This is a genomic window from Pseudomonas sp. UBA4194 (genome assembly GCF_002379585.1).
Taxonomy (GTDB): Bacteria; Pseudomonadota; Gammaproteobacteria; order Pseudomonadales; family Pseudomonadaceae; genus Aquipseudomonas.
This window is the reverse complement of the sequence record NZ_DFUE01000084.1, coordinates 1-43,398: the sequence shown is the minus strand read 5'-3', so window position 1 is coordinate 43,398 and position 43,398 is coordinate 1. Positions and strand designations below refer to the sequence as shown.

34 protein-coding genes and 3 tRNA genes are annotated in these 43,398 nt (G+C 61.7%); 13 read left to right on the top strand and 24 right to left on the bottom strand.

The window, feature by feature from the left end; all coding sequences use genetic code 11:
• Positions 1-36: 36 nt before the first annotated feature.
• The 3 genes from dnaQ to B3397_RS20105 all read right to left on the bottom strand — a co-directional run bounded on the left by dnaQ (position 37) and on the right by B3397_RS20105 (position 2,057).
• Positions 37-768, bottom strand: coding sequence for a DNA polymerase III subunit epsilon (gene dnaQ / locus B3397_RS20115; RefSeq protein ID WP_296253449.1), 732 nt, complete (start codon positions 766-768; stop codon positions 37-39).
• A gap of 66 nt (positions 769-834) precedes the next feature.
• Entirely contained in the window at positions 835-1,287 is a 453-nt protein-coding gene (gene rnhA, locus B3397_RS20110; protein ID WP_296253447.1) for a ribonuclease HI, read from the bottom strand.
• Complete coding sequence (locus B3397_RS20105) at positions 1,284-2,057, bottom strand: class I SAM-dependent methyltransferase (RefSeq protein WP_296253444.1); 774 nt, start codon at positions 2,055-2,057, stop codon at positions 1,284-1,286. The genes rnhA and B3397_RS20105 overlap by 4 nt, the downstream gene beginning before the upstream one ends.
• Before the next feature lie 82 nt (positions 2,058-2,139).
• On the opposite strand from B3397_RS20105, the gene gloB reads away from it, so the two are divergent.
• The 8 genes from gloB to fabI all read left to right on the top strand — a co-directional run bounded on the left by gloB (position 2,140) and on the right by fabI (position 12,796).
• Positions 2,140-2,919, top strand: a complete 780-nt coding sequence (gene gloB / locus B3397_RS20100; RefSeq protein ID WP_296253443.1) for a hydroxyacylglutathione hydrolase — start codon at positions 2,140-2,142, stop codon at positions 2,917-2,919.
• A 99-nt stretch (positions 2,920-3,018) separates the two neighbouring features.
• On the top strand, positions 3,019-4,470 hold the full coding sequence (locus B3397_RS20095) for a lytic transglycosylase domain-containing protein (protein ID WP_296253441.1): 1,452 nt from the start codon (positions 3,019-3,021) through the stop codon (positions 4,468-4,470).
• A 161-nt stretch (positions 4,471-4,631) separates the two neighbouring features.
• Positions 4,632-6,461, top strand: a complete 1,830-nt coding sequence (locus B3397_RS20090; RefSeq protein WP_296253439.1) for an extracellular solute-binding protein — start codon at positions 4,632-4,634, stop codon at positions 6,459-6,461.
• On the top strand, positions 6,458-8,275 hold the full coding sequence (locus B3397_RS20085; RefSeq protein WP_296253437.1) for an extracellular solute-binding protein: 1,818 nt from the start codon (positions 6,458-6,460) through the stop codon (positions 8,273-8,275). The genes B3397_RS20090 and B3397_RS20085 overlap by 4 nt, the downstream gene beginning before the upstream one ends.
• A 1-nt stretch (position 8,276) precedes the next feature.
• On the top strand, positions 8,277-9,350 hold the full coding sequence (locus tag B3397_RS20080; RefSeq protein ID WP_296253434.1) for a microcin C ABC transporter permease YejB: 1,074 nt from the start codon (positions 8,277-8,279) through the stop codon (positions 9,348-9,350).
• Position 9,351: 1 nt separating this feature from the next.
• The gene (locus tag B3397_RS20075) at positions 9,352-10,371 is read left to right on the top strand and encodes an ABC transporter permease (RefSeq protein WP_296253433.1); all 1,020 of its coding nucleotides are present in this window, start codon (positions 9,352-9,354) and stop codon (positions 10,369-10,371) included.
• A 1-nt stretch (position 10,372) separates the two neighbouring features.
• Positions 10,373-11,983, top strand: a complete 1,611-nt coding sequence (locus B3397_RS20070) for an ABC transporter ATP-binding protein (RefSeq protein ID WP_296253431.1) — start codon at positions 10,373-10,375, stop codon at positions 11,981-11,983.
• Positions 11,984-12,001: 18 nt separating this feature from the next.
• Positions 12,002-12,796, top strand: coding sequence for an enoyl-ACP reductase FabI (gene fabI, locus B3397_RS20065; protein WP_296253429.1), 795 nt, complete (start codon positions 12,002-12,004; stop codon positions 12,794-12,796).
• Positions 12,797-12,967: 171 nt separating this feature from the next.
• Here the strand turns inward: fabI and B3397_RS20060 are convergent, their stop codons facing one another.
• The 6 genes from B3397_RS20060 to tig all read right to left on the bottom strand — a co-directional run bounded on the left by B3397_RS20060 (position 12,968) and on the right by tig (position 21,414).
• Positions 12,968-14,842 (bottom strand): SurA N-terminal domain-containing protein, encoded by a 1,875-nt coding sequence (locus B3397_RS20060; protein ID WP_296253427.1) that lies wholly within the window; start codon positions 14,840-14,842, stop codon positions 12,968-12,970.
• Positions 14,843-15,013: 171 nt separating this feature from the next.
• Positions 15,014-15,286 carry an HU family DNA-binding protein gene (locus tag B3397_RS20055; RefSeq protein ID WP_296253426.1) on the bottom strand — a complete coding sequence of 91 codons (273 nt, stop codon included), beginning with the start codon at positions 15,284-15,286 and terminating at the stop codon, positions 15,014-15,016.
• 141 nt (positions 15,287-15,427) lie between these two features.
• Positions 15,428-17,824 carry an endopeptidase La gene (lon, locus tag B3397_RS20050; protein ID WP_296253424.1) on the bottom strand — a complete coding sequence of 799 codons (2,397 nt, stop codon included), beginning with the start codon at positions 17,822-17,824 and terminating at the stop codon, positions 15,428-15,430.
• 152 nt (positions 17,825-17,976) lie between these two features.
• Positions 17,977-19,263, bottom strand: coding sequence for an ATP-dependent Clp protease ATP-binding subunit ClpX (clpX, locus tag B3397_RS20045; RefSeq protein WP_296253423.1), 1,287 nt, complete (start codon positions 19,261-19,263; stop codon positions 17,977-17,979).
• A 106-nt stretch (positions 19,264-19,369) separates the two neighbouring features.
• On the bottom strand, positions 19,370-20,011 hold the full coding sequence (gene clpP, locus B3397_RS20040; protein ID WP_296253422.1) for an ATP-dependent Clp endopeptidase proteolytic subunit ClpP: 642 nt from the start codon (positions 20,009-20,011) through the stop codon (positions 19,370-19,372).
• 92 nt (positions 20,012-20,103) lie between these two features.
• Positions 20,104-21,414 (bottom strand): trigger factor, encoded by a 1,311-nt coding sequence (tig, locus tag B3397_RS20035; protein ID WP_296253419.1) that lies wholly within the window; start codon positions 21,412-21,414, stop codon positions 20,104-20,106.
• 301 nt (positions 21,415-21,715) lie between these two features.
• Here tig and B3397_RS20030 point away from each other — a divergent pair, with 301 nt between their 5' ends.
• Positions 21,716-23,884, top strand: a complete 2,169-nt coding sequence (locus B3397_RS20030; RefSeq protein ID WP_296253417.1) for a GAF domain-containing protein — start codon at positions 21,716-21,718, stop codon at positions 23,882-23,884.
• 135 nt (positions 23,885-24,019) lie between these two features.
• On the opposite strand, the gene B3397_RS20025 is transcribed toward B3397_RS20030, so the two are convergent.
• The 3 genes from B3397_RS20025 to B3397_RS20015 form a co-directional block, all read right to left on the bottom strand.
• Positions 24,020-24,104, bottom strand: a tRNA-Leu gene (locus B3397_RS20025).
• A gap of 58 nt (positions 24,105-24,162) precedes the next feature.
• Positions 24,163-24,238, bottom strand: a tRNA-His gene (locus B3397_RS20020).
• A 41-nt stretch (positions 24,239-24,279) separates the two neighbouring features.
• A tRNA-Arg gene (locus tag B3397_RS20015) sits at positions 24,280-24,356 on the bottom strand.
• A gap of 290 nt (positions 24,357-24,646) precedes the next feature.
• Between B3397_RS20015 and folD the strand changes: the two genes are divergently transcribed.
• Positions 24,647-25,501, top strand: coding sequence for a bifunctional methylenetetrahydrofolate dehydrogenase/methenyltetrahydrofolate cyclohydrolase FolD (gene folD, locus B3397_RS20010; RefSeq protein ID WP_296253415.1), 855 nt, complete (start codon positions 24,647-24,649; stop codon positions 25,499-25,501).
• 266 nt (positions 25,502-25,767) lie between these two features.
• Here the strand turns inward: folD and B3397_RS20005 are convergent, their stop codons facing one another.
• Genes B3397_RS20005 through B3397_RS19980 form a run of 6 tightly spaced genes read right to left on the bottom strand, consistent with a single transcriptional unit; the run spans position 25,768 to position 31,708 of the window.
• The gene (locus B3397_RS20005) at positions 25,768-27,513 is read right to left on the bottom strand and encodes an ABC transporter substrate-binding protein (protein ID WP_296253413.1); all 1,746 of its coding nucleotides are present in this window, start codon (positions 27,511-27,513) and stop codon (positions 25,768-25,770) included.
• Positions 27,514-27,561: 48 nt separating this feature from the next.
• Entirely contained in the window at positions 27,562-27,834 is a 273-nt protein-coding gene (locus tag B3397_RS20000; RefSeq protein WP_296253411.1) for a DUF2160 domain-containing protein, read from the bottom strand.
• An 11-nt stretch (positions 27,835-27,845) separates the two neighbouring features.
• On the bottom strand, positions 27,846-28,646 hold the full coding sequence (locus B3397_RS19995; protein WP_296253410.1) for a carbohydrate ABC transporter permease: 801 nt from the start codon (positions 28,644-28,646) through the stop codon (positions 27,846-27,848).
• 7 nt (positions 28,647-28,653) lie between these two features.
• Complete coding sequence (locus B3397_RS19990; protein WP_296253409.1) at positions 28,654-29,520, bottom strand: carbohydrate ABC transporter permease; 867 nt, start codon at positions 29,518-29,520, stop codon at positions 28,654-28,656.
• Positions 29,517-30,614: an ABC transporter ATP-binding protein gene (locus B3397_RS19985; protein ID WP_296253407.1), complete on the bottom strand. Its 1,098-nt coding sequence runs from the start codon at positions 30,612-30,614 to the stop codon at positions 29,517-29,519. Before B3397_RS19985 ends, B3397_RS19990 begins: the two co-directional genes overlap by 4 nt.
• On the bottom strand, positions 30,614-31,708 hold the full coding sequence (locus B3397_RS19980; RefSeq protein WP_296253406.1) for an ABC transporter ATP-binding protein: 1,095 nt from the start codon (positions 31,706-31,708) through the stop codon (positions 30,614-30,616). Before B3397_RS19980 ends, B3397_RS19985 begins: the two co-directional genes overlap by 1 nt.
• Before the next feature lie 230 nt (positions 31,709-31,938).
• Between B3397_RS19980 and B3397_RS19975 the strand changes: the two genes are divergently transcribed.
• The gene (locus B3397_RS19975; RefSeq protein ID WP_296253404.1) at positions 31,939-33,723 is read left to right on the top strand and encodes a sigma-54-dependent Fis family transcriptional regulator; all 1,785 of its coding nucleotides are present in this window, start codon (positions 31,939-31,941) and stop codon (positions 33,721-33,723) included.
• A 103-nt stretch (positions 33,724-33,826) separates the two neighbouring features.
• On the opposite strand, the gene cysS is transcribed toward B3397_RS19975, so the two are convergent.
• Positions 33,827-35,209, bottom strand: coding sequence for a cysteine--tRNA ligase (cysS, locus tag B3397_RS19970; RefSeq protein ID WP_296253402.1), 1,383 nt, complete (start codon positions 35,207-35,209; stop codon positions 33,827-33,829).
• Positions 35,210-35,238: 29 nt separating this feature from the next.
• Positions 35,239-36,936, bottom strand: coding sequence for a glutamine--tRNA ligase/YqeY domain fusion protein (locus tag B3397_RS19965; protein WP_296253400.1), 1,698 nt, complete (start codon positions 36,934-36,936; stop codon positions 35,239-35,241).
• A gap of 217 nt (positions 36,937-37,153) precedes the next feature.
• On the opposite strand from B3397_RS19965, the gene B3397_RS19960 reads away from it, so the two are divergent.
• The gene (locus B3397_RS19960) at positions 37,154-37,657 is read left to right on the top strand and encodes a peptidylprolyl isomerase (RefSeq protein ID WP_296253398.1); all 504 of its coding nucleotides are present in this window, start codon (positions 37,154-37,156) and stop codon (positions 37,655-37,657) included.
• Positions 37,654-38,400, top strand: coding sequence for a UDP-2,3-diacylglucosamine diphosphatase (gene lpxH / locus B3397_RS19955; RefSeq protein WP_296253396.1), 747 nt, complete (start codon positions 37,654-37,656; stop codon positions 38,398-38,400). The genes B3397_RS19960 and lpxH overlap by 4 nt, the downstream gene beginning before the upstream one ends.
• A 33-nt stretch (positions 38,401-38,433) precedes the next feature.
• On the opposite strand, the gene B3397_RS19950 is transcribed toward lpxH, so the two are convergent.
• From B3397_RS19950 to B3397_RS19935, 4 genes are read right to left on the bottom strand one after another with little or no spacing between them, the layout of a single operon-like run.
• Positions 38,434-39,966, bottom strand: coding sequence for a DHA2 family efflux MFS transporter permease subunit (locus B3397_RS19950; protein ID WP_296253394.1), 1,533 nt, complete (start codon positions 39,964-39,966; stop codon positions 38,434-38,436).
• A 60-nt stretch (positions 39,967-40,026) separates the two neighbouring features.
• On the bottom strand, positions 40,027-41,253 hold the full coding sequence (locus B3397_RS19945) for an efflux RND transporter periplasmic adaptor subunit (RefSeq protein WP_296253393.1): 1,227 nt from the start codon (positions 41,251-41,253) through the stop codon (positions 40,027-40,029).
• A gap of 16 nt (positions 41,254-41,269) precedes the next feature.
• Positions 41,270-42,739, bottom strand: a complete 1,470-nt coding sequence (locus B3397_RS19940; RefSeq protein ID WP_296253391.1) for an efflux transporter outer membrane subunit — start codon at positions 42,737-42,739, stop codon at positions 41,270-41,272.
• Complete coding sequence (locus B3397_RS19935) at positions 42,736-43,209, bottom strand: MarR family winged helix-turn-helix transcriptional regulator (RefSeq protein ID WP_296253390.1); 474 nt, start codon at positions 43,207-43,209, stop codon at positions 42,736-42,738. Before B3397_RS19935 ends, B3397_RS19940 begins: the two co-directional genes overlap by 4 nt.
• Positions 43,210-43,398: the final 189 nt, after the last annotated feature.

The following is a 43,398-nucleotide window of genomic DNA, read 5'->3' as shown; positions in this document are numbered from 1 at the left end:
CACCCCAAATCCCCGATCAACCCCCAATCACCCCAATCAACCCCCCAACTGCATCCACAACGCCTCCCCCCCCGCAGACTTCCCGATCACCTCCAACCGCGCCATATGCTCAGCCAACTCAGTGTCACTGGCACGGATGATGCGCGCTGGCACGCGGCCGGCAGGCAGGCGGCGGATCTCGCTGCCCTGGTTGCCGTTGCCCTCGCCGTCGCTGGCATTGCCCGCCAGAGACAGGCTGGTCTGCCCCCCGGTCATGGCCAGGTAAACGTCGGCCAGGATCTCGGAGTCGAGCAGCGCGCCGTGCAACTCGCGGTTGGAGTTGTCGATGCCGTAGCGTTTGCACAGTGCATCCAGGCTGTTGCGCTGCCCCGGATGACGCTCGCGGGCCATGGCCAGGCTGTCGACTACGGTACAGTATTCGGCAATGTTGGCTCGCTCGGGCATGCCGGCGATGCGGAATTCGTTGTTCAGGAAGCCGACGTCGAACGTCGCGTTGTGGGCAATGATCTGGGCGCCCTGGATGAACTCGTAGAACTCATCGGCCACCTCGGCGAAGCGCGGCTTGCCGATCAGAAACTCGTCGGTGATGCCGTGGACGCCAATGGCGCCTTCGTCACTGGGGCGATCGGGCTGGACATAAACGTGAAAGTTGCGTCCGGTCAGGCGCCGTCCCATCAGTTCGACGCAACCGATCTCGATCACCCGATGGCCATCGGTGACCGGCATACCGGTGGTTTCAGTGTCGAATACTACGGAACGGATCGCCATGGGCAGCAGCTCTCAATCGGATGAACGAAAATCGCCGGGGACTTTACCACAGCCCCCGCCCCGTACCTACGCCTGGCGCATGGCCCGGACTTCGTCCACGCCCCGGTTTGCCAGATCGTCGGCGCGCTCGTTGCCGGGGTGGCCGTTGTGCCCGCGCACCCACTGCCATTTCACCTGATGGCGATTGACCTGCTCGTCGAGTTGCTGCCACAGGTCGGCGTTCTTCACGGGCTGCTTGGCGGCAGTTTTCCAGCCGCGCTTCTTCCAGTTGACCATCCACTCGTTGATGCCCTTCATCACATACTCGGAGTCGGTCACCAGCAGCACGTCACAGTTGCGCTTGAGTTCCTGCAAACCGCGGATGGCCGCGGTCAGCTCCATGCGGTTGTTGGTGGTAGTGGTTTCGCCACCCCACAATTCCTTCTCCACGCCCTTGCACACCAGCAACGCGCCCCAGCCACCGGGGCCGGGATTGCCCTTGCAGGCGCCGTCGGTGAAGATTTCCACAGTGTCACTCATCGGGCTTTTCCATCAATGTTCGGGTTGTCTCGGTTGACCTTGGCCATGGGCAACGGCAGCAGCTTGCCCATGGGCTCGCGACGCTGTTGCACCAACGGCCGCAGCCCCACCACCATCTTGCGTGCGACCAGTATATAGAAGCCGCCGCCGCTGCTTTGCCAGCTACCGGCGACACGTTCCCAACCGGCCAGGCGCGCCTGCCACTTGGGCGAGGCAAGCGGCGGACGATAGCAGCCAAACCTGCGTTTCTCCAGCCCGAAGCCCAGCAGGTTGAGCCAGTCGGCCACCCGCGAAGCGGAGAAGCAGCGGGCCTTGCCCAGGGCATCCTTGGCAAACGCATGGCGCAGGCCCCACGGGCTCCACGGATTGATACCAACGATCAGCAGGTGCCCGCCGGGGCGAACCGCACTGGCGGCTTCGCGCAGCAGACCATGCGGCGACAGGCTGAAGTCCAGCCCGTGCTGCAGGACCACCACGTCGGCGGCGTGCTCGCCCAGCGGCCACGCCTGTTCTTCGCAGACGATCTCCACGCCGGGCAACGGCGCCCCCAGACGCACGTTACGCTGGATCTGCCCGGCCACCGGCGGTGGCTCGGCGCTGGGCCCGTAATGCACCAGGTAGCCGCCGAAGAAACGCCCCAGCTCTTCCTCGAGCAGACGCTGCTCCTCGCCGAGCAACAACTGCCCGTGGGGGCCGGCGAACCAGTCGCGGGCTTCGCTGATCAGCGCCAGCCATTCTGGGTCGGCCTGCGCGAAGGCTGTATCGGTCATGACGATCTCCCACCCTGAGGTTCACCTGATGCCGGTTGGACACGTAAGATGAACCATTAATCGAAACCAAGCGAATCGAGCCATGATACAGATTGAAGCCCTGCCCGCTTTCTTGGACAACTACATCTGGTTGTTACAAGACACTTCGCAACAGCGCTGCGCGGTGGTCGATCCCGGCGATGCCGCGCCAGTGCAGCAATGGCTCGACGCCCATCCCGGCTGGCAATTGACCGATATCCTCATCACCCACCACCACAATGACCACGTCGGTGGCGTGCTCGCGCTCAAGGCGCGCACGGGTGCTACCGTCCATGGCCCGGCAGGGGAAAGCATTCCGGGGCGCGACCACGCCCTGAACGACGGTGAACGCCTGCGCGTCCTGGGCCTGGAGTTGCAAGTGTACGCCGTACCGGGGCACACCCTGGGCCATATCGCCTTTTACCACGAAGCCGATGAGACGCCGCTGCTGTTCCCCGGCGACACCTTGTTTGCCGCGGGTTGTGGCCGCCTGTTCGAAGGCACCCCGGCGCAGATGCACGCGTCCTTGCAGCGCCTGGCGGCCCTGCCGGACCACACCCTGATCTACTGCGCCCATGAATACACGCTCAGCAACCTGCGTTTCGCCCAGGCCGTGGAGCCAGGCAATACCCATGTTGCGCAACGCTTCGCCGACGTTAGCCACCTGCGGGCAGAAAATCGCATCACTTTGCCATCAACTATCGGGTTGGAAAAGCTGACAAACCCCTTTCTGCGAGCGGACGAGGTCAGCGTCAGGGAAAAAGCAGACGAACGGGCAGGCAGCCGCCATGCCACGGCACAGGGGGTTTTCACAACCTTACGTGCTTGGAAAGATAAGTTCTAAAGGCTGTTGTTTTGCGTCGAAAAATTCTCAAAGGTTGACCCTCACCCGTCTGCTTTCTAGAATCGCCCGACATTTTCGCCCGGAACTATCGTCCAGCCAATGTCGTCAACTATACGCAAAACCATCAATTCCGACGCATTGACGCGACTGGCCCAGGCCGTTGCAGTGGCGCTGTGCGCCGGCCTGGCCGGCTGTCAGAGCACCGCCCAGGTGGCGCCAACCGACACCGCCGCCGCTCGCCCGCACGCTCTGACCAGCCATGTACGGCCCAAGCCGATCTTCCAGAGCCAGACCCAAGCCAGAAAACCTGCACCCGACGATGTCTGGGAGCGCATGCGCGAAGGATTCCAGCTGCAAGACAGCGTCGCCGTCAACCCACGGGTCGAGCAACAACGCCTGTGGTTCGTCAGCAACCCATCGTTCCTGGAAAGTGCCGGCGACCGCGGCAGCCTGTACATGCACTACATCGTCGAGCGTCTGGAAGAGCGCGACATGCCGCTGGAGCTGGCCCTGCTGCCAGTGATCGAAAGCGCCTACAACCCCATGGCCTACTCGCGCGCCGACGCCTCGGGCCTGTGGCAGTTCATCCCGTCCACCGGTCGCTATTTCAACTTGCGCCAGACCCGTTTCTACGACGGGCGTCGCGACGTCACCGCCTCCACCGCAGCGGCACTGGACTACCTGAGCAAGCTGCACGAGATGTTCAATGGTGACTGGCTGCTGGCACTGGCGGCCTACAACGCCGGCGAAGGCACCGTCAGCCGGGCCATGGAGCGCAACGAGAAGCTCGGTTTGCCGACCGACTACTGGAACCTGCCCCTGCCACAGGAAACCCGCGACTACGTGCCCAAGTTGCTGGCACTGTCGGAGCTGGTGCAGTCGCCGGAAGCCTACGGGGTGAACCTCAACCCCATCGCCAATCGACCCTATTTCGACGTGGTCGAAGTCAACCAGCGTGTGGACCTGTCACGGGTTGCTGCCCTGGCCGGCATCGACGAAGACGAGATGTTCCAGCTCAATCCGGCGTTCAAGAAGCGTGTGACCATGGAGCCGACCCAGCATCTGCTGGTACCGACCGCCAAGGCGCAACTGCTCACCGCCAGCCTGTCGAACATGAAGCCTGACGAACTGCTGAGCCTGGCGCCGCCGCAGAAAGTCTTCGATGATGTGGCGATCGCCGAGCCGAGCCGTCCGCGCGCTTACAAGGTGCGCAAGGGCGACAACCTGGCGCTCATTGCCAAGGCCAACAAGGTCAGCACCCGCGACCTGCAGCGCTGGAACAAGTTGACCGGAAAGAATCTGAAGATTGGCCAGACCCTGGTCATGCAGGCAAACACGCCGTCCACGGGCCGGGCAGTGGCGTCGTCGGGTTCGTCCGCCAAGAGCAGCGCGCAGAAAACCACCACCTACAAGGTCCGCAAGGGCGACTCGCTGTACCTGGTGGCCAAGCGCTTCAATGTCGAGATGCAGCACCTCAAGCGCTGGAACCCACGCAGCGGTCATGCGCTCAAGCCTGGCCAGACATTAACGGTCTATCTGGATCGTAAATAACCTGCCGTGATCTGCGGTGGATGACGCGTCATCCACTGCAAACCCCAGACCCTACCCTGCCCCATCCCCTTCCCGCACGCCCCACTCTTTTTCCTGCTGATACAAACTGTTACTGTACCTGCAACAAAGCCCAAAGCCGCCTGGATCGGATCCGTGAATTGATGCGTCCCCTCCTCCTGCTCTCCCTAGGCCTGGCCTTGAGCTTTTCCGCCAGCGCCACGATCAGCGAAAGCCACGGTTATGCGCAATTCGGTCTGCTCAAGTACCCTGCCCGCTTCACCCATTTCGACTGGGTCAACCCCGACGCGCCCAAAGGCGGCACGCTGCGGGTCATGGCATTTGGCACCTTCGACACTCTCAACCCCTACACCTTCAAGGGCACCAGCCCGGTTCAGACACCCAACTTCCTGCAGTACGGCGTCAACGAGTTGAGCGAGCCGCTGATGGTGGGCACCGGCCAGTACGCCCCGTCCGGCGATGAGGCCACCTCCAGCTACGGTTTGATCGCCCAGTCGGTCGAGTTCAATGAGACCCGCAGTTGGGTGGTCTTCAACCTGCGACCCGAGGCCCGATTCAACGACGGCAAGCCGATCACCGCCGCCGACGTGGCGTTCTCCTATCGAACCCTGCTGAGCCAGGGCCACCCGCAATACCGCACCGCCCTTCAGGAAGTGCTGCGCGTCGACGTGCTGGGCCCGCGCCGAGTGCGCTTCGTGTTCAAACGTTCCGGCAATCCACTGTTGATCCTGCGCCTGGGCGAGATGCCGGTGCTGGCGCGACACTACTGGCAGGGTCGGGACTTCCAGGCCACCACCTTCGAGCCGCCGGTCACCAGCGGCCCATACCGCATCACTCAGGTGGTGCCAGGCCGGCGTCTGGTGTTCCAGCGCGACAGGAACTGGTGGGGCAAGGACCTGGCGGTGAACCGCGGCAAGTACAATTTCGACCGGGTCGAGGTGGAGTTCTATCGCGACAGCGACGTGGCCTTCGAAGCGTTCAAGGCAGGCGAGTTCGACATCTACATCGAGCACCAGGCCAAGAACTGGTCCAACGGCTACCGCTTTCCGGCGGTGGCAAGGGGCGAGGTGATCAAGGCGCAGATCCCTCACCGCATTCCCACGCAGACCCAGGGCCTGTTCTTCAACACCCGTCGCGCCACCTACGGCGATCCGCGAGTACGCCAGGCGCTGGGCCTGCTGTTCGATTTCGAGTGGACCAACCGGGCGCTGTTCAGCGACGCCTACCAGCGCACCACCAGCTACTACCCCAACAGCGAATTCGCCGCCAGTGGCCTCCCCGCCGGCAAGGAGCGCCTGCTGCTGTCACCGTTCAAGGATGCACTGCCGCCCAGTCTGTTCCTGGAGCCCTTCAGCGTACCCACCACCGAGGGCAACGGCATTCCCCGCGCCACCCTGCGCCAGGCTCTCACACTGCTGGGCGAGGCCGGCTGGAGCCTGAAGGGCGACCGCATGCTGAACAGCAAGGGTCAGCCGCTGCGCCTGGAAATCCTCCTGGTCAACCCTAACCTGGAACGTATCCTCGGGCCCTACGTGGCCAACCTTGCCAGTCTCGGTATCCAGGCCGAGTTACGCACCGTCGATCGCGCCCAGTACAAGCAGCGCCTGGATCAGTTCGACTTCGACATGATCCTGCTGACCCTCGGCCAGACGCTCAGCCCGGGCCTCGAACAATGGCAGTACTTTCATTCCAGTCAGGCCAATGTCAGAGGCAGCAAGAACTACGCCGGGATCGATAACCCGGTGGTCGACCGTCTGCTCGAACAATTGCTGAGCGCGCAGAACCGCGACGACCAAGTGGCCGCCGCCCGCGCGCTCGACCGCGTGCTGCTGTCACAGCACTACATGATTCCCAACTGGTACCTCAACTACCACCGCCTGGCCTACCGCAGCCGGTTGGCCTTTGTCACCACGCCGCCCTATACGCTGGGCCTGAGTGCCTGGTGGTTGAAGCCCACGGAGATCTCTCGATGATGCCATTGCGTGCCCTGTCCACGCCGATGGGCGCCGTGCTGTTGAGCGCGGTGGCCAGCCTGGCGCTCGCTGCACCCCAGCATGCCGTGACCCTGTACGGCGAAGCGCCAAAGTATCCGGCCGACTTTCAGCACTTCGACTACGTGAACCCGGACGCGCCCAAGGGCGGCACCTTCCGGCAGAACGGTTTCGGCGGTTTCGACAGTCTCAATCCCTATATCAGCAAAGGGGTGCCGGCCGCCGACGTCAGCATGATCTACGACACCCTGGCCCGCGCCAGCCTGGACGAGCCCTTTACCGAATACGGGTTGGTGGCGGGCCAGATCGAGAAAGCCCCCGACAACAGCTGGGTTCGTTTCTACCTGCGCCCCGAGGCACGCTTCCACGACGGCCACCCGATCCACGCAGAAGACGTAGTGTTCAGCTTCGAGACCCTGATGAAAAGCGGCTCGCCACTGTACCGTGGCTACTACGCCGACGTTGCCGACGTGATCGCCGAAGACCCCCATCGCGTGCTCTTCAAGTTCAAGCACAACGACAACCGCGAACTGCCGTTGATCCTCGGCCAACTCGCGGTGCTGCCCAAGCATTACTGGGAAGGTCGCGACTTTACCAAGAGCGGTCTGGACATCCCTCTGGGCAGCGGTCCCTACAAGGTGGCCGACGTACAGGCCGGGCGCTCGATTCGCCTGGAACGGGTCAAGGATTACTGGGCCAAGGACCTGCCCATGAACCGCGGCATGTTCAATTTCGATGCCTTGCAGACCGAATACTACCGGGACAACACGGTGGCCCTGGAAGCGATGAAAGCTGGCCAGTTCGATTACTGGTTCGAAACCAGCGCGAAGAACTGGGCCACTGCCTACGACATCCCCGCCGTACGCGAGCACCGGCTCATCCGCGAAGAGATTCCCAACGGTAACCCCACCGGCATGCAGGGCTTCGTGTTCAATTTGCGCAAGCCGATGTTTCAGGATCGCCGCGTGCGTGAAGCCCTGGCGGTGCTGCTGGACTTCGAGTGGACCAACAAGCAGCTGTTCAACGGCGCCTATACCCGCACCGACAGCTACTTCGAAAACTCCGACATGGGCGCCAGCGGCCTGCCAAGCCCTGCCGAGCTGAACATCCTCGAGCCCTTGCGCGGCCAGATTCCCGATGAAGTGTTCAGCACGCCGTTCAGCAATCCGGTCACCGATGCCAGCGGAGTGATCCGCGATCAGCAGCGTCGTGCCTACAAGCTGTTGCAGGAGGCCGGCTGGCGCATCCAGAACGACAAGATGGTGGATGCCCAGGGCAAGCCCGTGACCGTGGAGTTCCTGCTCGCCCAGCCGGAGTTCGAACGGGTGCTGCTGCCCTACAAACGTAACCTCGCGGACCTGGGCATCGAACTGGTCATTCGCCGGGTCGACGTTTCCCAGTACATCACCCGCGTACGCTCACGGGATTTCGACATGATCGTCGGCAGCTTCGCCCAGTCCAATTCGCCCGGCAACGAGCAGCGCGAGTACTGGTCCAGTTCCAGTGCCGACAAGCCCGGCAGCCGCAATTACATGGGCCTGCGGGACCCGGCCATCGACAGCCTGGTGGAAGGCCTGATCAACGCCAGCTCGCGCCAGGACCTGATCGACCACACGCGCGCCCTGGACCGAGTGCTGCTGTGGGGCAACTATGTGATCCCCAACTGGCACATCAAGACCTGGCGCGTGGCCTACTGGAACACCATCGGCCACCCCAGCGTGACGCCCAAGTACGACATCGGCACCGATACCTGGTGGAAAAAGCCCGAGTCCGCCGCCCCCCTCGGAGCGCAATGACATGCTGGCCTACATTCTGCGCCGCTTGCTGCTGATCATCCCGACCTTGTTCGGCATCCTCATCATCAACTTCGCCATCATCCAGGCCGCCCCAGGCGGGCCCGTGGAGCAGATGATCGCCAAGCTGGAAGGCTTCGACGGGGCGACCAGCCGCATCGCCGGTGGTGGCGCCGAAGTGGCGGTGGCCGGCTCCAGCTATAGGGGGGCCCAGGGCCTGGACCCGGCGTTGGTGAAAGAAATCGAGAAAATGTACGGTTTCGACAAGTCGGCGCCGGAACGGCTGTGGATCATGATCAAGAACTACGCCCACCTGGACTTCGGCAGCAGCTTCTTCCGCGACGCCAAGGTCATCGACCTGATCATCGAGAAAATGCCCGTCTCCATCTCCCTTGGGCTGTGGAGCACGCTGATCATGTACCTGGTGTCGATCCCCCTGGGCATCGCCAAGGCCACTCGTCACGGTAGCCACTTCGACGTCTGGACCAGCTCGGCGATCATCATCGGCTATGCCATTCCCGCTTTTCTGTTCGCCATCCTGCTGATCGTGGTGTTCGCCGGCGGCAGTTACCTGGACTGGTTCCCCCTGCGCGGACTGACCTCCAACAATTTCGAGGACCTGAGCTGGAGCGGCAAGGTCCTGGATTATTTCTGGCACCTGGTGCTGCCGGTCAGCGCACTGGTGATCGGCCACTTCGCCACCATGACCCTGTTGACCAAGAACAGCTTTCTCGACGAGATCGGCAAACAGTACGTGGTCACCGCCAAAGCCAAGGGCCTGAGCAACCATCGGGTGCTCTATGGCCACGTGTTCCGCAACGCCATGCTGCTGGTGATCGCCGGCTTCCCGTCGGCCTTCATCGGCATCTTCTTCACCGGTTCGCTGTTGGTGGAAGTGATCTTCTCGCTCGACGGCCTCGGCCTGATGAGCTTCGAGGCGGCAATCAACCGCGATTACCCGGTGGTGTTCGGCACCCTGTTCATCTTCACCCTGCTGGGGCTGGTAGTGAAACTGATCGGCGACCTTACCTACACCCTGGTCGATCCACGGATCGATTTCGGCAGCCGGGAGCATTGAGATGAACCTGTCACCCCTCAATCGCCGCCGCTTCGAACGCTTCAAGGCCAACAAGCGGGGCTGGTGGTCGCTGTGGTTGTTCCTGATCCTGTTCGGGCTGAGCCTGGGCGCAGAGCTGATCGCCAACGACCGGCCACTGGCGGTGCGCTACGACGGCCAGTGGTACTTCCCGGCCCTCAAGCGCTACCCGGAAACCACCTTCGGCGGCGAATTCCCGCTGGAGGCCAACTACAAGAGTCCGTACATCCGCGAGCTGCTGGCGGCCAAGGATGGCTGGACGCTGTGGGCACCCATCCCCTTCAGTTACCAGAGCATCAACTACGACCTGAAAGTACCGGCTCCGGCACCGCCCTCGGCGCAGAACTGGCTGGGGACCGATGACCAGGGCCGCGACGTGCTGGCCCGGGTGATCTACGGCTTCCGTATTTCCGTGCTGTTCGCCCTGACCCTGACCCTCGCCAGTTCCGTCATCGGGGTGATCGCAGGCGCCCTTCAGGGCTTCTACGGAGGCTGGGTGGATCTGGCCGGGCAACGCTTTCTGGAAATCTGGTCGGGGTTGCCGGTGCTGTACCTGCTGATCATCCTGGCCAGCTTCGTGCAGCCCAATTTCTGGTGGCTGCTGGGCATCATGCTGTTGTTTTCCTGGATGAGTCTGGTGGACGTGGTGCGCGCCGAATTCCTGCGCGGACGCAATCTGGAGTACGTCCGCGCAGCACGCGCGCTGGGCATGCAGAACGGCGCCATCATGTTCCGCCACATCCTGCCCAACGCCATGGTCTCGACCATGACTTTTATGCCGTTCATCCTCACCGGCGCCATCGGCACCCTTACCGCGCTGGACTTCCTGGGCTTCGGCCTGCCCGCCGGCTCGCCCTCCCTGGGCGAACTGGTGGCCCAGGGCAAGTCCAACCTGCAAGCGCCCTGGCTGGGCATCAGCGCCTTCACCGTGCTGGCCCTGATGCTCAGCCTGCTGGTGTTCATCGGCGAGTCCGCCCGTGACGCCTTCGACCCGAGGAAATGACATGAGTCCGGACAACCTGATCGAAATCCGCGACCTGGCCGTCGAATTCGTGGTGGGCGACCGCCACCAGCGGGTGGTGGAAAACATCAGTTTCGACATTCGCCGCGGCGAGACCCTGGCGCTGGTGGGCGAAAGCGGCTCGGGCAAATCCGTCACCGCCCACTCGATCCTGCGCCTGCTGCCCTATCCGCTGGCACGCCACCCCAGCGGCACCATCCATTACGCCGGCCGCGACATGCTGAGCCTGGACGAAAAGCAGCTGCGGCACATTCGCGGCAATCGCATTGCAATGATCTTCCAGGAGCCCATGACCTCGCTGAATCCGTTGCACAACATCGGCAAACAGATCAACGAGGTGCTGTCGCTGCACAAGGGCCTGACGGGCAAGGCGGCCACCCTGCGTACCCTCGAGTTGCTGGAGCTGGTGGGCATTCCCGAGCCGCACAAGCGCTTGAAGGCCCTGCCCCATGAGCTGTCCGGCGGCCAGCGCCAGCGGGTGATGATCGCCATGGCCCTGGCCAACGAGCCTGAGCTGCTGATTGCCGACGAACCCACCACCGCGCTGGACGTCACCGTGCAGCTGAAGATTCTCAAGCTGCTCAAGGAACTGCAGGCCCGACTGGGCATGGCATTGCTGCTGATCAGCCACGATTTGAACCTGGTGAAAAGAATTGCGCACCGGGTATGTGTCATGCAGCGCGGTTGCATCGTCGAACAGGCTACTTGTGAAGAATTGTTTCGGGCGCCACAGCATTCCTACACTCAGGTATTGCTCGGTGCCGAACCCAGCGGTCAGCCCGCGGCCACGGTGACCGGCGAGCCAATGCTGGAAGTCGATAACCTTCGTGTCTGGTTTCCGATCAAGAAAGGCCTGCTGCGCGGCACCGTCGACCACGTCAAGGCAGTCGACGGTATCGGCTTCAGCCTGCCTCGCGGACAGACCCTGGGCATCGTCGGTGAAAGTGGCTCGGGCAAATCGACGTTGGGTCTGGCAATTCTGCGCCTGATCGGCAGTCAGGGCGCGATTCGCTTTCAGGGACAGGCGCTGGACAGCCTGAGCCAACAGCAGGTGAGGCCGCTGCGGCGGCAGATGCAAGTGGTCTTTCAGGACCCGTTCGGCAGCTTGAGCCCACGCATGAGCGTGAGCCAGATCGTCGGCGAAGGCCTGCGAATTCACAAGATCGGCAACGAAGCCGAGCAAGAACAGGCTATTATTGCCGCGCTCAAGGAGGTAGGGCTGGATCCGGATACCCGGCATCGCTACCCCCACGAGTTCTCCGGCGGGCAACGGCAACGTATCGCCATTGCCAGGGCCCTGGTATTGAAACCGGCGCTGATATTGCTGGACGAGCCCACCTCGGCGCTCGACCGCACGGTCCAGCGTCAAGTGGTGGAGCTGTTGCGTTCACTGCAACTGAAATACAACCTGACCTATTTGTTTATCAGCCATGACCTGGCGGTAGTCAAAGCCTTGAGCCACCAACTGATGGTGGTCAAACAGGGTCAGGTGGTCGAACAAGGGGCGGCGCAGGCGATCTTTGCTTCGCCGCAGCACCCTTATACACAGCAGCTGTTGGAAGCAGCCTTCTTGGCCCCAACCGCTGTCGATTAACCTGAAGAGGAACAACACATGGGTTTTCTCGCCGGTAAGCGCGTCCTGATCGTAGGTGTCGCCAGCAAACTGTCCATCGCATCCGGCATTGCTGCCGCCATGCATCGCGAGGGTGCTGAACTTGCCTTCACCTACCAGAACGAAAAACTCAAGGGCCGCGTCGAAGAATTCGCTGCGGGCTGGGGTTCCAATGCAGACCTGTGCTTCCCTTGCGATGTGGCCAGCGACGCTGAAATCGCCTCGGTTTTCGAAGCGCTTAGCAAGAAGTGGGATGGCCTGGACGTGATCGTTCACTCCGTGGGCTTCGCCCCGGGCGACCAGCTGGACGGCGACTTCACACAAGCCACCACCCGCGAAGGTTTCCGCATCGCTCACGACATCAGCGCCTACAGCTTCGTGGCCCTGGCCAAGGCTGGCCGCGAGATGATGAAAGGCCGCAATGGCAGCCTGCTGACCCTGTCGTACCTGGGCGCCGAGCGCACCATGCCCAACTACAACGTGATGGGCATGGCCAAGGCGTCCCTGGAAGCAGGCGTGCGCTACCTGGCCGGCTCCCTGGGCCCGGAAGGCACTCGCGTCAACGCCGTATCGGCAGGTCCGATCCGCACCCTGGCGGCTTCGGGCATCAAGAACTTCCGCAAGATGCTGGCGGCCAACGAAGCGCAAACGCCGCTGCGTCGCAACGTCACCATCGACGAAGTCGGCAACGCCGGCGCGTTCCTGTGTTCGGACCTGGCGTCGGGCATCAGCGGGGAAATCATGTACGTGGACGGCGGTTTCAACACCACCGCCATGGGCGACATCGAAGAGTAAGCTGGCTTCGATGGGTTGAAAGAACGCCGCTGATTTCAGCGGCGTTTTTTTGTGGCTGGGGTTTGCCGACTCCATTCCCTGTAGGAGCGGCGTACAGCCGCGAAGCCGCAGCACTGCCACCACAAAAGCAAAAGGCCGCATACGCGGCCTTTTGCTCGAACGTGCATCACCTCAATACTTGGTGATGTCCGCCTTGGTTTCCAGCAACTTGCGGTAGGCCGCAAAGTCCTGCTGGCCAATACGCGATGCCAGGAAGCGGCGGTACTGGGTCTTCTCTTCATCGCTCGGCGCAGCCGCCTCGTTCACACCGTCCAGGCGCAGGATCACGAAACTGCCATCCTTGAGCGAAACGCTGCTGAACTCCGGCTTGTCCTTGGTGCTGGGCTTGGCCATGCGGAACAGGGCCTGCAGCTCCACGGGATCAACGCCTTCCTGACCGCGGCTGACCGCCTCGGCGACCTTCCACGGCTGGCCATTCTGACTGGCAGCCAGCGGCACCTTGCCGTCACGCAAGCCAGCAATCAACGCTTCGCCCTTGGCTTTCACGTCGGCCGCAGCATGCTGTTTGGCCAGCTCGGTCCTGATCGGACCCGCCACGGCTTCCAATGGCAGCTGCTCAGGCTTGCGGTGTTCCTTGACCCGCACCACGACCATGGTTTCCGGGTCCAGCTCGATCGCCGCGCTGTTGGAACCCTCTTCCAGCACTTCCGGACTGAACGCAGCCTGCACCACGGCACGGCTGGCGACCACGCCCTGGTTGCCGCCTTCCTTGCCGAACGGCTCGGAGGTCTGCACCTTCAAGCCCAGTTCCTGAGCAGGTTGTGCCAGGTCGGAAGCCTCGAAAGCCGAGTCTTCCAGTTGCTTGGTGGCGGTGACGAACCGCTGCTCGACTTCCTGAGTCTTCAGGTCGCTGGTCAGCTTGGCCTTGAGGCTGGCGAAGGTGGGCACGTCCGGGGACTGCACGTCTTCGAGCTTGATCAGGTGCCAGCCGAAGTCGGTGCGTACCGGTGCCGACACCTGACCCTTGCTCAGCGCATTCAGGGCGGTCTCGAAGGCAGGGTCGTAGACGCCGTTGCCAGCGAAGCCCAGGTCACCGCCATTGTTGGCGGAGCCAGGGTCCTGGGAGAATTCCCTGGCCAGCTTGGCGAAGTCTTCACCCTTGTTCAGACGTGCCTGCACTTCCTCGATCTTCGCCTTGGCCTGGGCATCGTCCACCTTGTCATTGACTTCGATGAGGATGTGACCGGCACGACGCTGTTCGGACAGGTTCGCCACTTCTTTCTGGTAGGCGTCCTGCAGGTCTTCGTCCTTGACGGTGACCTGATCGAAGAACGACGACTTTTTCAGCTCCACGTAGTCGATGACCACCTGGTCGGGGCTCATGAACTCCTTGGCGTGCTCGTCGTAGTGCGCCTTGATCTCGTCGTCGGTGACCTTGGCGGTGGACGGATCGGCCTTGAAGGTCAGAGAGGCGAAGTCACGCGTCTGCTTTTCCAGTCGCGCGAAGGCAGCAACCTGAGCGTCGGTGACGAAGCTGCTGCCCGCCAGCCCGGCGCGCAGCTGACCGATGAGCATTTCTTCGGCGAGCATCTGGCGGAACTGCAGACGGCCATAGCCCATCTGGCGGATCACCTGATCGAAGCGCTCGGCGCTGAACTTGCCGTCGACCTGAAACTCAGGCGTTTGCAGCATGACCTGATCCAGTGCGCCTTCGGAAAAAGCAAACTTGGCGTCATGTGCGCCCTGAAGCAGCAGCTTGCGATCGATCAGGCCTTTGAGGGCCGATTCACGCAGCATTCTGTCGTCCAGCAGTGCGGGATCGAAATCCTTGCCCAGCTGTTGCATCAGCTGGCGGCGTTGCATTTCGGTGGCCTGGCTCAGTTCGTTCAAGGTGATTTCGTCACCGTTGACCTTGGCAGCGTCCTGGCTGTGGCTGGTGGCCTGGAAAATGGCATCGAAGCCGGTCAGCGCCATCAACACGATGATCAGACCGATGATGCTCTTGGCAATCCAGCCTTGGGAGTTATCCCTGATGTTCTGCAGCATGCGTCCCCCGAAAACGGTCGTACAGATGAAGCGACCGCGGAGAGTAATAGGAATCCGGATAGAAGAAAGGCGCATCCGAGGATGCGCCTTCTCGTAACTCGCGGAGCTGTTTCAGCTCCGCTCCCCGTGCGGGCATCGCCACGCGGCGGGTAGCAAAGGCTTGGCCGAAGCTTAGTTGCAAGCTTCTTTCAGGGCTTTACCGGCTTTGAAGCTAGGCTTCTTGGCGGCCGCGATTTCCAGGGCCTTGCCGGTTTGCGGGTTGCGGCCGGTACGTGCAGGGCGATCGGTAACGGAGAAAGTGCCGAAGCCAACGAGGACAACGGAATCACCGGCCTTCAGGGCACCTGTGACAGATTCGATCACTGCGTCCAGCGCCTTGCCAGCTGTAGCTTTGGAGATATCAGCAGATGCGGCGATTGCATCAATCAGTTCCGACTTGTTCACTATAAGTCCCCTTATATCTATTTTGAGTTGTTTCTAAGTATGTGGTGAAACGGGCGCCGGGTGGCTGCCTTCACAGCAAGTGCCGCTTTATAACAAGGGCTCTAAAAAGCTGTCAAGAAAGCCACCCGGTCAAATACAGGCTCAATGCGTGCTGATTCTTTCCTTGGAATCCGAATCGCGTTTCTCATCCTTGGCGACTATCTCGGGAGCCACATCGGGCAAGGGCTCCGGGGCGTATTGCAGCGCAATTTGCAGGACTTCGTCAATCCATTTAACAGGTTTAATCTGAAGATCCTGTTTGATGTTGTCCGGAATTTCCTTGAGGTCGCGTACGTTCTCTTCGGGAATGATCACAGTCTTGATCCCCCCCCGATGCGCGGCCAACAATTTTTCCTTCAAACCACCAATAGCCAGTACCTGACCACGCAAGGTGATCTCACCCGTCATGGCCACATCGGCGCGTACCGGAATCTGCGTGAGAGCGGAAACCAGCGCCGTGCACATGCCCACGCCAGCGCTAGGACCATCTTTCGGGGTCGCGCCTTCCGGCATGTGAATGTGCGTATCGCGCTTCTCGTGGAAGTCCAGAGGAATACCCAGGCTCTTGGCACGACTGCGGACCACGGTCTGCGCGGCAGTAATGGACTCGACCATCACGTCGCCCAGCGAACCGGTCTTGATCAGCTGACCCTTGCCGGGGACCACGGCAGCCTCGATGGTCAGCAACTCACCACCGACCTGCGTCCAGGCCAGACCGGTCACTTGACCGATCTGATCCTGCTGCTCGGCCAGGCCGTAGCGGAACTTGCGCACACCCAGCAGGTGCTCGAGAGACTCGGAGGTCACCTTGACGCTGAATTTCTTCTCGTGGGCGTGTTCCTTGACCACCTTGCGGCACACCTTGGCGATCTGACGCTCCAGGCCCCGCACGCCAGCTTCGCGGGTGTAGTAGCGGATGATGTCGCGAATGGCCTCGACGTCGATCTGCACTTCGCCCTTCTTCAGGCCGTTCGCCTCGATCTGCTTGGGCGACAGGTACTTGGTGGCGATGTTGATCTTCTCGTCTTCGGTGTAACCCGGCAGACGAATGACTTCCATCCGGTCCAGCAAGGCTGGCGGGATGTTCATCGAGTTGGACGTGCAGAGGAACATCACGTCGGAAAGGTCGTAGTCGACTTCCAGGTAATGGTCGTTGAAATTGTGGTTCTGCTCCGGGTCCAGCACCTCGAGCAATGCCGAGGCAGGATCGCCGCGCATGTCGCTGCCCATCTTGTCGATTTCATCGAGCAGGAACAGCGGGTTGCGCACGCCTACCTTGGTCATCTTCTGAATCAGACGGCCAGGCATGGAGCCGATGTAGGTACGACGATGGCCGCGAATCTCGGCCTCGTCACGAACGCCGCCCAGGGCCATGCGCACGAACTTGCGGTTGGTGGCGTGAGCGATGGACTCCGCCAGGGACGTCTTGCCCACACCCGGTGGACCGACCAGGCACAGCACCGGGCCACGGATTTTCTTCACCCGCTTCTGCACGGCGAGGTACTCGAGGATGCGCTCCTTGACTTCTTCCAGACCGTAGTGGTCGGCGTCCAGGATGCTTTCGGCGCGGGCCAGATCCAGACGGACCTTGCTCTGAGCTTTCCAAGGCACCTGCACCAGCCAGTCGATGTAGGTACGCACCACGGTGGCTTCGGCGGACATCGGCGACATCTGCTTGAGCTTGTTCAACTCCGCAGTGGCCTTGGCCAGGGCGTCCTTGGGCAGACCGGCGGCGTCGATGCGCTTCTTCAGCTCTTCGACTTCGTTGTGGCCTTCCTCGCTGTCGCCCAGCTCTTTCTGAATGGCCTTCATCTGCTCATTCAGATAATACTCACGCTGGCTGCGCTCCATTTGCTTCTTGACGCGGCCGCGAATGCGCTTTTCGACCTGCAACAGGTCGATCTCGCCATCGAGCAACGCCAGCACGTGTTCGACACGGGCCGACAGGTCGATGATTTCGAGGATGTCCTGCTTCTGCTCGATCTTCAGGGCCATATGGGCGGCCATGGTGTCGACCAAGCGGCCTGGCTCGTCGATGCTGTTGAGCGACGACAGCACTTCGGCCGGCACCTTCTTGCCCAACTGCACGTATTGCTCGAACTGAGCCAGCAGGCTGCGCACGAACACTTCGGATTCGCGATCAGGGGCGTCGACTTCGTCGATCAGTTGCACTTCGGCGCGGATGTGTCCGTCCACCTCGATGAACTGCTCGACGCTGCCACGCTGCTCGCCCTCCACCAGCACCTTGACGGTGCCGTCCGGCAGCTTGAGCAGTTGCAACACGGTAGCGACAGTACCGACACGGTAAAGAGCGTCTTCACCTGGATCATCATCGGCCGGATTCCTTTGCGCCAGCAAAAGGATCTGCTTCTCGCCGGACATCGCAGCCTCGAGGGCCTCGATGGACTTCTCACGTCCCACGAACAGCGGGATAACCATATGCGGATATACGACGACATCACGCAATGGCAGGAGAGGCAATTCGATGGTTGTCTTCATGATTTCGCCTCTACAGCGGCCCTGATGGCCGTAAACAGATGGAATTGAGCTTGCTGTCAATGTGGGGGCACCCCCCCGAAAATACAAGCTCGCTGGCTGAAAAACGAAAGGGGCCCGTAGGCCCCTTCCTCTTTCCAACCCACATTGTCGACTTATGCGTCGGGTGCTGCCTTGGCCGGCGGCTCGCTGTTTTCGTAGATCAACAGCGGCTTGGACGTCCCCTCGATCACACTTTCGTCGATGACCACTTTGCTTACATCGGTCTGCGAAGGAATTTCGTACATGGTATCGAGCAGGATACCTTCGAGGATGGAACGCAGGCCTCGAGCACCGGTTTTACGCTCCAGCGCCCTGCGGGCAACCGACTTGAGCGCATCGCTGCGGAACTCAAGGTCGACGCCTTCCATCTCGAACAGCTTGCCGTATTGCTTGGTCAGCGCGTTCTTCGGCTCGGTGAGAATCTGCATCAATGCAGCCTCATCCAGTTCGTCCAGGGTCGCGAGGACCGGCAGACGACCGACGAACTCGGGGATCAGGCCAAACTTGACCAGATCGTCCGGCTCGACTTCACGCAGCGACTCGCCGACTTTCTTGCCTTCCTGCTTGCTGCGAACTTCGGCGCCGAAGCCGATGCCGCCCTGGGTGGAGCGATTCTGGATGACCTTTTCCAGGCCAGAGAACGCGCCGCCACAGATGAACAGGATGTTGCGCGTATCCACTTGCAGGAATTCCTGCTGGGGATGTTTGCGCCCACCTTGCGGTGGTACCGAGGCAACGGTGCCCTCGATCAACTTCAGCAACGCCTGCTGCACGCCTTCACCGGAAACGTCCCGGGTGATGGACGGGTTGTCCGACTTGCGCGAGATCTTGTCGATCTCGTCGATGTAGACAATGCCCATCTGGGCCTTTTCCACGTCGTAGTCGCACTTCTGCAACAGCTTCTGAATGATGTTCTCGACATCCTCACCCACATAACCGGCTTCGGTCAGTGTGGTCGCGTCAGCGATGGTGAAGGGGACGTTGAGCAGACGGGCCAGGGTTTCGGCCAGCAGCGTCTTGCCCGAACCGGTAGGCCCGATCAGCAGGATGTTGCTCTTGCCAAGCTCGACGTCGTCGTTTTTCTTGTCACGTTGGTTCAGGCGCTTGTAGTGGTTGTACACCGCTACGGCAAGCACCTTCTTCGCGCGTTCCTGGCCAATCACGTACTGATCCAGGATGCCGCTTATTTCTTTGGGCGAGGGCAATTTATGCGCGCTGCTTTCGGCCTGGGCTTCCTGCACCTCCTCACGGATGATGTCGTTGCACAGGTCGACGCACTCGTCGCAGATAAAGACCGAGGGGCCGGCAATCAATTTGCGCACTTCATGCTGGCTTTTGCCGCAGAAGGAGCAATAGAGCAGTTTGTTGCCGTTGTCCTCGCCGTTGCGGGTGTCAGTCATTCGATCGATCCAAATCCGATAGGCTTGCAACACAAGATGAAGGCAATCACGGGCTTTTTCAAGTGCACAGGTAGCAGGTCAACCCTGCTACCCGTTATTGAAGGGCTCAGGCCGGCATGTGACGCTTGTGCATCACGGAGTCGATCAGGCCGTATTCGGCGGCACGTTCGGCACTCATGAAGTTGTCACGCTCGGTATCGCGCTCAATGGTTTCCAGGCTTTGGCCGGTGTGATGGGCCAGCAGCGAGTTGAGGCGATGACGAATGGACAGGATTTCCTTGGCATGGATGTCGATGTCCGACGCCTGGCCCTGGAAACCGCCCAACGGCTGGTGAATCATCATCCGCGAGTTCGGCAGGCAGTGACGCTTGCCAGCAGCGCCGCCCGCCAGCAGGAACGCGCCCATGCTGCAGGCCTGACCGATGCAGGTGGTGGAAACGTCTGGCTTGATGAACTGCATGGTGTCGTAGATCGACATGCCTGCAGTCACCGAACCGCCGGGTGAGTTGATGTAGAGATGGATGTCCTTGTCCGGGTTTTCCGCTTCAAGGAACAGCAACTGTGCCGCTACCAGGTTGGCCATGTAGTCTTCGACAGGGCCAATCAGGAAGATCACTCGCTCCTTGAGCAGACGCGAGTAGATGTCGTAGGCGCGTTCGCCACGAGCGGATTGCTCGATAACCATCGGGACCAGACCGCCTGCGGCCTGGATGTCAGAGCTCTGCTGAATATAAGAATTGCGGGACATGTCTCGCACTCACTCCCAAATAGTCATGTCTTGAATACACATAAGCCAGCACGAAGGCTGGCTTATGGGTGTTTTCGAACGTCAGAGAACGATCACTCGGCTTGTGCTGCTTCCGCCGGTTTGACCGCTTCTTCGTAAGAGACCGACTTGTCGGTCACCTTGGCTTTCTGCAGAACAGTATCCACAACTTGTTCTTCCAGCACAACCGAACGGACTTCGTTCAGCTGTTCTTCATTTTTGTAGTACCAGGCTACAACCTGCTCAGGCTCCTGATAGGCCGAAGCCATCTCCTGGATCAGCTCGCGAACGCGGGCTTCGTCAGGCTTGAGCTCGTTCTGCTTGACCACTTCGGCCACGATCAGACCCAGCACGACGCGGCGCTTGGCTTGCTCGGTGAACAGCTCGGCCGGCAGCTGGTCAGGCTTGATGTTGCCACCGAACTGCTGCACGGCTTGTACGCGCAGACGGTCGACTTCGTTGTCCAGCAGCGCCTTCGGCACTTCGATCGGGTTGGTGGCAACCAGACCGTCCATGACCTGGTTCTTGACCTTGGCCTTGATCGCCTGACGCAGCTCGCGCTCCATGTTCTTGCGAACTTCGGCGCGGAAACCGTCCAGGCCGGTTTCCTTGATGCCGAACTGGGCGAAGAATTCTTCGGTCAGCTCAGGCAGCTTGGGTTCCGAAACGCTGTTGACGGTAACGGTGAACTCGGCGGCCTTGCCGGCCAGCTCCAGGTTCTGGTAGTCCTCGGGGAAGTTCAGGTTCAGGACCTTCTCTTCACCGGCCTTGGCGCCGACCAGGCCATCTTCGAAGCCCGGAATCATGCGGCCCGAGCCCAGCACCAGCTGGGTGCCGGTAGCCGAACCACCGGAGAACGCTTCACCTTCGATCTTGCCGACGAAGTCGATGTTCAGCTGGTCTTCGTTCTGGGCAGCGCGCTCGGCCTGCTCGTAACGAACGTTCTGCTTGCGCAGGATTTCCAGCATGTTGTCCAGGTCGCTATCGGCAACCTCGGCGCTCAAACGCTCGACTTCGATGGTGTCGAATGCACCGACTTCGAACTCGGGGAACACTTCGAACGTTGCGATGTATTCCAGGTCCTTGCCTTTTTCGAACACTTTAGGCTCGACGGCAGGGGCGCCGGCTGGGTTGAGCTTCTGCTCGACCACGGCTTCGTAGAAAGAAGCCTGAATCACGTTGCCCAGGGCTTCCTGGCGTGCGTCAGCCTCGTAGCGCTGACGGATGACGCTCATAGGCACCTTGCCTGGACGGAAGCCCGGGATCTTGGCGTTACGGGCGGTCTGTTGCAGACGCTTGTTGACTTCGGCCTCGATGCGCTCGGCAGGAACGCCGATGGTCATGCGGCGCTCGAGAGCGGAAGTGTTTTCAACAGAAACTTGCATGGATTTTCCTCGTTGCACAGACGTTAGCCGGCCATTTCCGACCCCAGATCAAGGGCAAGCATTCTAGTGGGTCAAACTCAAGAAGTCACCCTGTGCACCCGGCGATGAACCAAGTCGGGCCAAAAACCGTTAAACGGCAGGCCTAAAAGCCCGTTTCAGGCCCGAATCGCTGCCTGGCGGACAACTTTTGCAAGACATTACCGGGGTGACTGTTATCCTTGCACTTCCGGAATCAGGCGACACCCCGGCTACACTACCCCCATTACACCTCACCAATGCCCTCCTCCGCCGCAGGACCGCCATGGCCTCAAGTTCCGATACGCCCGTCACCCTGGCCAACTGCGAGGATGAGCCGATTCATCTGCCGGGGGCCATCCAGCCTCATGGAGCACTGATCGCGCTGAGCAGTGAGGGGCGGGTACTGAGCCGCAGTGCGAACCTGGAGAAGGTGGCCGGCTTCGACATGCCGCCCGGCACCGAACCAGACAGCCAGCTGTTGGGCAACGGCATGATCGAGTTGATCGCCGAAGGCCTGGCCAGCGATGATCACTGGGTCAACAGCGTGGAAAGCATCCTGCTGGGCAGATTGTTCGACGTGGTCGCGCACCGCTACCAGTCGGTGCTTTACCTGGAGCTGGAGCCGCGACGCACCGCCAGCGCCTCGTTCAGCCAGTTCGCGCTCTACGCCCAGCGCATCATCAGTCAGATGCAGTCGCGCCATGACATCGACAGCCTGCTGAGCCGGGTGACCGACGAAATACGCAACATGACCGGCTTCGACCGGGTCATGGCCTATCGCTTTCGCCCGGACCTGTCCGGCGAAGTGATCGCTGAGGCGCGCCGTAGCGACCTGGAGAGTTATCTGGGCCAGCGCTACCCGGCGTCCGACATTCCAGCCCAGGCCCGCCTTCTTTATATACAGAATCCCATTCGCCTGATCGCCGATGTGGCCTATGCGCCATCACCGCTGATGCCAGGGCTGAACCCGCAGACCGGCAAGCCGTTCGACCTCAGCTTCAGCAGCCTGCGCAGCGTCTCGCCGATTCATTGCGAATACCTGACCAACATGGGCGTGCGCGCATCCATGAGTGTCTCGATCGTGGTAGGCGGCAAACTGTGGGGGCTGTTTTCCTGCCACCACATGGCACCCAAAACCATGGCGCATCCGCTGCGCATGTCGTTCCAGGTGATCTCCCAGGTGTGCAGCGCGCTGGTCGAACGACTGGAGCACAACCTGGCAACGCAAACGCTCAAGCGCGCCAGCGAGCAGCAGCAGGCGCTGATCCTGCACGCGCGCGACTCCGAAGACCTGGTGGCAGCGCTGAGCGGTCAGCCCGACAACATTGCCGCACTGGTGCCCTGCGACGGCGCGGCGGTGGTCATGTCCGGCCGCACGCAAAGCATCGGCGGACAGTTCGATCTGATCTGCCGGCAAATCATCGAGCACCTGGAACAAGACGGCCAGCACGAGGTTTTTCATACCGATCACTGGCAGAGCGTCGACACCGAAGGTAATCCTCACGCGTACTGCGGGGTACTGGCTGTGCGCTTTCACCGCCAGGAATCCGGCTGGATCATCTGGCTGCGCAAGGAAGAGATCCACCACGTGCGCTGGGGTGGCAAGCCGGAGAAAATCGTCAGGGTGGGCCCATCGGGGCCCCGCCTGACGCCTCGCGGCTCATTCGAAGCCTGGGAAGAAGTCGTGCGGGGCCGCTCGCCCAGCTGGACCGACACCGAGATCGAAATCGCCGAAAAACTGCGGCGTGATCTGGTCGAGCTGTGCCTGAGCCGTGCCAGTGAAATCGACGGCATGCGCCAGCGCCTGATCGCCATGCTCGGCCACGACCTGCGCAACCCATTGCAATCGATATCCATGGCAGCGGCGATGCTTTCCTCCAGTGAAGTTCGCGACACCGAGCTGCGCAAGCACATCAGCCACTCCAGCGGCCGCATGGAGCGCCTGATCAGCCAGATCCTGGAAATGAGCCGCCTGCAATCCGGCCTCGGCATCCTGGTCAATCGCGTCGACACCGATCTTTCTGCGCTGGTGCAGAGCATCGTCGCCGAAACCGCTGTGGCCTTCCCCGGCATGACCATCGATGCACACATCGCGCCGGACGTACGCGCCATGGTGGACCCGGATCGCTACGCCCAGGTCATCACCAACCTGCTGGGCAATGCGCGCTACCATGGCACGCCGGGCAAGCCGGTATTGATCAGTCTGAGCCTGGATGGCAATGACACTCGCCTGTCCGTACTGAACGAGACGAATCCGGTCCCCGCTGAACGATTGGGCACCCTGTTCCAACCCTTCAAGCCGCAAAGCGCTGACAACCTGCGCAACAAGAACGGCTTGGGCATCGGCCTGTACATTTCCCAGGCCATCGCGGCGGCGCACAGCGGGCAGATCAGCGTGGAGCAGAGCGGGAACATCATTACGTTCAGCATGGTGCAACCCATGGTGGCTTGATGGGCGTTTATTGGGAGGGACAGGGGATGGAGGGACTTCTCGCTTCTTAAGCCAAAATCCAAACGCAAAAAAGCCGCCCAAAAGGCGGCTTTTTCGTTTTGCTCACTCACCGCAATTGGCGAGAGTGACGACAGATGGTGCGGACGAAGAGACTCGAACTCTTACAGCTTGCGCCGCTGGAACCTAAATCCAGTGTGTCTACCAATTTCACCACGTCCGCATGTAGCGTTTAAAGCAAAGGCGCCGGATCGGTGAGAATCAGGCGCCTTTTCGGAATATGGGGTGGACGATGGGGATCGAACCCACGACAACAGGAGTCACAATCCTGTGCTCTACCAACTGAGCTACGCCCACCATATTGCGTTTACTGCGTTACTTGTGCCAAAGCTGCCTAATGGCGCACCCGGCAGGACTCGAACCTGCGACCATCCGCTTAGAAGGCGGATGCTCTATCCAGCTGAGCTACGGGCGCTTTAGAGTCTGTAGTCCTTGCAGATTACAAATCCAGAGCTTCAGTCAGTCGTTTCGAACAAGCTAAAAATCCGCTTATTCTGTCTGACCTTCTTCACCAGTGCTAGGCCCTGCCCGACAAGTGCGACGAATGTTATAGACGAGCCTGCAGGTCGTCAACACCTTTTTGAAAAAAATTCATTTAATTAAAGGGGTTAGGAGGTTTCCCGGACCAAGCGCCTTTGCCCTGGCCCCACGACATGCGAGAATGCGCGCACATTTTCATTCCCTTTCGATGGTTAATCACGCGTCATGACTGCACAACTAATCGACGGCAAGGCGATCGCCGCTAACCTGCGCCAGCAGATCGCCCAACGTGTCGCCGAGCGTCGCCAGCAAGGCCTGCGCACTCCAGGGCTTGCAGTGATTCTGGTGGGGACCGACGCTGCCTCCCAGGTCTATGTCTCGCACAAGCGTAAAGACTGCGAAGAAGTCGGCTTCCTTTCCCAGGCGTTCGACTTGCCCAGCAGCACCACCCAGCAAGCGCTGCAAACGCTGATCGACAAGCTCAACGAGGATGACCAGATCGACGGCATCCTGTTGCAGCTTCCGTTGCCCGAGCACCTGGATGCCTCCCAATTGCTGGAGCGTATCCGTCCGGACAAGGACGTCGATGGCTTCCACCCTTATAACGTCGGCCGCCTGGCTCAGCGTATTCCACTGCTGCGCCCCTGCACGCCCAAGGGCATCATGACCCTGCTGGAAAGCACCGGGCAGGATTTGTATGGCATGAACGCGGTGGTGGTGGGCGCCTCGAATATCGTTGGCCGTCCGATGGCCATGGAGTTGCTGCTGGCCGGCTGCACCGTGACCGTTACCCACCGTTTCACACAGGACCTGCCTGGCCACGTCGGTCGTGCCGATCTGGTGGTGGTGGCTGCGGGCAAACCCGGGCTGGTCAAGGGTGAGTGGATCAAGGAAGGCGCCATCGTCATCGACGTGGGCATCAACCGTCAGGCCGATGGCAAACTGGTCGGCGATGTGGTGTACGAAACCGCCCTGCCCCGCGCCGGGTGGATTACCCCGGTGCCGGGTGGAGTTGGGCCGATGACGCGGGCGTGTCTGCTGGAAAACACCCTTTACGCGGCAGAGACGCTGCACGGGTGAGTTGATCCGGAACATCAGCGCCGCTGCCGGCCCCTTCGCGGCTTCACGCCGCTCCTACAGAACCCCTGTAGGAGCGGCGTCCAGCCGCGAAGAGGCCACCCCAGACACCCCCCTGTAGGAGCGGCGTCCAGCCGCGGAGAGTCCATCCCAGACACTCTCCCCCTGTAGGAGCGGCGTGAAGCCGCGAAGAGTCCACCCCAGACACCGCCCGTAGGAGCGGCGTCCAGCCGCGAAGGCGCCAGCAGCCTCACCCCACCTCTACGCCCTCACTTCCTCGCATCCTCCCAGGATTTCAACAGCTCGGCGTAACCCACCGTCTGTCCTTGCGGCTTCTCGTTGGCCAGCTTGGGCTTAGGCGCGCCCGGCTGATCGAACCAGTACTGCGCGTCACGTTCCGGATTCATCTTCGGTCCGCACACCGGCTGCACCTTGCTGCGTTCCAGGCGCGTCATGATCGCGTCCTGATCCTTGGCCAGGCCATCGAGCGCCTGCTGCGGGGTCTTCTCGCCGCTGGCGGCTTCCGAAATGTGACTCCACCACAACTGGGCCAGGCGTGGATAGTCCGGCACGTTGGTGCCGGTCGGGGTCCACTGCACCCGTGCCGGGCTGCGGTAGAACTCCACCAGCCCGCCCAGCTTGGGCGCCAGGTCGGTCATGGCCTGTGAGTTGATGTCAGACTCGCGAATCGGGGTCAGACCAATGATGGTCTTCTTCAGCGATACCGTCTTGGAGGTGACGAACTGGGCATACAACCAGGCCGCCAGGCGTTGCTTCTCCGGCGTCGACTTGAGGAAGGTCCAGGAACCGGTGTCCTGATAGCCCAGCTTCATGCCCTCCTCCCAATACGGCCCTTTGGGCGAAGGTGCCATGCGCCACTTGGGCGTGCCATCGGCATTCATCACTGGCAGGCCTGGCTTGGTCATGTCCGCAGTGAAGGCGGTGTACCAGAAGATCTGCTGGGCGATGTTGCCCTGCGCCGGCACCGGCCCCGATTCCGAGAACGTCATGCCCTGAGCTTCGGGCGGCGCGTAGGCACGCATCCAGTCCACGTACTTCTGCGTGGCGTACACCGCGGCCGGGCCATTGGTGTCGCCACCGCGGGTCACGCTGGAGCCCACGGGATGGCAATCCTCCACGCGAATGCCCCACTCATCCACCGGCAGCCCGTTCGGCAGGCCCTTGTCGCCGCCACCGGCCATGGAGAACCAGGCGTCGGTGAAACGCCACCCCAGTGACGGGTCTTTCTTGCCATAGTCCATGTGGCCATAGATGCGTTTGCCGTCGATCTCCTTCACGTCCTCGGAGAAGAACTTGGCAATGTCTTCATAGGCCGACCAGTTGACCGGTACACCCAACTCATAGCCGTAGATTTCCTTGAACTTCTTCTTCAATTCCGGCCGTTCGAACCAGTCGGCGCGGAACCAGTAAAGGTTGGCGAACTGCTGGTCGGGCAACTGATAGATCTTCTTGTCGGGCGCGGTGGTGAAGGAGATACCGATGAAATCCTTGAGGTCCAGGGTCGGCGAGGTGGCCTTCTTGCCCTCAGGGCTTTCCATCATGTCGGTAATGGCTTCGGTCTTGCCATAGCGAAAGTGCGTACCGATCAGGTCCGAGTCGTTGACCCAGCCGTCGTAGATGTTCTTGTCCGACTGCATCTGGGTCTGCAGTTTCTCCACCACGTCGCCTTCCTGCAGCAGGTCGTGGGTCAGCTTGATCCCGGTGATTTCACTGAAGGCCTTGGCCAGGGTCTTGGCTTCGTACTCGTGGGTGGTGAGCGTTTCGGACACCACGTTGATGCTCATGCCGCGAAACGGCTTGGCCGCCTCGATGAACCACTTCATCTCGGCCATCTGCTGGGCAGGGTCGAGGGTCGAGGGCTTGAATTCACTGTCGACCCATTTCTTGGCCGCGTCTTCATAGGCATCCGCCCACGCCGAAGCGCTCAAGCTGGCGCAGGCCAGCAGGGTTGCCAGGGCAATGCTATGTCGCAGCTTGTTGTTGTTCTCGAACATAGTGACCTCCGGTTTAAGTTTTTATCGCTCCACGCCAGCAGGCTCACATCAGCCCCAGCGCATGACCGCCAACAGCCACACCAGGGACAGCAACGAGGCTACCCAGATGCTCCAGTCGGTGACGCCGATCACCAGCAAATGCAGGTAGGCGCTGCCGAGAAGACCAATGAACAAGCGATCGCCGCGGGTGGTGGCGATCGGCAGGAAACCGCGGCGCTCGGTACAGGGCGAGCGCAACTCGAACACCGTCATGCCCGCCAGCAACAGCGCGATGGCGCCAAAGAACGCGGCGGTGGGTAAGGTCCAGGCCATCCAATCCATCGTCGTGCTCCTCAGACTCGGCCCAGGGCAAAGCCCTTGGCCACATGGTTGCGAACGAACCAGATCACCAGCATGCCGGGCAGGATGGTCAACACCCCGGCGGCCGCCAGCACTCCCCAGTCGATGCCCGATGCCGAGACCGTGCGGGTCATCACCGCAGCGATGGGCTTGGCATTCACCGAGGTCAGGGTGCGTGCCAGCAACAGCTCGACCCAGGAGAACATGAAGCAGAAGAAGGCGGTGACACCGATCCCCGAGCCAATCAACGGAATGAAGATCTTCACGAAGAAGCGCGGAAAACTGTAGCCGTCGATATAAGCGGTTTCATCGATTTCCTTGGGTACGCCCGACATGAAGCCCTCCAGAATCCACACCGCCAGCGGCACATTGAACAGGCAGTGGGCCAGGGCCACCGCGATATGAGTGTCGAACAGGCCGATGGACGAATACAGCTGGAAGAACGGCAGCAGAAATACTGCCGGCGGCGCCATGCGGTTGGTCAGCAGCCAGAAGAACAGGTGCTTGTCGCCCAGGAAGCGGTAGCGGGAAAAGGCATAGGCCGCCGGCAGCGCTACACTCAGGGAGATCACGGTGTTCAGGCTGACGTAGTACAACGAGTTGATGTAGCCGGTGTACCAGCTGGGATCGGTGAAAATCACCCGATAGTTGGCCAGGGTGAAGTCATGCGGCCACAACGACAGGCCGCCCAGAATCTCGCCATTGCTCTTGAACGACATGTTCAGCAGCCAATAGATCGGCACCAGCAGGAACAGAATGTAGAGCAACAGGGGGATCAGCTTGCGCTTGCTCATGGCGGCCTCAACCTTGCTTGTCGTTGTGGGTCATGGCCGTATAGAACAGCCAGGACACCAGCAGGATGATCAGGAAATACACCAGCGAAAACGCTGCGGCGGGGCCCAGGTCGAACTGTCCGATGGCCATCTGGGTCAAGGTCTGGCTGAGGAAGGTGGTAGCGTTGCCCGGTCCGCCACCGGTCAGCACGAACGGCTCGGTGTAGATCATGAAGCTGTCCATGAAGCGCAGCATCACCGCGATCAGCAATACGCTTTTCATCTTCGGCAGCTGGATATGCCGGAACACTGCCCAGTTGGAGGCCCGATCGATGCGTGCCGCCTGGTAGTAGACGTCGGGGATGGCGCGCAGCCCGGAAAAGCACAGCAGCGCCACCAGTGAGGTCCAGTGCCAGACGTCCATCACCAGCACCGTGACCCAGGCATCCAGGGTGTTGGAGGCGTAGTTGTAGCTGATGCCCAGGTAGTTCAGGGTCCAGCCGAGCAAGCCGATGTCGGCACGGCCGAAGATCTGCCAGATGGTGCCCACCACGTTCCAGGGAATGAGCAGCGGGATGGCCATGACGATCAGGCAGATCGACGACCAGCGGCCTTTGGCGGGCATGGTCAAGGCGATGGCGATGCCCAGCGGGATCTCGATCAGCAGCACACAACCCGAGTAGATGAACTGACGCAGCAGCGAGTCGTGCAGGCGTGGGTCCTGCAATACCTGCCGGTACCAGTCGGCCCCGACGAAATAACGGCTGGACTGATCGAAGATGTCCTGCACCGAATAATTGACCACGGTCATCATCGGGATCACCGCGCTGAAGGCCACCAGCAGGAACACCGGCAACACCAGCCACCAGGCCTTGTTGTTCTGCACCTTGTTCATGGCGTCACCTCCAGCAGGCGTTCGTCGGCATACACCATCAACCACTGTGCCGGAAAGCTGATGCACACCGTGCCCTCGGGCACCGGGCGATCCTCGGGCAGGCGCACCTTGAGGGTCTGCCCGCCCAGGGCCAGGGTCAGGATCTTGTAGGTGCCCAGGTCTTCCAGGTGCACCAGTTCGCTCTGCAACGCCTCTTCGAAGCCTTCGTCCCAGACCCGCACGAACTCCGGACGGATGCCGATCTGCAAGCGCTGCCAGCCGCCCTGGGCAATGCGCGCCTGCAAGGCCTCGGACAGCGGCACGTGGATACCGCCGAAACCGACGCCGCCGCGTTCAGGCTGCACATCCACCAGGTTCATGCCGGGACTGCCGATGAAGTAGCCCACGAAGGTGTGTGCCGGGCGCTCGAACAATTCCCGCGGGGTGCCGAACTGGACGATCTGTCCGCCGTACATCACGGCGATCTTGTCGGCGAATGTGGAAGCTTCCAACTGGTCGTGGGTGACGTAGACCATGGTGATATTGAATTGCTCGTGGATCTGCTTGAGTTTGCGTCGCAGCTTCCACTTCAGGTGCGGATCGATCACGGTCAGCGGTTCATCGAAGAGGATCGCCGACACGTCGTCGCGTACCAGGCCGCGCCCCATCGACACCTTCTGCTTCTCGTCGGCGCTGAGATTGCGCGCCTTCTTGTGCAACAGGCGCTGCAGGTCGAGCACCTCGGCCACCTCTTCCACCCGCGCCTTGACATCGGCCTCGTTCTTGCCCTGATTGCGCAGCGGGAAGGCCAGATTGTCGAACACGGTCATGGTGTCGTACACCACGGGAAACTGGAAAACCTGGGCGATATTGCGTCGTTCCGGACTCAGTTCGTTGACCACTCGACCGTCGAACAGCACCTGTCCGTGGGATGGGCTGAGCAGCCCGGAAATGATATTGAGCAGGGTCGACTTGCCGCAGCCCGACGGACCCAGCAAGGCGTAGGCGCCACCCTGCTGCCAGATATGGTCCATCTCGCGGATGGCATAGTCTTCAGGCCCGGCCGGGTTGGGGCTGTAGCTGTGGGCCAATTGCTGCAAACGGATCTCGGCCATCAGGCAACCCTCGCGACGCGCCGACCGGGCGCCTGGATCAGGCGGCCATCGGGATCGAAAACGAACAGTTTGTGGGTGGGGATGTACACCGGAATCGCCGCATCGACGTCGTAGTCATGGACCCCAGGCAGGTGCAGTACCAGGCGAAAGTGCTCGTTGCGCACATGCAGAAAGGTTTCCGAGCCACTGATTTCCGCCAGCTCGACGATCACCGCCAGTTCCAGGTCATCGTCATTGGAGGGGGTCAGGCTGATGTGGCTGGGGCGCACGCCGAAGCTGTAGGCGCCATCGGCAATGTCGCGCAGGTCCAGGTTGCGCACGAAATGCACGAAGTTGGCGAAGCTGACTTCGTGCCCATCCACGCGCCCGTCGATCATGTTGATCGGTGGTTCGGAGAACAGCTCCGCGGCAAGCACCGAAGCCGGCCGGTGGTAGACCTCCGGGGTCTTGCCGCTCTGCACCACGCGACCCTCATGCAGGATCGTGGTAGTGCCCCCCAGCGCCAAGGCTTCATTGGGCTCGGTGGTGGCGTACACGGCAATGGTGTGGCGCGTGATGAACAGCTCGCGCATTTCAAAGCGCAGCTCTTCACGCAGCTTGTAGTCCAGGTTGACCAGGGGCTCGTCGAACAGGATCAGCTCGGCGTCCTTGACCAGGGCGCGGGCCATGGCCGTGCGCTGCTGCTGCCCTCCTGAAAGCTCCAGCGGATGGCGCTTGAGAAATGGCTCTATGCGCAGCATGCGCGCGGTCTGCAGCACCCGCTCCTCGATCTGCTCGCGACCCAGACCCGCCTGGCGCAACGGCGAGGCGATGTTCTCGTACACGGTCATGGTGGGGTAGTTGATGAACTGCTGATAGACCATCGAGACGTTGCGCTGGCGTACCGGTTTACCGGTGACGTCCACGCCGTTCATCAGCACCCGACCGCTGTCGGGTTTGTCCAGCCCGGCCATGAGGCGCATCAGGCTGGTCTTGCCGGACAGCGTTCGTCCCAGCAAGACATTGAACGAACCGGGTTCGAATACCAGCGACGCGTGGTCGATGTGTAAACGGTTTTCCACGCTGCGGGTGACCTGCTCGAGCACAAGGGACATGGCGTGGCCTGTTTTTATTATTGGAATCGACTGCTGGTTTTCATAGAGCCAGATCCGTGCCAGCTTGCCAATCTGCGCCAAGTCATTGTTCTGCAATGGATTGTGTCTACAGCACAGCGATTGGCTTTTCACCGGTGAACACAAATGAACGCTCAGCGCATTGACAATGAACAATCGTGAACAACACTGGAGGAACAAAAACAACAAGGCCGCCGCGCCGAGATACTGCCATGTCCACACCCAGCACCTCCCTTGTTCACGACCGGCTGATCGAATCTTCCTGGGCCCGCTGCCGTGCCTTTGGCCTGGACCACGGCAGCCCCGCGCGTTTTGACGAGCTGGCCGGCAAACCCCTGGAGCAATTGCTGGAAAGCCGCCAGGCGCTGCTGCACACCACGCACCGTGAAGTGCTGCCTTTCTATGAGAACATCCTCGGCAACTCCCACTGCCTGATCCGCCTCGCCGACCAACATGGGCGCCTGCTCAAAACCTGGGGTTCCCAGCGTTTCGTCGACCCGGCCTGCCAGCACGGGTTCGTCGCCGGCGCCTGTTGGCTGGAGCACATGGCGGGCACCAATGCCATCGGCACGGCGCTGGCCTGCCAACAGGCCGTGCATATCGAGCCTGACGAGCACTTCCTCAAAGCCCACCGCTTCATGACTGGTTCGGCGTCGCCCATATTCGACGCCGAGCGGCGCATGGTGGCCGTGCTGGACGTGTCCAGCGACAGCTACCTGCCGCCCTCCCACACCTTGGGATTGGTCAAGATGATGAGCCAGACGGTGGAGAACCGGCTGATCCTGGACAGTTTCGAACAGGACCACTTCCAGCTGATCTTCAATACCGGACTGAACAATCTGGATAGCCAATGGGCCGGCTTGCTGATCTTCGACCACGGCGGCATCGTGCGGGCTGCCAACCGCCGTGCCGATAGCCTGCTGGGAGCGCAGTTGCCGGGCATGACGGTACAGGAACTGTTCGGTGCCGCCCTGGGCAGCCTGCTCGACCATGCCCCGGATGAGCCGTTTGCATTGATCGCTGCTGGCCGCAGCAGGCTGCAGTGCCAGCTGAAAAAACCGACCCTGCGCCCGCCCGTGGCCCTACCCGGCCAGACCCAGGACCCGCGGGTAGAGAAGGCGCTGAGCCAGGGCAAGCGCCTGCTGGAGAAAGACATCCCGCTGTTGATCTGCGGTGAGACGGGGACCGGCAAAGAAGTGTTGGTCAAAGCATTGCACCGCGCCAGCAGCCGCGCCGGGCAGGCGTTGGTGGCGGTCAACTGCGCGGCGATTCCCGCAGAACTGGTGGAGTCGGAACTGTTTGGCTACGAACGCGGCGCCTTCACCGGCGCCAGCCAGAAGGGCAATCCCGGGCTCATTCGCAAGGCCGACCGCGGCATCCTGTTTCTCGACGAGATCGGCGACATGCCGTTGGCCACCCAGGCCAGGTTGCTGCGGGTATTGCAGGAACGCTGTATCCAGCCGCTGGGCAGCGGTGATCCGTTGCCGGTGGACATCCGGGTGATCTGCGCTACCCATGAGGACCTTCAGTCGCTGGTGCAGGCAGGGCGTTTTCGCCAGGACCTCTACTACCGGCTCGCCGGGGTACGCCTGCACTTGCCGCCGCTGCGCGAGCGCAGCGACAAACGCGAGTTGATCCGCCAGTTGTGGGAGCAACACAGGGAGCCGCAGCAACGAGCGGCGTTCAGCGAAGAGGTCTGGCGGGCGCTGCTGGAGTATTCATGGCCGGGCAACGTGCGCCAGCTCAGCGGGGTGATCAAGGTGGCCCTGGCACTGGCCGAGGATGGGCAGATCGAGATGGAGCATCTGCCAGAGGATTTCAGCCCGACAGACGTGAGCGCCCGCCCGGCGTTGACGCTGGCCAAGGTGACGGATCTGGGGGTGTTGCTGCAGGCGACCGATGGCAATATTTCGCAGCTGGCGCGGCGGCTGGGGGTGAGCAGGAATACGGTGTACAAGCGCTTGCGCGCGCAGGGGATAGGGGGTGATGGGGGTTAGGATTGTGAGAGGGGGCTGAAAGCATAACGCGATCGGCCCCTCTCCCTCGGGGATGGGGCTGGACTCGAGGGGACCCGCCACGGCGGATCCCCAGCCGCATCAATCAGTCAGCCAACCGCCAACTGGTCCCACCTTTACCGTCTTCCAGCACCACACCCATGGCCGTCAGCTGGTCACGAATGCGATCGGACTCTGCCCAATCCTTCCCTGCCCTGGCCGCCAGGCGTGCGGCGATCAAGGCGTCGACCTCGGCCGCGTCCACACGGCCTTCGGCACCGGCGCGCAGGAACTCGTCGGAGTCGAGTTGCAAGACCCCCAACAGATCGCCCAATTCACGCAGGCGACCCGCCAACCCAGCAGCGGCATCCACATCGCTATCGCGCAGACGGTTGATCTCGCGTACCAGATCGAACAGCACGGCGCAGGCTTCGGGAGTGCCGAAGTCATCGTTCATTGCCGTGGTAAACCGCTCCACGAACGCTTCGCCGCCGGCGGGCGCCACTTTCGGCAGGCCCTTGAGCGCATGGTAGAAACGTTCCAGCGCGCCCTTGGCTTCCTTGAGGCTGTCTTCGGAATAGTTGATCGAGCTGCGGTAGTGGCTCGATACCAACAGGTAACGCACCACTTCGGGCTGATACTTTTCCAACACGTCGCGAATGGTGAAGAAGTTGTTCAACGACTTGGACATCTTCTCGCCGTTGATGCGGATCATCCCGCAGTGCAGCCAGGCATTGGCGTACGGCTTGCCGGTGGCGGCCTCGCTTTGGGCGATCTCGTTCTCGTGGTGCGGGAACTCCAGATCGTTGCCGCCGCCATGGATATCGAAGGTGTCACCCAGGCAGCAGGTGGACATCACCGAGCATTCGATGTGCCAGCCCGGGCGACCTGCGCCCCAAGGCGATTCCCAACTGGGCTCGCCCGGCTTGACGCCCTTCCACAGGACGAAATCCAGCGGGTCCTGCTTGGCTTCCTCGACTTCGATCCGCGCGCCGATGCGCAGGTCTTCGATCTTCTTGCGCGACAACTTGCCGTAGCCTGCGAACTTGCCGACCCGGTAATACACATCGCCATTGCCGGGGGCGTAGGCGTAGCCCTTGTCGATCAAGGTCTGGATCATCGCCAGCATGCCCGGAATGTGATCCGTGGCCCGCGGCTCCTGGTCCGGCTTGAGGATGTTCAGCCGCGCTTCGTCCTCGTGCATCGCATCGATCATGCGCGCGGTCAGGGCGTCGAAGCTTTCGCCATTGTCCCGTGCGCGATTGATGATCTTGTCGTCGATGTCGGTGATGTTGCGCACGTAGGTCAGCTCGTAGCCGCTGTAGCGCAGCCAGCGCGTGACCAGGTCGAAGGCCACCATGCTGCGGCCGTGGCCCAGGTGGCAGAAGTCGTACACGGTCATGCCGCACACGTACATGCGCACCTTGTTGCCATCCAGCGGCTTGAAGACTTCTTTGCTTTTACTCAGCGTGTTGTAGATGTTGAGCACGACGGTTCCTTAACTTGCCTGCTGAAGGCTCAGCCCCACGAGTCTCGCAGGGTCACGGTACGGTTGAACACCGGACGACCGGGTTGGGTGTCTTTCAGGTCGGCGCAGAAGTAGCCTTCGCGCTCGAACTGGAAACGGTCTTCCGGCGCGGCGTTGGCCAGCGACGGTTCGGCACGACAACCGGTGAGTACCTGCAAGGAATCGGGGTTGATGTTGTCCAGGAAGGTTGCCCCTTCCTCGGTTTTCTCCGGGTTCGGCGAACGGAACAGGCGGTCGTACAGACGCACTTCGCACTCCACGCTGGCTGCGGCCGGTACCCAGTGGATCACGCCCTTGACCTTGCGCCCTTCCGGGTTCTTGCCCAGGGTGTCCGGGTCGTACGAGCAATGCAGTTCGACGATGTTGCCGTCGGCATCCTTGATCGCCTCGTCGGCACGAATCACATAGCTGCCCCGCAGGCGTACTTCGCCGCCCGGCTCCAGGCGCTTGTAGCCCTTTGGCGGCTCTTCCATGAAGTCGTCGCGGTCGATGTAGATTTCCCGCTCGAACGGCAAGGCGCGCACACCCATGTCTTCCTTGGGATGTCGTGGCAGTTCCAGGTGCTCGACCTGGCCCTGCGGATAGTTGCTGATCACCACCTTCAACGGGCGCAGCACGCACATGGCGCGCGGCGCGTTGCGGTCCAGGTCGTCGCGGATGCTGAACTCGAGCATGGACATGTCGACCACACCGTCGGAACGGTTGGTGCCGATCATGTCGCAGAAGGCGCGGATCGATGCCGGGGTGTAGCCACGGCGGCGGAAGCCCGACAGCGTCGACATGCGCGGGTCGTCCCAGCCGTGTACGTGCTTCTCGTCCACCAGTTGCTTGAGCTTGCGCTTGGAAGTGATGGTGTAGTTGAGGTTCAGACGGCTGAACTCGTACTGACGCGGGTGGGCCGGTACCGACAGGTGGTCCAGGAACCAGTCGTACAGCGGCCGATGGCCCTCGAACTCCAGGGTGCAGATGGAGTGCGTGATGCCTTCGATGGCGTCGGACTGGCCATGGGTGAAGTCGTAGTTGGGGTAGATGCACCAGGCGTCGCCGGTCTGGTGGTGATGAGCGTGGCGGATGCGATACAGGATCGGGTCGCGCAGGTTCATGTTCGGCGAGGCCATGTCGATCTTCGCCCGAAGAACCCGTTCGCCGTCCTTGAACTCGCCGGCCTTCATGCGCGCGAACAGGTCCAGGTTTTCCTCGACGCTGCGTTCGCGGAACGGGCTGTTCCTGCCTGGCTCGGTGAGGTTGCCGCGGTATTCGCGAGCTTGCTCGGGGGTCAGGTCGCACACGTAGGCGTCGCCCTTTTTGATCAGCTCCACGGCCCAATCGTGCAACTGGTCGAAATATTGCGAGGCGTAACGCTCTTCACCGGCCCACTCGAAGCCCAGCCACTTGATGTCGCTCTTGATGGCGTCGATGTATTCCTGGTCTTCCTTGGCCGGGTTGGTATCGTCGAAGCGCAGGTTGCACACACCACCGAATTCCTGGGCCAGGCCGAAATTCACGCAGATCGACTTGGCGTGGCCGATGTGCAGGTAGCCGTTGGGCTCTGGCGGAAAGCGCGTGACGATCTTGCTGTGCTTGCCAGCGTCCAGGTCGGCCTGAATGATCGGGCGCAGGAAGTTGGTGGGCACGGCGGGGCCATTGCCTTTGGAGTTGGGAGCGGTGTCGGCGGTGGGCTTGCTCATTGGAATCCTTGAACGAACGTTGCGGCGGCAGCCAGGGTAGGCCGACCAAATCAAAGCGCTTATCATAGCCGAAGCTGTCAAGTCGCTGACAGGCCAGCCCCGACAAACTACCGGGTAAATCCTGTCCGGCGTGAAAAAAACAGCCTTTGAATGCGTATCTTCGCCTGTAAACTGGGCGTCAGCATTACCGAATTCTCACTAGAAGAGCGAATCACTCATGTCCAAAGTCAAACTGTCTACCAATCATGGCGACATCGTTCTGCAACTGAACGCCGAGAAAGCCCCGCTGACCGTGGCCAACTTCATCGAGTACGTGAAAGCCGGCCATTACGAAAACACCGTGTTCCACCGGGTCATCGGCAATTTCATGATCCAGGGCGGCGGCTTCGAGCCTGGCATGAAGGAAAAGAAGGACAAGCGCCCGAGCATTCAGAACGAAGCCGACAACGGCTTGCCGAACAAGAAGTACACCGTAGCCATGGCGCGCACCATGGAGCCGCATTCGGCCTCCGCGCAGTTCTTCATCAACGTCGCCGACAACCAGTTCCTCAACCACAGCGCCAAGACCGTACAGGGCTGGGGCTATGCGGTGTTCGGTGAAGTGATCGAAGGCCAGGACGTGGTCGACAAGATCAAGGGCGTGGCCACCACCTCCAAGGCGGGCCACCAGGACGTACCCGCCGAAGACGTGATCATCGAGAAAGCCGAGATCATTGAGTGATACTGCTGATCTCCGATCTGCATCTGCAGGAAGAACGCCCGGACATTACCCGGGCGTTTCTGGCGTTTCTCGGCGGGCGTGCGCGCGCCGCCGAGGCGCTTTATATTCTGGGGGACTTCTTCGAAGCCTGGATTGGCGACGATGCCATGAGCCCCTACCAGTCATCGATCTGCGAGGCCCTGCGCGCCCTCAGCGACAGCGGCACGAAGATCTTCCTGATGCACGGCAACCGCGACTTCCTGCTGGGCCGGGCGTTCTGCCGGCAGGCCGGCTGCACGCTGCTCAAGGACCCTACCGTGGTGCGCCTGAACGACGAGCCGGTGCTGCTGATGCACGGCGACAGCCTGTGCACCCGCGACGAAGGCTACATGCGCCTGCGCCGCGTGCTGCGCAACCCGTTGACCTTGTTCATTCTGCGTCACCTGCCCCTGAGCACACGGCACAAGCTGGCGCGCAAGCTGCGCAGCGAGAGTCGCGCGCAGACCCGCATGAAGGCCAACGACATTGTCGACGTGACTCCGGACGAAGTGCCGCGGGTGATGTTGCAGCATGGCGTAAGCACCCTGATCCATGGTCATACCCATCGTCCGGCGATTCACAAGCTGCAGGTCGGCGATCTGGCGGCGCGGCGTATCGTGCTGGGGGATTGGGACAGACAGGGCTGGGCGTTGCAGGTGGATGAGCAGGGGTTCAATCTGGCGGCGTTCGATTTCGTGCCGTTGGGGTTGACGGGGCCTGCTTGAGATTGGGGGTGAGTGCTCACCTCACCCCAACACTCAATGCCCCCCACCGGCCGCCGGCCCAGCTTTCGCCGCAAAGGGCGGTTTGGCCAGCCACACCAGCAGAATCAATCCGGCAAAGATCCAGCCCATCAGCGTGAAGTAATCCACGGTACTCATCATGTACGCCTGGCTGTTCACGATCTGCTCCATCTGCGCATAGGCCTGGGGGCTGGCGCCGCCCATCTGCTCCAGCGTCTGGCGCGTGATCGGGTCGTAGGTGCTTATACTTTCGGTCAGGTACGCATGGTGCTGGTCGGCCCGGCGAATCCAGATCCAGGTGGTCAGCGAGGCTGCGAAGCTGCCGCCCAGGGTCCGTAGAAAAGTCGCCAGCCCGGAGCCGTCGGCAATCTGCTGGGGCGGCAGATCGGACAGCAGGATGCTCAAGGTCGGCATGAAGAACAGCGCCACCCCTGCCCCCATGAACAACTGCACCAGGGCCACATGCTCGAAGTCCACCTGATTGGTAAAGCCTGCGCGCATGAAGCAGCTGGTGCCAATGGCCAGGAATGCCAGCCCGGCGAGCAGGCGCAGGTCGAACTTGTGCGCATACTTGCCGACGAAAGGTGACATGAGTACCGGCAGGATACCGATCGGCGCCACCGCCAGACCGGCCCAGGTGGCGGTGTAGCCCATCTGTGTCTGCAACCACTGGGGCAGAATCAGGTTGATGCCGAAGAACCCCGCATACCCTCCCACCAGCACCATCGTGCCGATGCGAAAGTTGCGAAAGGCGAACAGCCGCAGATTGACCACGGGGTGGTCATCGGTCAGTTCCCAGATCACGAAGGCTGCCAGGGCCACTGCGGAAATCACCGAGCCGATGATGATGAAATTGGACTCGAACCAGTCCAGGTCATTGCCCTTGTCGAGCACCACCTGCAAGGCCCCTACGCCGATGATCAGGGTGATCAGGCCGATATAGTCCATGGGCTGCCGGCTCAGGTGCACCGGCCGCTTGGCCAATTGCTGACGCACGACCGCACAGGCGAACAGGCCGATCGGAATATTGATGAAGAAGATCCACGGCCAGCTGTAGCTGTCGGTGATCCAGCCGCCCAGGATCGGCCCGGCAATCGGCGCGACCACCGTGACCATGGCCAGCAGCGCCAGCGCCATGCCCCGTTTGGCGGGCGGATACACGGCAATCAGCAAGGTTTGCGTCATCGGGTAAAGCGGCCCGGCCACCAGCCCCTGGACCACCCGAAAGCCCACCAGCTCAGGCATCGAGGTGGATATGCCGCACAGGAACGAGGCCAGCACGAACAGCATCGTGGCCCACAGAAACAGCTTCACCTCGCCGAACCGGCGGCTCAGCCAGCCGGTCAGGGGCAAGGCAATGGCGTTGCTCACGGCAAACGACGTGATCACCCAGGTACCTTGCTCGGAGCTCACCCCCAGGTTGCCGGAAATGGTCGGCAAGGCGACATTGGCAATCGTGGTGTCGAGCACCTGCATGAAGGTCGCCAGCGACAAGCCGATGGTGCACAGCAGCAGGCTGGGTGGCGTGAATGAAGCTTTGGAATCCATGACGAACCCTTCAAAAAGCAATGCCGACGGCGGGCCCGCGCAGGGCCCGGCCGCAGCGGATCAACGCGCGACGGTCTTGCCGGCGGCAGCGCTGTTGTCGTGGATCAGTTGCGCGATCATCGCATCGGCTTCACCCAGCTGCTTGTCGTAGACATTGGTGGTGAAGGACGCTTTCTGGGGCGGTTGCTGCGCCAGCACCGGACCGCTCTGGTCATGCAGGTTGACGTCGACCACGGTGGACAGGCCGATGCGCAGCGGGTTGTGGTTCAGGTCTTCAGGGTTGATGTGCACCCGCACCGGTACCCGCTGCACGATCTTGATCCAGTTGCCCGTCGCGTTCTGCGCCGGCAACAACGCAAAGGCGCTGCCTGTGCCGGCGCCCAGGCTGTCGATGGTGCCGCTGTACTTCACGTCGCTGCCGTACAGGTCGGCGGTGATTTCCACGGGCTGACCAATGCGCATGTGGCGCAACTGGGTTTCCTTGAAGTTGGCGTCGATCCACAGCTGATTCAACGGGATCACCGCCATGGTCGCCGTGCCGGGCTGGATGCGCTGACCCAGTTGCACGGTGCGTTTGGCCACATAGCCGGTCACCGGTGCAATCAAGGTGGTGCGCGCGTGGGCCAGGTAGGCCTGGCGCAGCTGCGCCGCAGCAGCACGTACATCGGGGTGATTGGAGACCTGGGTGTCATCGACCAGCGCGCTGGTGGTGACCAGCTGTTGCTGGGCGTTGTTCAGGGCGCTCTGGGCGGTGGTCAGGTCATCGCGGGCGTGGGACAGCTCCTCCTGGGAGATCGCGCCGCCAGCGGCCAGGGTCTTGCGGCGATTGAAGTTTTCCTGGGCGCGCTGCACTTCGGCCTTGCGTGCATTGACCTGGGCTTTCATGCCATCGACGTTGCTGTACAAGCCGCGCACCTGACGCACGGCCTTGGCCAGATTGGCCTGGGCGTTCTGCAGGTCGATCTGCGAGTCATTCGGGTCGAATTGCACCAGCGGCTGGCCTTCGTGCACCAGATCGCCATCATCGGCGCCGATGCTGATCACCGTGCCCATGGTCAACGGGGTGATCTCCACCACGTTGCCGTTGACGTAGGCATCATCGGTGCTCTCGTTCCAGCGGCCATACAGCTCGTACCAGGCCCAGACGCCCAGCCCGCCGAGCACGACCAGCGCCAGCAGGATCAATAACCAGAGTTTGCGCTTGCGCTTGTTGGCAGGCGCCTTGTCGTCGGCCTGATCATCGGCCGAGGGGTTTTCGGAAGGATTGGAGCGAGTGGCAGTGGCCATGGCAGTTCACCTGAAATTATTCGGTCAGCGGAGCATGAGCGGACGCGGCATGGGCAACATCGGCGGCAGCGAAGCCACCGCCCAAGGCCTGCATGAGCTGGATCGAGAGGTCGATCTGCTCGGCGTTCAGGCTCGCCAGTTGCTGCTGTGCCTGCAGCAGTTGTTGTTCGATGGTCAGCACGTCGACGTAGTTGCCAATGCCTGAGCCATAACGCTGGGTCACGGTGTCGAACGACTGGCGGGCGACATCGGCCGAGCGCTGCTTGGCCTGGATCTGCCCGCCGATGGCGCCGAGCTGGTTGATCACGTCGCTGACATCGCCCAGGGCCCGCACCAGGCTCTTGTTGTACTGCGCCACGGCGAGGTCGTAGTCGGCATCGCGCGCGTCCAGGTCGGCGCGCCGACGCCCGCCGTCGAACAACGGCAGGCTGATCGCGGGGCCTATGTTGAAGAACCGGCTGGGCGAGCCGAACATCGCATCGCCCAACACCGATTGCACCCCGGCGGCGGCACTGAGGTTGAGGTTGGGGTAGAAGCGGGTCTTGCTCGCCTCGATGTCCTTGCTTGCCGCTTCCACGCGCCAGCGCGCTGCCACCAGGTCCGGGCGCCGGCCCAGCAGCTCGGCAGGCAGCTGCGAAGGCAGCGCCACGGCACTGGGTTGCAACACGCGCGGGCGGGCTATCTCGGCGCTGCGGTCGGGGCCTTTGCCCAGCAGCACGGCCAGGGCAATGCTGGCACTGCGCAGTTGCTTGGCCGCGTTGAGCGCCTGCTCGTTCGAGTCGGCCGCCAGGCTTTCGGTCTGCTGGTACTGGTAGTCGCTGTCGATGCCGGCGCTCAAGCGGCGCTTGCCCAGGTCGAGCATCTGCCCGGTACGCTTGAGGTCTTCCTGAGCCAGATCATTGACGATATAGGCCTGGCCCAATTGGCTGTAGGCACGGGCGACATCGGCGGCCAGGGTCAGGGCCGCCGCCTGGCTGTCCACTTCGGCGGCGCGGGCCTGGCCGAGGGCGGCTTCCCAGGCAGCGCGCTGGCCGCCCCACAGGTCGAAGGTGTAGTTGAAGGCGACGTCCAGGCTGCGCAGGGTGCCGTAACGACCGCCCTGTCCCAGGGGGTCTTGTTCCCGAGACATCCGCGAGCGGGTCGCCGCGCCTTCGGCGTCCACGGTGGGCATGCGCGCGGCGTCGGCGGCGTAGGCGGCGGCGGTGGCCTGATGGGCACGGGCCTGAGCCACCTGCATGTCCGGGCTGTCGCGCAGCGCCTCCTTGATCAGCGCATCGAGTTGCGGATCGCCGAGGCTGGCCCACCAGTCGCTCCGCGGCCAGGCCGCGGGCGACAGGGTCACGCCGGACAAGCTCTGACCGGCCTGCAAAGTGCTGGCATCGACGGCCACGCCCTGGGGATCGAGCCCCTTGCTATTGGCGCAGCCGGCCAGGGCCACGGCCACGAAGGCCAGGCTCAAGGCACTGCGCAGGGTTGTGCGGTTCATTTGGCACCTGCCCCCAGGGCCATGAGCGAGTCGCCCGAGGCCATCAGGATTTTCGTGAGGATACGTTCCAGTTCGGTGATTTCCTGCGGTTCCAGCATGCCCACCAGTTCATTCATGGCATTGGCGCCAATCACCGGCAGGCGTGCGGCCAGCGTCTCGCCCTCTTCAGTCAGGACCAACTGCACCTGACGACGGTCGGCTTCACTGCGCCGACGCACGATCAACTGCTTCTGCTCCAGACGATCGAGCATGCGGGTCATCGAGCCGCTGTCCAGGGCCAGGTAACGGGACATCTCGGCAGGGGTGTCGACACCGAAGCGCGCGTTGATGATCAGCACCTTGAACTGCGCGGCAGTCACACCATAGGGCACCAGATGCGCGTCGAGGATGCGATCCTTGAGGGCCGATCCGCGGCCCAGCAGCAGGCCCAGGTTGCAGGTGTAGAAGGTGTCGGGGGTGTAGTGATTCATCGGCGCAAAGCCTGCCTGGGCAGATAGGAAACATAATGTTACTGCTTAGGCAGACAATGTCAAGGCAATCGTTAGCCTCCTATCTAAGGCTGGATTACTCTCTGTGGAGCGGGGTCCAATCTGGGAGGGTGTCCGCTCTGTTAGCGCCGGGTTCGGACCTTGCGTTGATTGTGGGGGCCTCTTCGCGGC

Coding starts and splice junctions, on each gene's coding strand:
- dnaQ (WP_296253449.1), bottom strand. CDS start 768: ATGGCGATCCGTTCCGTAGTATTCGACACTGAAACCACCGGTATGCCG.
- rnhA (WP_296253447.1), bottom strand. CDS start 1,287: ATGAGTGACACTGTGGAAATCTTCACCGACGGCGCCTGCAAGGGCAAT.
- B3397_RS20105 (WP_296253444.1), bottom strand. CDS start 2,057: ATGACCGATACAGCCTTCGCGCAGGCCGACCCAGAATGGCTGGCGCTG.
- gloB (WP_296253443.1), top strand. CDS start 2,140: ATGATACAGATTGAAGCCCTGCCCGCTTTCTTGGACAACTACATCTGG.
- B3397_RS20095 (WP_296253441.1), top strand. CDS start 3,019: ATGTCGTCAACTATACGCAAAACCATCAATTCCGACGCATTGACGCGA.
- B3397_RS20090 (WP_296253439.1), top strand. CDS start 4,632: ATGCGTCCCCTCCTCCTGCTCTCCCTAGGCCTGGCCTTGAGCTTTTCC.
- B3397_RS20085 (WP_296253437.1), top strand. CDS start 6,458: ATGATGCCATTGCGTGCCCTGTCCACGCCGATGGGCGCCGTGCTGTTG.
- B3397_RS20080 (WP_296253434.1), top strand. CDS start 8,277: ATGCTGGCCTACATTCTGCGCCGCTTGCTGCTGATCATCCCGACCTTG.
- B3397_RS20075 (WP_296253433.1), top strand. CDS start 9,352: ATGAACCTGTCACCCCTCAATCGCCGCCGCTTCGAACGCTTCAAGGCC.
- B3397_RS20070 (WP_296253431.1), top strand. CDS start 10,373: ATGAGTCCGGACAACCTGATCGAAATCCGCGACCTGGCCGTCGAATTC.
- fabI (WP_296253429.1), top strand. CDS start 12,002: ATGGGTTTTCTCGCCGGTAAGCGCGTCCTGATCGTAGGTGTCGCCAGC.
- B3397_RS20060 (WP_296253427.1), bottom strand. CDS start 14,842: ATGCTGCAGAACATCAGGGATAACTCCCAAGGCTGGATTGCCAAGAGC.
- lon (WP_296253424.1), bottom strand. CDS start 17,824: ATGAAGACAACCATCGAATTGCCTCTCCTGCCATTGCGTGATGTCGTC.
- clpX (WP_296253423.1), bottom strand. CDS start 19,263: ATGACTGACACCCGCAACGGCGAGGACAACGGCAACAAACTGCTCTAT.
- clpP (WP_296253422.1), bottom strand. CDS start 20,011: ATGTCCCGCAATTCTTATATTCAGCAGAGCTCTGACATCCAGGCCGCA.
- tig (WP_296253419.1), bottom strand. CDS start 21,414: ATGCAAGTTTCTGTTGAAAACACTTCCGCTCTCGAGCGCCGCATGACC.
- B3397_RS20030 (WP_296253417.1), top strand. CDS start 21,716: ATGGCCTCAAGTTCCGATACGCCCGTCACCCTGGCCAACTGCGAGGAT.
- folD (WP_296253415.1), top strand. CDS start 24,647: ATGACTGCACAACTAATCGACGGCAAGGCGATCGCCGCTAACCTGCGC.
- B3397_RS20005 (WP_296253413.1), bottom strand. CDS start 27,513: ATGTTCGAGAACAACAACAAGCTGCGACATAGCATTGCCCTGGCAACC.
- B3397_RS20000 (WP_296253411.1), bottom strand. CDS start 27,834: ATGGATTGGATGGCCTGGACCTTACCCACCGCCGCGTTCTTTGGCGCC.
- B3397_RS19995 (WP_296253410.1), bottom strand. CDS start 28,646: ATGAGCAAGCGCAAGCTGATCCCCCTGTTGCTCTACATTCTGTTCCTG.
- B3397_RS19990 (WP_296253409.1), bottom strand. CDS start 29,520: ATGAACAAGGTGCAGAACAACAAGGCCTGGTGGCTGGTGTTGCCGGTG.
- B3397_RS19985 (WP_296253407.1), bottom strand. CDS start 30,614: ATGGCCGAGATCCGTTTGCAGCAATTGGCCCACAGCTACAGCCCCAAC.
- B3397_RS19980 (WP_296253406.1), bottom strand. CDS start 31,708: ATGTCCCTTGTGCTCGAGCAGGTCACCCGCAGCGTGGAAAACCGTTTA.
- B3397_RS19975 (WP_296253404.1), top strand. CDS start 31,939: ATGTCCACACCCAGCACCTCCCTTGTTCACGACCGGCTGATCGAATCT.
- B3397_RS19965 (WP_296253400.1), bottom strand. CDS start 36,936: ATGAGCAAGCCCACCGCCGACACCGCTCCCAACTCCAAAGGCAATGGC.
- B3397_RS19960 (WP_296253398.1), top strand. CDS start 37,154: ATGTCCAAAGTCAAACTGTCTACCAATCATGGCGACATCGTTCTGCAA.
- B3397_RS19950 (WP_296253394.1), bottom strand. CDS start 39,966: ATGGATTCCAAAGCTTCATTCACGCCACCCAGCCTGCTGCTGTGCACC.
- B3397_RS19945 (WP_296253393.1), bottom strand. CDS start 41,253: ATGGCCACTGCCACTCGCTCCAATCCTTCCGAAAACCCCTCGGCCGAT.
- B3397_RS19940 (WP_296253391.1), bottom strand. CDS start 42,739: ATGAACCGCACAACCCTGCGCAGTGCCTTGAGCCTGGCCTTCGTGGCC.
- B3397_RS19935 (WP_296253390.1), bottom strand. CDS start 43,209: ATGAATCACTACACCCCCGACACCTTCTACACCTGCAACCTGGGCCTG.